Origin of the sequence: Sediminibacterium sp. C3, assembly GCF_000508085.1 — a bacterium.
GTDB lineage: Bacteria > Bacteroidota > Bacteroidia > Chitinophagales > Chitinophagaceae > Sediminibacterium.
Map to the genome: position 1 here is coordinate 1,764,173 of NZ_KI669560.1, position 57,671 is coordinate 1,821,843.

Sequence of the window (57,671 nt, forward strand, 5' to 3'; positions counted from 1 at the left end):
GGGAAGTAACAGCGTTTAATTGCGATGGCCTGCCTTTATATTGGATTCACAAATGACCAGTATCTGGTCCATGAACTTACTAAGTTCAGCTAAATCAGCTTCTTTAAAATGGCCCAGTCTGATAGACATTTTCATTTGAGTAATTAATTCAGCGTAACTTTTGATGAACTGAGCAGACTGCCACTTAAGAATTGGTTTAGAAGGGGCTTCTGCAATGGCAGACACACGGTTACAAACAATGATAATGGTTCTTCTGAGCTGTGCAGATAATACAAAACGTTGCTGAACGGGAAGTGTACAGGTTAGCCGGTATACTTCCTTGGCAGCCAGGATGGAATGCTGATATATGGATAATTCCTGCTTTGTATTTTCAGACATTAATCAAATTTACTATCTAAAAATGGGCTGAAAAAATATTTATTGCATTTTAGACAATATTTCCAGGCTTTTTACGATTAGTGATTCAACGGCTTTGCCTCCGTCTTTGCTAAAACTTTGCTGTACGCGATTAGCAACGATTGCGCTAAGGCTTAAGCAGTTATGGTTAAGAATTTTTCCTAATCCGTACATGGCACTGGTCTCCATCTCAAAATTGGTAATCCGATGATTACCGTAACTGAAACTGGTTAATTGTGAAATCAAGTTGGGGAATTGCAGTGGTAAGCGTAAAATTCTTCCCTGTGGTCCATAAAATCCAGGACAGGTAACGGTGATGCCATGGTGAAAACCTTCTACAAATTCTTTGAGCACACTGGCAGAAGCGGAAGCTATATACGGAGTTATCCCATTGTTGCCCAATTGCGTGTGTGTTTCAAAAGCGTTTAAAATTTGCGATTCTTCTTCATGATTCTGCTGCTTGTAAAAATGAAGCAGATTGTCCACTCCCAATCCATGTGTACTGGCTACAAAACTATCAACGGGAATATCAGCCTGCAAAGCTCCTGAAGTGCCCATTCTCACGATGGTCAGTTTGGTTAGTTCCGACTTGATGGTTCTGGTGCTAAAATCTATATTGGCTAATGCATCCAATTCGTTAAATACAATATCAATATTGTCAGGACCAATTCCTGTGGATACTACAGAAAGTCTTTTCTTGCCAATGATTCCGGTATGCGTAATAAACTCTCTGTGCTCATATTTGCCTTCTATCTTGTCAAAATGTTTGCTTACTTCAGCCACTCTGCCAGGATCTCCAACTGTAATGATGGTACTGGCCAGTTCTTCTGGTTTCACATTTAAATGATAAACTGCACCTCTGTCATTAATGATCAATTCACTTTCTGCAATTCTGAGCATATTTATAAGAATTAGAAAGTAAAATTCGGGATTTCTTATTTAGAATTTTAAAATTCCTTTCTTTCCGCTATTTTTGCATCCCCAAACAAGGTCCTGTGGCCGAGTGGCTAGGCAGAGCTCTGCAAAAGCTTCTACAGCGGTTCGAATCCGCTCGGGACCTCACAAAGGGTTGTCGCTCGACAACCCTTTTCTATTTCATAAATGGATTAGTTGCCATTTTGTAACTTTTGTAACCATCTTTACCTTTTTGATTCTTCATTTTTGTATTCTAAAATTGATTCAATGATCATACTAGGTTATTTATTAGCAGCATTGGTGGGTATTTCCTTGGGACTTATCGGAAGCGGTGGGTCTATTTTAACCGTACCTATTCTGGTGTATATAATGGGAGTTGATCCTGTTTTGGCAACCGCCTATTCCTTGTTCATTGTGGGTTCCACTGCATTGGTGGGCGGTATTCAAAGTGCCACGCAGAAAAGAGTTGATTTTAAAACCGTACTTATTTTTGGTATTCCATCCATTGCAGCTGTTTATGCTACCCGTTTATGGCTGGTTCCATTAATTCCAAAAGAAGTGGCCACCATTGGGTCCATAGTTATTACCAAGCCCATTGCCCTGATGTTACTTTTTGCATTAGTAATGATTCTGGCGTCTGTAAGTATGATTAAGCCTGGGAAGAAACAAGCTACAGATGAAAATCTACCCATGCAATACAATTATCCCATGATTTTACTGGAAGGATCCCTGGTTGGGGTATTAACAGGCTTGGTAGGAGCAGGGGGGGGATTCTTAATTATACCTGCACTGGTATTGCTCGCTAAAATGCCAATGAAACTGGCCGTGGGAACTTCTTTATTCATTATTGCTGCCAAATCTCTGATTGGATTTACAGGAGATTTGCAGGGGAGTGAAGTGATTGATTGGAGTTTGCTATTAACTTTTACTGGATTTGCAGTAGTTGGAATTTTTGCTGGAATCATTTTGTCCAAGAAGATCCCAGGAGAAAAACTAAAATCAGCATTTGGCTGGTTTGTTTTAATCATGGGAATTTACATCATAATTAAAGAATTATTGTTTCCTGCAGGTGGGGGGCACTAATGCAACAAAAGTTACCAAACGCCAATTTTTCACAATCGATATTTGCAGTATATATTAAAAACTTAAAAACGAAACCATATGTTTTTCCAACACATTTACGACAAGAGTTTAGCGCAAGCCAGCTATTTTATTGGATGCCAGAAAGCAGGCGTGGCTGCAGTGATAGATGCCAAAAGAGATGTGGACACTTACCTTGAAATAGCTAAGGCTAACAATATGACCATCACCCATATTTTTGAAACACATATTCACGCAGATTTCCTTGCGGGATCAAGAGAGCTTGCTAAGCTAACCGGTGCGCAGCTATACTTGTCCGCTGAAGGTGGAGAAGGATGGGAGTATGAGTTTCCGCATATAGGTTTAAAAGATAACGATGTAATCAAGCTGGGTAATTTGAGCTTTAAAGTAATGCATACGCCAGGTCATACGCCTGAAAGTATCAGCTTCCTTTTAACAGATCATCCTGCAAGTGATGAACCTGTTATGTTATTCACCGGTGATTTTGTTTTTGTAGGTGATATTGGCAGACCCGATTTATTAGAGAAAGCTGCTGGTATGGTAGGAACCCAGGACAAAGGGGCCAAGCAAATGTATCAGAGCATTAATAAGTTCAATGCATTGCCCGATTATGTTCAGGTTTGGCCCGGACATGGTGCAGGTTCTGCCTGTGGTAAAGCTTTGGGCGCGGTTCCAAGTACAACGGTGGGTTATGAGAAAGCCAGAAACTGGGCATTCCAGTATGCAAAAAATGAAGATGGTTTTATCAAATTCCTGTTGGCCGATCAACCAGAGCCGCCGAAGTATTTTGCTATGATGAAGAAGTTAAACAAGGTAGATCGTCCTTTATTAACTGAAGTTCCCAAGCTGAAGCAACTTTCAATAGAAGAAGTGAATGCCAATATGGCTAAAGGTATCAAGCTCCTTGATGCCAGACCAAAAACAGCGTTTGCCGCTGGATTTATTCCTGGTAGCTTAAACGTACAAGGCAATAATTCTTTCGCAACCTGGGCGGGATGGTATCTTAGTTACGACGAACCTTTCATGATTCTTGCAGATGAATCTATGTTGGATGATTTAACCAGAAAATTAATGAGAATTGGTTTGGACAATATAGCAGGTTATTTGCCATCTGTAGAAGCATACACCAAAGCTGGTGGCACTTTAAGCAAAGTAAATCAGGTGGATTTAGCAACTGCTAAAACTTTAGCTAAGGATCCGGAAGTGCAGGTAGTAGACTTAAGAGGTGTGGCAGAGTTTAATGCAGGTCATATTGAGGGTGCCGAAAACGTATTCGTAGGAACATTGCCAGACAACCTGAATAAAATAAGCAAAACCAAAAAAGTAATGATACACTGTCAGGGTGGAGACAGGGCGTCTATTGGCTATTCTATTCTTGCAAAAAATGGTTTTAATAATATTGTTAACTATTCTCCAGGAATGAATGAATGGATCAGCTCCGGCGAACCCGTAGTTGCATAGTGAGTATGAGTTTAGTTAGAGCTGCCTTCCCCCGGGCAGCTTTTTTTATGATTAAACTCATTTTTTTAGGAAAGCCTGTATGTTAATTTTGGACGGAAAATAGAAAGTATGAAAAAATTGAATGTATTTTTTGCGGCAATACTAATGGTTCTTCTGGTTTCATGTAATGAAGCACCAGCAGATAAAGCAGCAGATACGAATATGGCACCAGTAAAACATGGAGAATCAATGGAGCATCATGCCAGTTCTGATTCTGCTGCTAAGTACACTCCTGAGATGGTAGCCAATAAAAGGGATTTTATCTGCGGAATGCCTGTAACAGCTGGTATTGCTGACACTGCTCATTATGGTGGTAAGGTATATGGCTTCTGTGCAAGTGAATGTAAGGCTGAGTTTTTGCTGAATCCGCAGTCTCATGTAACCGCAAAATAAGTATGCGTGAATTGTAACTTTTGATACCATTTTTTTTTCAATGATTCTGGAGTTTTACAATAACATTTAAATTCATTTGTATGAAAATTGAACAAATTTATACGGGTTGTCTGGCGCAGGGCGCTTATTATATTGTATCTGAAGGAGAAGCAGCTATTGTTGATCCATTAAGGGAGATACAGCCTTATCTGGAAAGATTGGCAAAAGACAAGGTTACATTGAAGTATATTTTTGAAACGCATTTTCATGCAGATTTTGTAAGTGGTCATTTAGACCTGAGTAAGGCAACGGGCGCAAAAATTGTTTATGGCCCAACAGCAAAAGCGGGTTTTGATTGTGTAGTTGCAAATGATGGAGAAGAATTTTCATTAGGGAAGATTCATATTAAAGTATTGCATACACCTGGTCATACATTGGAGAGCAGTACTTTTTTATTGAAGGATGAACAGGATAAGCCCCATTGTATTTTTAGCGGAGATACCCTTTTTCTGGGCGATGTTGGCCGACCCGATCTGGCGCAGAAAGCAGCGAATATGACGCAGGAGGAATTAGCAGGATTACTTTACGATAGTCTGATGAATAAGATAATGCCCTTGCCTGATGATATTATTGTTTATCCTGCGCATGGTGCCGGTAGTGCCTGTGGTAAGAATATGATGAAGGAAACCGTAGATACTTTAGGTAATCAGAAGAAAGTAAACTATGCCCTGAACCAGCCTGATAAAGACAGTTTTATTAAAGCGGTTACCGATGGACTTCAGCCACCTCCCGGTTATTTTGGTATGAATGTAGCCATGAATAAACAGGGGTATGATTCTTTTGAATCTGTTCTGCATAAAGGTTCTACACCATTATCTGTGGAAGCATTTGAAGCAGCAGCAGAAACAACGGGTGCATTGATTTTAGATACCAGAGATTCCGGCGTTTTTTATAAAGGATTTATTCCTCAATCTATTAATATTGGATTGGGGGGAGATTTTGCTCCCTGGGTAGGTGCCATGATTGTAGATGTAAAGCAACCCATTTTATTGGTTTGTGAAGCGGAATCTTATAAGGATGCCATTACCCGGTTAAGCAGGGTTGGTTTTGATCATGTTATTGGATATCTGGAAGGAGGTTTTGAAAACTGGCTGAATGCCGGTAAGCCGGTTGATACAGTTGAAAGAATTGATGCTGCTGAGTTTGCTGGAATGCTGGATGTGAACTCAGATACCATTTTTGATATCAGAAGGGAAGGAGAGTATGTAGCAGAACATATTGAAAACGCCTACAATAAGCCATTGCTGTATATAAACGAATGGATTAAAGACATCAACCCGTCCGAACATTTCTTTGTGCATTGTGCAGGCGGATACAGAAGCATGATTGCTGCCAGCATTTTACAGGCCCGTGGATACAGAAACTTTACAGAAATCGCAGGCGGATATAAAGCCATCGCAGAAACCAATATCCCACGAACCGATTTTGTGTGCCCTTCCAAAACTTTAAAACTCTAAAATATGAGTACCCCATTTCATTACGAAGTAGACTTAGTTTGGCAATCTGATAGAAAAGGAACCATCAGCTCCCCTGTATTATCTAATACCATTGAAGTGGCTACTCCTCCTGAATTTCCTAAGGGAATGCCAGGTATCTGGTCTCCGGAACATTTACTCGTTGCTGCAGTAAACTCCTGCTATATGACTACTTTTTTAGCCATCGCTGAAAATTCCAAATTGCCATTTGTATCATTGAATGTGAAGGCAGTGGGTTTATTGGAACAACCTGAAGGGAAATACATGATTACAACTGTATTGTTGAAGCCGGAATTAGTGATTTCTGATGAAACCATTGCAGAAAGAGCCATGAGGGTATTGGAAAAAACAGAGAAAGCCTGTTTAATTTCCAATTCCATCAAAGCAACGGTGAAACTGGATGCAGTTGTGAAAATTGCACATGCGTAACTTTTGTTACCATTCCTGAGATTCTTTCTTTCTAACTTGCTGCAAATTCTTTTGCATGCAGGGTTTAAAGGAGAATAAAATTCAATTCATACTTCTTGTTATTGTCAATGCTTTTGTAGGGGCAATGGTGGGTATGGAGCGATCTATCCTTCCGGAATTTGGCAAGACACTCTTTTCGCTGTCCACCGCAACTGCGATTACCAGCTTTATTATTGCGTTTGGCATTAGTAAGTCTGTTAGTAATTACGCAGTTGGCGCTTTTTCAAAGAGATTTACCAGAAAGCAATTGCTTGTATTTGGCTGGCTGATTGCGGCCCCGGTTCCTTTTTTATTGATGTATGCGAATCACTGGAACTGGATAATTCTAGCTAATATTTTTCTGGGTATCAGCCAGGGGCTTACCTGGAGCACTACAGTTGTCATGAAAATTGATCTGGTAGGTAATAAAAACAGAGGGCTGGCAATGGGTATTAACGAGTTTGCCGGTTATCTATCGGTAGGACTGGCTGCCTATTTATCAGCAAGAATAGCAAGTAACTATGGATACGCTATTTATCCCTTTATTCCTGGATTGTTTTTTGTACTGGCAGGTTTAGTACTCTCCTTATTTTTCGTAAAAGATACAGCTGCCTTTGTTCAGGCTGAATCCAAAGAAAGCCCTATTCCGCTGATCAAAAATATCTGGTCTCAGACCACCTGGAATCACAGAAATTTAGGCAGTGTAACCCTGAATGGGTTGGTTAATAATTTGAATGATGGCGTTATGTGGGGACTGGTACCCTTATTGCTTATTCAACGTCAGTTTACTGTATCTGAGATTGGGATGATTGCCGGGATATATCCCGCAGTATGGGGGATTTCTCAGCTCTTTACAGGTAAAATGGGGGATCATTTTTGTAAAAAACAATTGATCACAATGGGCATGTTGCTTCAGGCAATTGCCATTATTCTTCTTGTATTTTTCACTTCATTTTCTGCGGCAATTACAGCTGCGGTTTTACTTGGCTTGGGGACAGGCCTGGTATATCCCAATTTTTTAACGGTGGTTGCAGAGAATGCGCATCCAACCCAGAGAGCAGAAGTGATGGGTGTGTTCCGGTTCTGGCGGGATATGGGGTATGTAGTTGGGGCTCTGTTAAGTGGTGTGCTTGCCGATTGGCTGGGTCTGGAAACGGCATTGTATGCGATTGCTGCCATTACGGCCGGGGCAGGGTTAATTGCTAATGTTCGTATGTGTTGTACCTTAAAGGTATTCTGGCGTTCGCAGGAATGTTCTCCTGCTGTGTAACCTTTGTTACCATGAGTAGGGTTGCTTGTTTTTTACATTTGTATTGAATAAAACGAAAGGTCTATGAAGGAAATCATTATGAGCAATTGGAATTGGATGCGGGTGATACGTTTGCTGGCGGGGATTGCCATTATTATCCAGGCAATTGCCAATAAAGACACGGTATTTGGGGTCGCAGGTGTTCTTTTTACCATCATGGCCCTTTTTAACACAGGATGTTGTGGCGTAGGTGGCTGTAATACACCCATTCAAAAATCCAACAAAAGCACAGAAGATATTACGTATGAAGAAGTGGTTAAATAGTAACAAGCTATACCTGATCGGAAGTCTGGTAGGTGCTATTGGCGGTTACATTTACTGGCAACAGGTGGGATGTGTATCAGGTACATGTGCCATAACTTCCAAACCATTGAACAGCACTTTATATGGATCAATGATGGGGGCGTTGGTTTTTGGAATGTTCAAAAAGGAAGATAAAAAAGAATCCAATCAAGCTTAAAAATAAATCATATGACATTTAATGAAATGATACAATCGGATAAGCCTGTACTGGTAGATTTTTTTGCCGAATGGTGTGGTCCCTGCAAAATGATGTCTCCTATATTGAAAGAGGTGAAAGACAGTTTAGGCGATGCTGTAACCATCATCAAAGTGGATGTAGACAAAAATCCACAGGCAGCAGCAGCTTATCAGGTACAGGGTGTTCCTACACTAATTGTTTTTAAAAACGGGAAACCATTGTGGAGACAAAGTGGTGTTGTACCCAAAAACGGATTAATCAATATTCTTCAACAATTTAAATAATCAATCATGGGCATTTTTGATATGCTATTTGGCGGGAACAATAATACCGCGGATTTAAAGTCTTTAATTAATGAAGGCGCTTTTTTAGTAGATGTAAGAACACCGGGTGAATTTGCTGATGGGCATGTAAAAGGTTCAGTGAATATACCATTGGATAATATCACCAAAGAAATTGCTAAGTTCAAGGACAAAAAGAGTGTGATTGTATTCTGCAGAAGCGGTAACAGAAGTGGAATGGCTAAATCATTGCTTGAGCAGCAAGGAATTCCTAATGTAGTGAATGGGGGTACCTGGCAGCATGTTGCACAATTTGTTCAATAAGTATAAAAACATACAATGGAAACTTTAAAAATTTTAATACCAACCGATTTCTCTGTTCAGGCAGAATATGCCTATGTTATGGTGCAAAAGCTTGCTGAAAAAATTAATGTGGATGTGCATTTTTTGCATGTATTGTCGGTTCCTGATACGGTAACGATGGACGCACAGGGAAAAATTTCTACCTGTGGTGAAATTGATGTTCAGTATATTGAACAGCAGGTCTCCATTGCCAACAGAAATCTGCTTTCTTTGAAAAACCATTACGGTGATTCAATAAAAACACATCTCCAGCTGGGAAAAGTTACAGATTCAATTATTCAGTTTGCCAGCCATCAGCAGTTTGATCTGATAGTTATGGGAACCAAGGGCGCCTGGGGAATTAAAGAAAAAGTTTCTGGAACAGAAACACAGATGATTGCGAGAAAATCAACTATTCCCTTATTGTCCTTGATGTGTGATCGTTCTGATCTTGCCATCAATCATTTGTTATTGGTACATGATTTCTCAACTCCCAAATCTGAGAATTTAACGTTGATGCATAAAATTCTGAAAGCCTTTAATCCAACGCTTCATTTACTCCAGATTGTTTCCGGAGATGTCAATGCAAGTAAGGGTGCCATAGAATCTCAAATGAAACAATTTGCTTCACTGAATTCTATTGAAAACTTTGAATGTCATGTTATCAGTGATACAGATGTTGAAAATGGTGTTATCCATTTTAACCAAATGCTTAATATGGATATGATTTGTATTGGAACACATGGTAAAGGTGGATTGCTCCATCAGAGTGCCATGGAAAAAATGGTGAATCATTTATTTAAACCCATTATCTCATTTCAACTTAAATAAGTAAAAACAAGCAATGAAAGAATTAATAACGCAAACCTGGTCATGGTGGTTTTCAGGGGCAATGATTGCTTCCATCATGTTTTTCCTTTTATATTTTGGTCAATCATTTGGCTTTTCTTCTAATTTAAGAACCATTTGTGCAGCAGCAGGTCTTGGTAAGAAAACCAAGTTTTTCGATTTTAACTGGAAGGCTCAGCTATGGAATATTGTGTTTCTGGTTGGATCCATTATTGGGGGATATATAGCATCTAACTATCTTTCTTCAGGTGGTCCGGTTGAGATTTCTGCATCAACCATTGAAGACCTAGGTAAAATGGGCATTGCCGCGCCCACTTCTTTACAACCCAATGAATTATTTAGCTGGGAGGCAGTATTTAGTGTGAAAGGATTTTTGATTCTTGCTTTTGGTGGACTGATGGTTGGATTTGGTTCCAGGTATGCAGGTGGTTGTACTTCAGGACATGCCATCAGTGGTCTTAGTAATCTTCAGTTGCCTTCCTTAATTGCCGTTATCGGATTCTTTATAGGAGGACTCTTAATGACACACTTAATTATGCCATTCATATTAAAATAAGTAAGTAAAATAACTAATTGAATTAATCTGTTTGCTATGAAGTTTTTAAAGTTTTTATTGCTGGGAATTGTATTTGGTATTGTGATGGCCAAATCAGAAGCTATTTCCTGGTTCAGAATACAGGAAATGTTTCGCTTTCAGGCATTCCATATGTATGGAATTATTGGAACAGCTGTAACACTTGGTGTGATTGGTGTTGCATTGATCAAAAAGTTTAATATCAGGGATTTTCATGGAAACCCGATTTTGTTCTTTCCAAAGGATAAGTCAGTTATCAGATACCTGATTGGTGGTACAATTTTCGGATTGGGATGGGCCTTGAGTGGTGCCTGCCCTGGTCCGATGGTTGTAAATATTGGGTATGGATTTTTATCGATGATTGTTGTTTTCTTTTTGCCATCGTAGGTACCTATCTGTATGGTGTTTTCATGAAAAAATTACCCCATTAGTATTCAGTTTTTCAATTATCACGCGTAAATACCAAGTGTATGCAAACCAATCCATCTAATGAAAAGGACAAGGTTTGATCAGAATGATCCAGCGGATGCTGAATCTGATTATTGTACTGGTGATATTTATTGTTTTATTACCGCTGGTCATTTACAATGCCGACACTATCAAAGGATGGTTCAGTTCGGATCACGCAAAAGCTATTACTCCTGCAGTTCCTGAAACTACCAAAGAAGAAAAAAAGAATATCGCTTCTGTTGAAACTTACTGGCAGCCTGTAGCATTGGATTTGGTTCCAGACGCCGCTGAAAAAGAATTGGTTTACTATGGACGAGACTTGATTGCGCATACAGCCAAATACCTTGGGCCGAATGGCTCTGTAGTTCAAATTTCAAATGGACAGAATTGTCAGAATTGTCATTTGCAGGCAGGAACTATGGCTTTTGGAAATAACTATGGATCCGTAGCATCTACCTATCCGAAATTCAGAGCCAGAAGTGGTTCAGTTGAAAATATTTATAAGCGGGTAAACGATTGTTTTGAAAGAAGTTTAAACGGAAAGGCACTGGACACTAGTAGCAAAGAAATGCAGGCAATTGTTGCCTATATCAATCATATTGGCTCCAATGTAAAGAAAGGAGAAAAAGCAGCTGGATCCGGATTAAAAGATCTGGTATTTTTAGATAGAGCAGCAGATCCGATAAAAGGTAAAGTAGTGTATGAAAGCAAATGCCAAAGTTGTCATCTGGCCAATGGAGAAGGCGTTCTTAATCCCGACAAAATAGAATATAGTTTTCCTCCATTATGGGGGAAGCATAGTTTTAATGATGGTGCAGGCTTGTATCGGATTACCAACTTTGCGAAGTATGTTAAATACAATATGCCATTGGGCGTAACACATGAAAACCCTCAGCTGACCGATGAAGAAGCATGGGATGTTTCCGCCTATGTTTTATCTCAACAAAGACCACATATTACTGTTTCTAAAGATTGGCCAGATATTACCCAAAAACCAATTGATCATCCGTTTGGTCCTTATACGGATGCTTTTACAGAAAAGCAACATAAATATGGTCCGTTTAAGCCGATAGCAGATAAAGCAAAAAAATAAAACCCCTTAAATCCCATGTCAAAAAACAGAAGAACATTCTTACAGCAAATAGGAGTTTTGGGAACTGCCGGATTGGTTGCAGCGAGCAATTCTGCGGATGCAAAGTCTACAGACGATAAAATGTCGGAAGATTACTCAGAAAGTTTTTCTGAATTTCCTCAGTCAGTTGAGATAACAGAACTAACCATTTTGCAAACGACGGATGTGCATTGTCAGGTTCATCCGCACGATGAATTATTTTGGGAGAACGGTAAATCAGTTTTCAGAAAAACCGGTGGATACGCCCATTTGGCCAGCTATCTGGCAAAAGAGAGAAAAGCCAATCCGCATCATTTTTTGATTGATACGGGGGATATGTTCCAGGGGAGCGAACTTTCGGTGAAAACACTGGGTAAGGCAATGGTTCCTATTTTGAATGCATTGCAGTATGATTTGTATTTGCCGGGAAACTGGGAAGTAATTTATTATAAGAAAGCCATGCAAACTTTGCTCGGCGCATTACACGCGCCAAAGGTTTGTGCGAATATGTACCACGATCTGGGAGATGGCAAAAAGGGTGAATTGATTTTTCCTCCCTATCATATCTGGCAGGTAAATGGAATTAAGATTGGGTTTATCGGTTACACCGATCCCCTGGTTCCTTTAAGGCAATCACCTAATTACAGTAAAGGGATTATTTATACCCAGCCGGAAGAGAATCTGGCATACTATGTAGATGTATTGAGAAATCAGGAACAGTGCTCTGCTGTAATGATTATTGCCCATTTGGGATTGTCGCAACAAATTCATCTGGCCAATCTGCCCGTTTGTGCCGGTGTGGATTATATTTTAGGTGGAGATACACACGAACGTGTCAGAAAACCAATTATTTGTAAGTATGCAAAAGTGGTAGAACCCGGTGCTTTTGGCTCTTTTGTTGGAAAACTGAAGTTGCGCTTTAATAATGGCAAGATGGTAGGAGAAGCATATACTTTGGATGAAGTAAATGTCAGCCAGTATAAAGCGGATAAAAAAATGGCGAATCTGATTAGCCAGTATGAAGAACCTTTTGCGAATCAGATTCACAAAGTTGTGGGTTATAGCTCCATTCCTTTGTATCGCTATTTTGTTGTAGAGAATCCGATTGATACAATGATTCTGAATGCACTACACTGGAAATTGCCTGAAATTGATATAGTCTTGTCAAATGGATTTCGCTTTTGCCCACCCAGAACAACCCCGGACGCAACCGGAAATATACCCATTACAGAAGGATTTATTTACGATATGTTGCCGGTTGACAGTACAATTAGAACAGGCACAGTATCAGGAAAACAACTATTAGATTGGCTGGAAAAAGAATTGAATAATGTTTTTGCCAAAGAAGCTTCGGAAAGATTTGGGGGTTGGGTGATTAGGTTCAAAGGCATGAAAGTGAAGTTTGAAGTCTTTGCAGAAAAGGGAAAGAGGGTAAAGGAAGTCTTGGTAGGCAATGCTTTGTTGGATACAACAAAAACCTATTCCATCTGCGCCTGTGAAAGGGATGGTGATCCTTCCGATATGCTTTGCCGAATGAGAAACGTACGTAATCCTCAGAATACAGCTTTTACTTTACATAGTACTATGGCGGACTATTTAAAAAACAATTCACCAGTAACACCTACTCCTGAAAAAAATGCCATCATTTTAGATGGACCGGAAACCTTATTGTCTCAGGTTACAGGGGTTGATTATGAATTCAGATAAAGAATAAACAAGTAATAGGTATGCGTTTGATAATTCTATTAACAGCGTTATTGCTGTTGAACGGGATGGTATTTTCTCAACATCAGGAAATTGCCACCAAACCTGATATGTGGAAAGGTGCCAAAGAAAATCCGGTGGATACCAGTTCTATTTTGCATGCATTTAAAAATGGGACAGTCAACGGTCACTTTCGTTATTTTTTTATGGCAACTGATAATCGCAAAGGACTCACCGATTTTTATGCCAATGCGGCTGGCGGTGGCATTCGTTTTGAAACAGCCAGATTCAAGCGGTTCCAATTTGCGGTGAGTGGTTTTTATAGTTTTAATATGGGTTCATCTGACTTTAATAAAAAAGATCCTGTAACTAATTTGGGCAGTCGTTATGAAACAAGTTTGTTTGATATTGAAGATCCAAATAACAAAAAAGACCTGGATCGATTAGAAGAGTTATACCTAAAGTATCATTTTAATAATGCATCTGTTACTTGGGGCAGGCAATTAATCAACACGCCATTTATTAATCTACAGGATGGTAGAATGCGTCCAACGGGTGTAGAAGGAGTTTGGCTGGTAACCAACAAAGAAAAGAAAACCAGATGGGAAGGAGGAGTGTTATATGCCATTTCTCCCAGAGGTACAGTCAATTGGTACAAAATGGGAGAGTCATTTGGACTATATCCTTCTGGCGTTAATACAGATGGCACAAAATCAGGTTATCCTGATCATATAAAAGTGAAGCAGGTATCAATGTTGGGCGTTAAGAGAGATATTGGTAAAAATAAAATGCTGCAGGTATGGGATATTTGGGTACCCAATGTCTTTAATGCGGCTATGCTACAACTGGATGTTGAATTTCCATCGCAAAAATCTGGTGAAGTTGTTTATGCAGGAGCACAGGTTTTGAAGCAGCATGCTTTGTCTAACGGTGGCAATGAAGATCCAGCAAAGCGGTTTATTGAAAAGGGTAGTGGCGCATTCACCTTTGGCGCCCGATTGGGTTTTAAAAATGAGCAATGGGATTATTCTATCAATTATAACCGCATCACAAAAGAGGGCCGTTATTTAATGCCCAGAGAATGGGGCAGAGATCCCTTCTTCACTTTTATGCCAAGAGAAAGAAATGAGGGCTTTGGAGACGTTCATGCAATTGTGGCAAAAGCGGCGTATACAATCCCACAAAAAAGATGGAAGCTGAATCTGTCTGGTGGTTATTTTGATATGCCGGATATAAGCAATCCTGTTCTTAATAAATTTGGAATGCCTTCTTACTGGCAGGTTAATGCTGATGTAAGATATTCTTTTGCTGGTCTGTTTCAGGGAATGGATGCCCAGTTACTCATTGTAGCAAAAATGAATCAGGGTAATCTCTATAACAATCCTAAAAATGAAATCAATAAAGTTAATATGGTTCTCTATAACTTTGTTTTGAATTATCATTTTTAAGCATGGCAAAAACCGTTACGCCTTTTGATGCAATATTTGAACCTGCGCTGGTAACCGAAATGTACCAGTTCGGTGAAGTAAGACAATTTAGCGAAGGAGACCTTATCATGGATTACGGAAAATACATCCGTTATATGCCATTGATTTTAAAGGGTACTATCAAGGTTCTTCGGAAAGACGAAAACGGAAAAGAACTTTTACTGTATTATCTATCCAACAACGAAAGCTGTTCTATGGCTTACAGCTGCTGTGTGGAAGCCAAGAAAAGTGAAGTAAAAGCTATTGCAGAAGAAGACGTTGAATTACTGGCTATTCCGCACGTAAAACTGGAAGAGTGGCTTTGTAAGTTTCCCAGCTGGAAGAATTATATTATGCGGAGTTTTAACGACCGTTTCCTGGAACTCTTAAAAAATATTGAATCCATTGCTTTTCACAAATTAGATGAAAGGTTGATTGCATATTTAAGAGAAAAAAAACAAATTACAGGATCCAGTGTTATCAAAGCTTCCCATTATTTAATTGCAGATGAGTTGGCTACTTCCAGAGTTGTAATTTCGCGTTTGTTAAAGCAATTGGAAAATGATGGGAGAATTTTGTTATACAGAAATGAAATAAAACTTTTAAAAGATTTTTAATACATGAAGCATTCTCAAACCATTGGATTTTTTGCAGTATTATTAACTATACTGGTTTGTTTCATGCCTTGGGTGGTAATTGAAAGCAGGGATATTACCATTAGTGGATTTAAAGCAGCGGGAACCAAATTCGGAAGACCCGGAATGTTCCTGGTTTATATGGGGTCAATTGCAGCAGTTTTATTTCTTATTCCCAAGATCTGGGCAAAACGTATCAATGTATTCCTGACGGCTATGTTCTTTGCATGGGCTGTAAGAAACTATATAATCCTAACTACCTGTGATGGGGGTGAATGCCCGAAAAAGCAAGTAGGTTTGTTTTTGTTACTTGCTTTTTCGGCCACTACAATGATTATGTCATTCCTGCCTAAGATAGCGCTGCCAAAGCAGAGCCAATAAGTGCAACAGATTCATTAATCTGTGCTTCATTAATAATAAGCGGAGGTGCAAATCTTATTTTGTCTCCGTGTGTTGGCTTGGCCAGTAATCCTCTTTCTTTTAGTAAAAGACAAAGTTCCCATGCTGCGTCAGGGTTGGGATGATTGATTACAATGGCATTCAGTAATCCCTTCCCTCTGATGGTTTTGATATAGGGGGATTGCAACTGTTCTAATTTTGCACGTAACAACTGACCCATTCTTTCCGCATTATCGGCAAGGTTTTCCTCTTTTAAAACATCAAGCGCAGCCATAGCTACTGCGCAGGCCAATGGGTTTCCACCATAGGTAGATCCATGTTCACCTGGTTTTATATTCATCATGATAAAGTCATCTGCTAAAACCGCTGATACCGGTACGGTGCCGCCACTTAGGGCTTTACCTAAAATGAGAATATCTGGTCTTACATTTTCATGATCACAGGCCAGCATTTTACCCGTTCTGGCTAATCCCGTCTGGATTTCGTCTGCAATAAATAGCACATTGTATTGGGTGCAAAGCGCTCTCACTTTTGTTAAATAGCCTTCGTCAGGAATCACAACACCTGCTTCGCCTTGTATGGGTTCTACCATAAAGGCTGCAACGTTCGGATCCTGTAATGCTTTTTCCAATGCTTCGGTGTTGTTGTATGGGACCAGTTCAAAGCCCGGCATGAAAGGGCCAAACTGATGGTAACTACTTGGGTCCGTGGAGGAAGAAATGGCCGCTAGTGTCCTTCCCCAGAAATTACCTTCTGCAAAAATGATTTTTGCCTTATTCTCTGGAACCCCTTTTTTAGCATAAGCCCATCTTCTGGCCAGTTTAATTGCAGTTTCGCCGCCTTCTACTCCCGTATTCATGGGTAGAACTTTATCGTAATTAAAATACCCGGTAATGTATTGTTCGTATTGTCCCAGTAAATTATTATGAAAAGCCCTGGAGGTTAAAGTAAGTTGCTGTGCCTGTTGGGTTAATGCCTGAATAATTTTTGGATGACAATGCCCCTGATTCACCGCAGAATAGCCGCTCAGGAAATCAACATATTTTTTGCCTTCCACATCCCAGAGATAAATGCCTTCCCCTTTTTCAAGTACAACGGGAATCGGATGATAGTTATGTGCACCAAATTTTTCTTCTAATTGTAAATACGCTGCTGTAACAGGCGACAAGTTCGCTGTTTCCATTTTATCAGATTTTGCATGTAAAAATGCCGGCTTAGCCGGATTAAAGTGAAAATGAATATGTAGAACTATCTACCCGAAGGATGATGCAGAAAATCTAAATTAAAATGGAGGAAGTGCATAAATAACATAGCTGCAAGATAATTAATTATATTCATTCAAAATTTTACGGCATGAGATTACTCAAATGGATATTTTTCGTACTAGTGATTATTGTGGGTGTTTTTTCTGCGTATGCCATATTGGGCAATAAATACTATCTGTTTAAAGCAGCTTACCATAATTTTTCTGGTATTGATGATTATAAAATTTTCAGTAATGATAAAGTAGAGAGTGCATCTGTTGATAAGCCCTGGCCCTACAGGACTGATTTTAATAAGATAGTATACCCCGATAGCCTGAATGCCCTGCTTGAAGAATTGAAAACCGTTGGGGTCTTATTAATTAGAAACGACTCCCTGCAATTTGAAAAATACTGGGATGGATATAGTGACAGTTCTTTATCGGGTTCTTTTTCGGTAGCAAAAAGCATAACCAGCCTATTAATAGGAGCTGCCATTAAAGATGGAAAAATAAAGACGGTTGATCAGCCTGTGGGGGATTTTATTCCTGAATTTTCTGAGGGGGAGAAAGCGGCTGTTACTATTAAAGACCTGTTGACGATGAGCAGTGGAACGGACTGGAACGAGAGTTACTGGAATCCATTCAGTGTTACCGCTGAAGCCTATTATGGAAACGATTTACAGAAGACGGCCACACAGGTAAAAATGAAAAATAAACCCGGCGCCATTCACTATTATAAAAGCGGGGACACCCAATTGCTGGGGTTGATTCTGGAAAAAGCAACAGGGAAAAAACTCAATGAATACGCTGCAGAAAAATTGTGGCAACCCCTTGGTGCTACACACGATGCCTTATGGAGTACCGATCATGAAAATGGAAATACAAAAGCTTACTGCTGCTTTAACAGCAATGCAAGGGATTTTGCCCGCATTGGTAAGTTTATGCTGGATTCCGGCAAAATCAATGGGCTGCCTGTAATAGACAGTTTGTTTTGGAAACAATCCATTACACCTTGTAATATTACAGATACAAAGGGGGAGAAGTGTAATTATTATGGATATCAGTGGTGGATTGACCCGCAACATCCCGAAATTTTTTATGCCCGCGGAATCCTGGGTCAGTACATTATTATGATCCCTTCCAAACAAACTATCATTGTAAGGCTGGCTCATAAAGCTTCCAAAGAAAGGGTTCAGACTGTTCCAAGAGAAGTAAGGGCTTTAATTAACTGGGGGCTGAGTTTATAATACATTTGATTGTACTTTCGCCAAAACTAAGATTTTGAGTCCCTCTGTTGCAGTAGTCATTTTAAATTACAATGGTAAAAAACACCTGGAGCAATTTTTGCCCTCGGTGATGGCAACCAATTATTTAAATCTGCAGATTATTGTGGCGGATAATGGGTCTACAGATGATTCCATTGAATTTGTACAGCGAAACTTTCCCCATATTAAAATTCTGGACCACCATCTTAATGAAGGGTTTGCAGGTGGCTACAACTGGGCACTGAAAAGGGTAGAAGCCGATTATTATGTATTGCTGAACTCTGATGTAGAAGTAACCAATGATTGGGTAACACCTGTGATAGAGTTGATGGAGAAAGATAAGAATATTGCAGCTGCCCAACCCAAAATGCTGTCTTTTAAAGACCCTGACTCATTTGAATATGCGGGTGCCGCAGGAGGATGGATTGACAAATTAGGCTATCCATTTTCAAGAGGAAGGATATTTGATATTTGTGAAACGGATGAGGGACAGTACAATCAGTCTGAACCCATTTTCTGGGCATCCGGTGCGGCCATGTTTGTACGAGCCAGTGTTTTTCATGAAATGAAAGGATTTGATCCTTATTTTTTTGCCCATCAGGAGGAAATTGATTTGTGCTGGCGAATGCAGCTGGCTGGATATACCATTATGGCTTGTCCGGATTCAGCAGTGTACCATGTTGGCGGAGGTACTTTACCTAGGGGGGGGAGAAAGGTTTTTTTGAATTTCCGAAATAACCTGATCATGCTGGCGAAGAATCTTCCATTCGGGGAATTGATTTGGAAATTGCCAATGCGGTTTTTTCTGGATGCGGTTTCTGCCTGGAAGGGATTGTTAACCGGAGACATTTATTTTTTCACAGCCATAATGAAAGCGCATTTTGCCTTTGGCAGGTGGTTTTTGTGCAGATATGCCGGAATTAATAAAGTAACCAAACCTATGCATACCCTAAATGGAGTTTACACGGGATCAGTGGTCTGGAATTATTTTGTAGAGAATAAAAAACGTTTTCTGGAAATTATATCCACAAGGAGATGATAATTTTGGTTTCATACCTTATTTTTGCACCGTAATTATTAACTATGTCACAGGAAATATTAGAACACAAGGCAAAAGACATCAAGACAAACTGGGTGAATTCTTCCAGATTCTTGTTTTATCTACAGGTATTTTGCATTTTAGCTTTTGTATTGGGTGGATGTTACCGTATGTACAACCAGCGCTATAAAGGAAAGCCGAAGGTTGAAGTTCAAAGTAGTTCTAAATACAAACCCGAATATAAATAATCGAAAAAAAATTTTGTTATGAACTAGAGATTGCTATTTTTGCACTCCCAATTTAGTTCTTACAAAACGCGGAAGTAGCTCATTTGGTAGAGCACGACCTTGCCAAGGTCGGGGTGGCCGGTTCGAGCCCGGTCTTCCGCTCCAAGAAATCCCGCTCACAGTTGCGGGATTTTTTATGGCAGCCCCGGTGGTGGAATTGGTAGACACGCAGGACTTAAAATCCTGTTCGCCGCAACGCGAGTAACGGTTCAACTCCGTTCCGGGGCACAAAGCCTCTCTGAGAATTCAGAGAGGCTTTTTTATTTGTGAACGACGAAAGCTTGCTTTCGGAAGTGAGCAAATAAAAAAGCCTTCAACGCCGAAGGCGGTGAAGAGGCTTTGGGTAAGACCCACTCTTCGGTAATCAGCGAGCGAAGCGAGCTAATCCGTTCCGGTAATTTTACAATAAAACTTTTCTGTAAAAATTTGAAGGCAAACTTGTTTGCCTAAGTGAGCAAATAAAAAAGCCTTCAACGCCGAAGGCGGTGAAGAGGCTTTGGGTAAGACCCACTCTTCGGTAATCAGCGAGCGAAGCGAGCTAATCCGAATTTACATATCAAACTGATTCGGCCACTTTGCCTTCATGCCAGCTGCTTTTTCTTCCACAGCATGTTTCATATCAGTTTTATAATGCGCCATTTTTTCTGCAATGTTCGCATCAAAAGCACCGATGATTTGTGCAGCCAGCAAGCCTGCATTTTTAGCAGCGTTCAATGCTACGGTTGCAACAGGAACACCATTTGGCATTTGTAAAATGGATAAAACTGAATCCCATCCATCAATGGAGTTGGAAGATTTAATAGGTACACCAATTACAGGTAAAATTGTAACTGAAGCAACCATGCCTGGTAAGTGTGCAGCACCACCGGCACCTGCAATAATTACTTTCAATCCTCTTTTTGCAGCAGATGATGCATAGTTCATCATTCTTTGCGGGGTTCTGTGTGCAGACACTACGGTTAATTCATACGTAATGCCCATTTCCTGTAACACTTGTGCGGCAGCTTCCATTACGGACAAATCGCTGTCGCTTCCCATTATAATTCCTACCTGAGGTTGATTGTTCATGTTATAGTAATTAATGCGTTAATTGTCTTTTATAAATCTGAACGGTATTCTCCAGTCCTAAATAAATGGCATCGCATATGAGTGCATGCCCAATGCTCACTTCATCTAACCAGGGAATTTCTTTGCTGAAATAGCCCAGGTTAAATCTGTCTAAATCGTGTCCTGCATTCAGTCCCAGGCCTAAACGTCTGGCGGTTTCTGCTGCTGCAACAAAAGGTGCAATCGCAGCTTCTTTATTTCCGGCAGCAAATCCAACTGCAAAAGATTCTGTGTACAATTCTATTCTATCTGTGCCAGTAGTTGCTGCTGCTTCCACCATTTCTACCACAGGATCCACAAAAATGGAAACCCGTATACCTGCTGATTTAAAAACCCCAATAATAGATTGTAAATAAGATTGGTGTTCAATGGTATTCCAACCGTGATTACTCGTTAGCTGTCCCAGTGCATCGGGAACCAGGGTTACCTGAGCGGGCTTGGTGGCAAGCACCAGGTCTACAAACTTTTGTTCGGTTGGATTCCCCTCAATATTAAATTCGGTTTTCAGTACTTTTTTTAATTCATACACATCTGCATAACGGATATGTCTTTCGTCTGGTCTTGGGTGAACCGTAATGCCATCCGCGCCAAACTGTTCTATATCCATGGCTGACTGAATTAGGTTGGGGTTATTGCCTCCTCTGCTGTTTCTTAGTGTTGCCAGCTTATTGATATTTACACTCAGCTTAGTCATGAAGCAAAATTACTTTAAACTATTCGCATATCAACCTTTTAGGCTTTAGCTTTGTTGATAGCATATGAATTATTCATCTTTAGAAGCCTGTTTAATTGACCTGGAGAAAAATGGTCACCTAGTTCGCGTAAAGGAAGAAGTGGACCCTTATTTGGAAATGGCAGCCATTCACCTTAGGGTATACGAAGCCAAGGGCCCGGCTATATTATTCGAAAATGTAAAAGGTTCCCGGTTCAGAGCAGCTTCTAATATTTTCGGTACCCTGGATCGTTCCAAGTTTATTTTTCGGAACACGATAGAAAGTGTACAAAAATTAATAGAGTTAAAAAACGATCCAATTAAAGCACTTAAATCACCCCTTCAAAATGCATCGGCTGGTCTTGCGGCTCTCAAAGCATTGCCCTTAAAGAATCCCTGGACCAAGCCCGTGATGTACGAAGAAATCAAGATCAGTGATCTTCCTTTAATTCATCACTGGCCCATGGATGGGGGGGCATTTGTTACCTTACCTCAGGTATATACAGAAGATATTGATCAGCCTGGAATCATGAAAGCCAATCTGGGTATGTATCGTATTCAATTGACAGGCAATAATTATGCAAAAGACAAGGAAATAGGGTTGCATTACCAGTTGCACAGAGGCATTGGTGTTCACCAAACCAAAGCCAATGCAAAAGGAGAGCCCCTGAAAGTAAGTTGTTTTGTAGGAGGTCCTCCTTCTCACACTTTATCTGCAGTGATGCCATTGCCGGAGGGAATCAGTGAAATGACTTTTGCCGGAGTACTCGGCGGCCGCAGATTCCGATATGCCTATGAAGATGGTTTCTGCATCAGTACCGATGCAGATTTTGTAATCACAGGGGAGGTATATCCCGGAGAAAATAAACCGGAAGGACCTTTTGGAGACCATTTAGGCTACTATAGTTTACAGCACGATTTTCCTTTGATGCGTGTTCATAAAGTATATGCTAGAAAAAATGCCATCTGGCCATTCACGGTAGTAGGTCGCCCTCCCCAGGAAGACACCAGCTTTGGCGAACTGATTCATGAAATAACAGGGGCTGCAATCCCGCAGGAAATACCTGGCCTGAAAGAAGTTCATGCGGTGGACGCTGCAGGTGTACACCCGCTATTGCTGGCAGTAGGAAGTGAAAGGTATACACCCTATACACCTACCAAACAACCAGCAGAGCTGCTTACCATTGCCAACCATGTGTTGGGTACTGGTCAGCTTAGTTTAGCCAAGTTCTTATACATTGCGGCAGATGATACCAATCAATTAAGTACACATCCTGTTCAGCCTTTCCTGCACTATGTTCTGGAAAGACTCAACCTGCAGAGAGATGTACATTTTTATACCAATACTACCATTGATACCCTGGATTATTCCGGTACGGGATTGAATTCAGGAAGTAAAGTTGTTTTTGCAGCCTATGGCGAACCCATTAGAAAGCTGGCAACTGAAATTCCATCTGTACTGAATGAATTAACGCATTTTGAAAATCCCCAACTGGTGATGCCAGGGGTAATAGCCATCAAAACCAAGGCTTTTACCAATTATCAAACTGTAAAAGAAGAAATAAAAATGCTGAACTATCAACTGCATGATTCTGTGGATCAGCTAAAGGGCATTGCAAAGATAGTGGTTTGTGATGATGCTGATTTTGTAGCAGCCAATATGCGCAATTATCTGTGGGTTACTTATACCCGTTGCAATCCTTCACACGATATTCATGGTATTAAAGAAAGTGTCATCAACAAGCATTGGGGTTGTGAAGGACCATTGGTTATAGATGCCCGAATAAAACCTCATCATGCGCCCCCGGTAGAAAAAGACCCGGCAGTAGAAAAACGGTTAGATCGTTTATTCGCCAAAGGTGGAAGCTTGCAGCATATTGCGTAAAGGGATACGCAAAAAATTCTTTTGGATTGTTGTAAGATTTTAAATTAAGAAGCATCTATACATAGTAGGTGACTTGATTTTTAAATTATACTGATATAACAATTCCTTTATTATGAAGAAACTTGCCCTTTTTATTTTTGCGTTTTTTATTTCCAGATATGCCATATCCCAGAATGCAGTAAGATTTACTCAGGTTAGTACAAAGGGGGATCCCATTATTTTTCTGCCACATATTGGCTGTTCTTCTGAAATGTGGAAAGAAATTGCTGCTCATTTTCAAAAAACAAACGCAGTTTATCTCGCTGATTTTGCAGGATTTAATGGGGAAACTCCCATAAAGGCTGATTTTACAGAAAACTATGTGAATGCTATCCGCCAATTCATTAAAAAGAATAATTTGAAGCATATTGTGCTGGTTGGTCAGAATTACGGGGGATTTGTAGCGGTAAAAACAGCTTCAGATAAGTCCTTGAAATTCAAAGCAATTATTGCTTCCGATTTTTATCCAAATTTAAGTATGGTATTGAGCCCGAATATCACAAGTGAGCAGCTTGAACAGATGAAAGCCGGTATCAGAAAAGGTACGTTGGAAATGGAAGCTGAAGCTTTTGCAGCTACCCAAAAGCAAACTGCAGAAATGATGAACTTTACTAAAAAAGAAGATGTAGCCCGTTTTGTTCAATGGCAGGCAAAATCTGATCGCAATACGCTTGCAGAAACTTTGTGCGAACAGTTTGGCACGGATTTACGACCCGTTTTGAAAGACAATAAAATTCCGATGTTGGTATTTACTACCTGGTTCTTCGCCAAAACGTACAAAAACATGCCAATCTCAGAGGCAGATAAAAAATTGAAAGAAATGTATGGTGAAACCCCCAACCTAACTCACGCAATAACCGAAGATGCCCGGGATTTCATGGCAAACGACCAGCCTGAATGGTTCATTACTGAGCTAGATAAATTCTTAAAAAACTTGAAGGTTGGAAAATAAGCAGACGATTTTTGACGAACTTTTTATCAGGTACAGGGACTGGATTTATCGTCTTTGCTACAGTTATACCAATAGCGAAACGGAGGCAGAAGACCTAGTGCAAGAATGTTTTTCAAAAGTCTGGCTGAACCTTTCCGATTTTCAGCATCGTTCTGATTATAGTACATGGATTTATCGGATAGCTACTAATACCTGTTTAATGCAAATTCGCAGGGAGAAAAACAATCCGGTTGATTACCGTGAACAGTTGCAGGATAAGGCATTGGAAGAGTACAATAATGACAAGGAAAAACAATCTGAAAATCTTTACAGAGCCATTCGTAAGCTCAATGAAATGGACAGACTGATTGTCTCAATGGTTCTGGAAGGAATTCCGCAAAAACAGATTGGAGAGGTGTTGGGCATTACTGAAAACAATGTTAATGTGAAAGTACATCGTATTAAAAGTCAATTGAAAGAAATGCTATTAAATAATCAATAATATGGATAAGGAATTTGAAGAACTGAAAGGGTTGTTTCAGCAAAAGAAAGCTTCTGTGACTTTATCCACGGAAGGGATTGAAAAAAAGGCAAAACATGATTTATCAAAGCTTAGGCAGAACCATATTGCCAATATTATAATGCTTCTTTCCACTGCTATTGTTTTGATTGTTATTGATAAGATTAATTCAGAAAAAATAGAAACTTCATCCTGGGGACTTTTCATACTTCTGACCTGTTCACTTTATTATGCACTCAGTAAATCCTACCTTTTATACAGGTTAAATGCCATTAAACCAACCCATAGTGTATTGCATACCATTGAACAGCTAGAACGATATAAAAGACTGAATACATTCATGCATACATATGGTGAAATGATGTACACATTGGTGCTATGTATTGGTATTTATCTATACATAAATCCTGTGATGGATATTTTTTTACTGAATAATAGGGAAGAAGCCATGATATGGCTTTGGGGAATCTGGGGAGCATTGATTGCTTGGCTGTTGTTTTACAATTTTGTAATCAAACGCAGAAGAATGAAAAGCGATATTCAGATTATTGAGAATTACCTAAAGGCCCTAAAGACAAATGAAAGTCTTTAATTTCCTGTTGTATTCAATTTAGGCTATGTGAATCTTTTTTCTTAAAATTACCAATCATGAATCAGTACATAGCCCAGTTAGCCCGAATGGGGGCAGCACAGAAAAGAACAATTATTGGATTAATGAGCGGTACGTCCTTGGATGGTTTGGATATTGCCGTTTGCGATATTACTGGCAGTGGCATGGAAACAGAAGTAGCTGTAAAACATTTCACCACCATTCCTTTTGATGAAACATTCAAATCGGCTATCAGGGAAATTTTTTCTAAAAAGACAATTGATTTTGAATTGCTATGTCTGTTAAATCCCTGGGTGGGTGAGCAGCATGCAGCCATGATATTAAAGGCATTAAAGGGTTGGGGGATTCAACCCGCCGAAATAGACCTGATTGCCAGCCATGGGCAAACGGTTTATCATGCGCCCAAGCTATTACACGGGAAACCTCAGTACGGCAATGCAACGCTACAGATTGGAGACGGAGATCAGATTGCTGTAAAAACCGGGATTATCACGATGAGCGATTTCAGGCAAAAACATATAGCTGCAGGAGGAGAAGGGGCCCCATTGGCGGTTTATGGTGATTATTTCATTTTCAGCAAAAAAGGTGAAGACCGGATTATGCTGAATATTGGTGGAATTGCCAATTATACTTTTTTACCCGGAAGCTTAGATGCTGCCAAAATTTTCAGTACCGATACCGGTCCGGGAAATACATTAATGGATCAGTATGTTCAAAAGCATTTTAATTGTGCATACGATAAAGATGCAGCCATTGCCAAACAGGGAAAAGTAAATGAAGATTTGCTAAATGTGTTATTGTCTGACTCTTTCTTTGCAGAACCCTTCCCTAAAACTACTGGCCCCGAACTTTTTAATCTGGCTTATCTGGAAAAAGCCATTCAACGTTCCGGCCAAGATAATATCAGCCATTACGATATCATGGCAACCTTAAATAGGTTAACGGCTTCCACCATAGTTACGGCTATCGAACGTGGTCAGGAAATGATTGGAAATAAAGAAATTGTTGTGTACAGCAGCGGTGGAGGGATGCACAATCCGATGATCATGGATTTTATAAAAGCAGCATTGCCGGATGCACATTTTTATACTACCGATGCCCTGGAGATTAATCCAGATGCAAAGGAAGCAGTACTTTTTGCGGTTCTTGCCAATGAAAATGTTGCCGGAGGCTCTGTATCCATCGGAGGGGGGAATGCAGGAATCCCTTCCGTAACCATGGGGAAAATCAGCTTTCCTAAATAAAAAAGCTGCCCCATTTGGAGCAGCTTCCATCAACCTATAACTAATAGAGAGCCATGAAGCAGTGATAACTATTTTCTGCTGTTTGAGAATATGCTCACTTCGCCATATTCAGAAATTGCCAGTACCAGGTATTCTTTTTCGGTAGTCATAGACACATAGTAACTGATTTCATTGTATTCGTTGGTAAATGCAATGCACTCCTGTAAAGCATATTCGGGGAAAGTGTACTTGCTGGTTATGGTTTTCAAGGCATTTTTAGGCAATTTGTCAAAATCCTGGTAACGGGTTGTTCCAATTAAATCCCCCTCTGTATTATAGAATACTTCTACTTTTTGTTCTTCTACCTGCACACTGGCTTTTTCGAATTTGGCAGCGGATTTCCACTGTACGCTGTTTACTTTCCCTAACAGGCTCTTAAGGTTCCCCTTGTCTGAGTCCTGGGTAATTGGGTTGGCAAAACTGCTGGTGCTTACTAAAATGGCGGCTGCAATAAGAATCTTTTTCATGTTTTTATTTTTGTTTGTTTTTTAAGATTAACAAGTCAAAACTACTAGCTTGCATATATCAGACGAAGGGGATTGTGATAGGTTACATGACCCTATAGGTCTATTAGATGAATGGTAGGAGTGGCGGTAAACAGAAATAGGATATATTTGCTGAAACTTAATTCGGACGTGGGATTGCAAAGTTTTGTTTAGAAAAAGTTAAGGGCTGATTTCCTGTGATGAAAATTGTTAAAGTGTTTTTCACACTTGATAAATGGAGGCTTTTTTTAAAAAAAATGGAAAAAATACTTTGTTAGGTTTGTTAATTTGGTGATTTTTCCTACCTTTGCCGTCCGAAAAAATCGGAAAAAAACATTAGAGTCATGGCAAGAGTATGTCAGATAACCGGTAAAAAGCCAATAGTTGGTAACAGTGTTTCTCACTCAAACATCAAAACCAAGCGTCGTTTCTTACCTAATTTGCAAAAGAAGCGCTTCTTCTTTGCTGAAGAAGATCGTTGGGTAACGTTAAAAGTGTCTACAGACGCTTTAAGAACCATTAATAAAAATGGTTTAAGTACAGTAATTAAAGAAATGAGAGCCAACGGCGCTAAAATCTAACTAAACACAGTAAACTACCTATAAAATGGCAAAGAAAGGTAACAGGGTTCAAGTAATACTAGAGTGCACTGAGCACAAGACCAGCGGTCAGCCAGGTACTAGTCGCTATATTACTACCAAGAACAAGAAGAATACGCCTGAGCGTATTGAATTGAAGAAATTCAACCCAATTTTGAAAAAAGTAACCGTTCATAAAGAAATCAAATAATCATGGCTAAAGTAGCTTCCAAAAACGCGAAAGTAAAAGACTTAAAAGCAGCAGCTGAAGCAAAGAACTGGACTAAAGTTATTAAGGCCGTTCGTAGCCCTAAAACTGGTGCTTACACTTTCAAAGAGCAAATTATACACAAGGACAAAGTGAACGATTTCATCGCTAACAAGTAGTCTTTCGTTGTCAATAATGTTAAAGCTTCCTTCTTCATCGTCGGAGGCTTTTTTGTATTAAACCAATAAATATCGACCATGGGCTTTTTTGATAAATTATTCGGGAAAAAAGAAAAAGAGAGTCTGGATCAGGGTTTGCAAAAAACCAAGGAAGGATTCCTTTCTAAAATTACCAAAGCCATTGCGGGTAAAACCACGATCGATGATGAGGTGCTGGATAATTTGGAAGAAGCTTTAATTGGAGCGGATGTTGGCGTAGATACTACATTGCAAATTATTCGCAAGATTGAGTTAAGAGTTAAGAATGACAAATATCTCAATACCACTGAGTTAAATACTATACTTCAAGAAGAAATTGCATCTGTTCTAGTGGATGCACCGCTGGATTCCTTACAAGGGTTCCAAATCCCCGAAGGGAAAAAGCCTTATATCATTTTAGTTGTAGGGGTAAACGGAGTTGGGAAAACTACTACCATTGGAAAGCTGGCTTCCCGTTTTAAAGCTGCAGGAAATTCAGTTGTATTGGGTGCCGCAGATACTTTCAGGGCAGCGGCTGTTGATCAATTGACCATCTGGAGCGAAAGAGTGGGGGTGCCCATTATAAAACAGGCAATGGGTTCTGACCCAAGTGCAGTTGCATATGATACAGTGGCCAGTGCCGTAGCAAAAAATGCGGATGTAGTTATTATTGACACTGCTGGTCGGTTGCACAATAAAGCCCATTTGATGGATGAGCTGAATAAAATAAAGAGGGTAATTCAGAAAATTGTACCCGAGGGGCCACATGAAGTTTTATTGGTATTGGATGGCTCAACCGGACAAAATGCCGTTGAACAGGCAAGACATTTTACCGCTACAACCAATGTGAGTGCCCTGGCAATTACCAAGTTGGACGGAACTGCCAAAGGCGGGGTGGTGCTGGCCATTGCCAATCAGTTCAATATTCCCGTTAAATACATCGGTGTGGGTGAGAAAGTGGAAGACCTTCTTATTTTTAATAAAGAAGCTTTTGTTGATACTTTATTTTCTATTCAAAAATAAACTAGTATGAAAAAAATCGTTCTGTTTTCTGCCATTTTATTGGCTGCATCCATTTCCTCCAATGCACAATTGGGAAATGTATTAGACAAGGCAAAAGCTGTGGGAGCTGTTGCTGGATTTGATGTTAACAGTTTATCGAGTGGTATTATGGGTAAATTGGGACCTGCATTGGCACTTACAGGTGCTCAAAAGCCAAAAGTAGCGGAAGCTGTTACTGAATACCTGAAACAAAAAGCGCAATTTATTGACAAGCAAAAAACCAATCCAGCTGAATATACGCAGCGTCAGTCTGGTATTTTTCAAGGTCTGAAATCAAAGTTGACCGGAATATTGTTAAAGAATCAAATGAATAAATTCTTAGGTTTAAAACCTGCTACCAATGATCCGGCCAACGTGCTATCTCAATTATTTTTTTAATTGGGAAGTCAGGATTTAAAAGGTATAGCGGATAGCTAATCCACCCCATCCCCCTTCAAAATAATTATATCCAATAAAGTTAAAGGAGGGCTGCCAGTCAAAACTTAGATTGAGCGGTGCTCCTTTAATCTTATAATCCAGTCCCAATACTCCGTCCACACCAATGGCTATCCCATCGGCTCTGCCTGGATATCTGGATCTCCAATTATCGCTCCAGACCCCAATATGTCCGCCTCCTCCTACATACCATTGAAGTCCTTCAGCACCTGAGATAGGGAAATGGAGTTCATATAATCCTGTTAGTCTCAATCCATCGTTGGAAATATAACCCAGCCCTTCAATTGCTCTGCCCTTTTGCGTGAAATGTTTTACAGAAATGGCGCCTGGATACATTTTTACACCCAGTGCAGTTTGATAAGTGCTACCATTGTTTTGAGCGTGTAGTAAACTTGTTGTAAAGGCCAATGCCATTACCATCATCATTTTTCTCATGTTCATTGTTTAGGGTTATCCTAACAAAATCGTGCCAATCTGCAACCGAATGCTAAAAAAATGTTAAGCTCCTGAATAGTTCCATTATTTTATAATTAGGTTTGTAGCATGTTTTCATTCAAAGATTTATCTGCAGCATTCAGTCAGCGATTCAATCACTCGCGGTTCCCATCAACTCCTTCAACGCTTTATGAGCCTTGTAATTATTTTTTAACTATTGGAGGTAAAAGAATTCGCCCAATTCTGTGTTTAATGGGGAATGAATTGTTTGATGATATTCATGAAGATGCTTATCATCTTGCCGCTGCGGTGGAACTGTTTCACAATTTCACTTTGATTCATGACGATATCATGGACGCTGCAGTCCTGAGAAGAGGAATGGAAACCATCCATACCAAATACAATCAAAGCACTGCCATCTTATCCGGTGATGTAATGATGATTCAATCCTATGAAGAATTGAACAAAATCAATGGCAGTTATTTGCAAAAAATTTTGAAGCTTTTTAATAAGACAGCAAAGGAAGTTTGCGAAGGGCAGCAATATGATATGGATTTTGAAAATCAGGATCAGGTTACCCTGGAAGCTTACATTGAAATGATAACATTGAAAACTTCTGTATTGCTGGCAGCCAGTTTAGAAATGGGGGCCATTATAGGTGGTGCAAGTGAAGGCAATTGTAAACACCTGTATGAATTTGGGAAAAACCTGGGTATTGCATTTCAAATTCAGGACGATTACCTGGATGCATTCGGGGACCCTCAAAAATTTGGAAAAGAAGTGGGGGGCGATATCCGTCAGAATAAAAAAACATTTTTATTGTTGCATACGCTGGATGTTGCACCAGAGGAACAGAAAAGAGAGTTATACAACTTAATGAAGGAACAGACTGCGGATAAGGTACAGAAAGTGCTGGCCATTTATAAAGCCTGTGGGGTGGATGCCTGGGCCAATACTTTAAAAGAGCAATATTTACAAAAAGCGATGGAACATCTTGAAGCCATTGCTGTTGTTTCAACCAGAAAGAAACCGCTCAAGGAATTGGCAGACTTCCTCATTCAGCGTGACGTTTAATTTACTTATCTTCCTACCAAAATCAAGTAGCATGTCTTCTTTGTTTAGAAAGAAATCAATTGATAAGATTACTGCTGAAGCAGCAGCTGGAAACAGTGATGGTCATGGTGGTGGTTTAAAAAAAGTACTAGGTGTTAAAGACCTAACTTTTATGGGTATTGCAGCTGTTATTGGTGCAGGAATTTTTTCAACTATCGGATCTGCAGCCTACAATGGCGGACCTGGGATTGCCTTCCTTTTTGTAATCACAGCCATTACCTGTGGATTCAGTGCATTGTGTTATGCAGAATTTGCCAGTAGAATTCCTATTTCAGGAAGTGCCTATACTTATGCCTATGTTTCTTTTGGAGAATTGGTTGCATGGATTATTGGATGGGCATTGATTCTTGAATATGCCATCGGAAATATTGTAGTAGCGATCAGCTGGAGTGGATATTTCAATAATCTGCTGGAAGGATTTAATATTAGTTTGCCCGGATGGTTGGCTACCAATGCCAGCAATGCGCAACTCGGTTATGAAGAGGCTGTAAAAGCTTTGGCAGCAGGGGAAGCACCGGAAACAATGACCAAGCATGCCAGACTGGGTTATGATGCCATCATGAATGCTCCTATGATTGGTTCCTGGAAAGTAATACTGAATGTGCCTGCATTCTTTATAGTGATGATTATTACCGGACTGGCTTATATAGGAATTAAAGAAAGTAAGAAGAGCACGAACCTGATGGTGATATTCAAACTGGCAGTAATCATTGGTATTATCGTTCTTGGATTTTTCTATGTGGATACGGATAACTGGACTCCTTTTTTACCCAATGGTTTCGGAGGCGTACTGGCTGGTGTTTCAGCTGTATTCTATGCCTATATTGGTTTTGATGCAATATCTACTACTGCGGAAGAATGTAAGAATCCTCAGCGAGATTTACCCAAAGGCATGATTTACTCCTTATTAATCTGCACTGTTTTATATATTCTGGTTGCATTGGTTTTAACAGGCATGGTACATTACAGTGAGTTAAAAGTAGATGATCCACTGGCCTATGTTTTTGACAAGCTGAACATGAATAAAATCGGCTACATTATTTCTATCAGTGCAGTTGTAGCTACAACCAGCGTATTACTGGTTTTCCAGATGGGGCAGCCCAGAATCTGGATGAGTATGAGCAGGGATGGATTGTTGCCTAAAAAATTTGCAGAAGTACATCCCAAATACCAGACACCGGGTTTCTCTACAATCCTTACCGGATTAATTGTGGCAGTTCCTTCTTTGTTTATCAGTAGTGGTTTCATGACTGATTTAACCAGCATCGGCACTTTGTTTGCCTTTGTATTGGTTTGTTTTGGTGTACTGGTATTGCCGAAGCTGAATGAGAATGTTGCCAGAAAGGGGTTTAAGTTACCGTATATCAATGGTAAATATATTATACCGGTATTGGTTCTATTTATGACCTGGTTTTCCAGAACCAGAATCAATGATGCTTTTGTCAATCTTGGTCATGAAGGTTTTCAGGAAGTGTTATTTCTGGTTTTCATGTTGATAGCATTAATCACTGCATTTTTCAGTTTCAAATATTCTTATTCATTTATCCCTGTAGCAGGAGCATTGTGTTGTTTGTACCTGATGATTGAGATTCCCGCCATTAGCTGGTTATGGTTCTTTGGCTGGATGTCACTGGGGTTGATTATTTATTTTTTATACGGTAAAAACAAGAGTAAACTGGCGAGCTGATGAAATACCAAGTTGGGGATGATATTTTAGTGTTGCATAGCAATGAAGAAGGGAAGGTAATTGAAATCATCAACGATAAAATGGTGATGATTGAAGTTAGGGGTGTGAAGTTCCCTGCCTATATGGACCAGATTGATTTCCCGTATTTCAAAAGATTTACAGAGAAAAAGCTGATACCACAGAAAAAACTTGAACCCAAAATTTATGTGGATCAGATAGCAAAGGAAGCGCCCAAACCCAATCAGATTAAAGTGTCAGAAGGAGTCTGGCTTTCTTTTATTCCCAAATTTGCACTCGATGATTTTAATGATGAAGTGGTTGAGTTATTGAAGATTCATTTAGTAAATAAAACCAATGATGGTTTCCGATTTACCTATCAACAATATTTTAATGGGGAAGAACACTTCAGTCTGGTAAATGAAATTCAACCCTTTCACGATTTTTACCTGCACGATATTAAATTTGAAGCGGTAAATGACACCCCTTCCTTTTCTATTGATTTCAGTCTGCTACCAGAACAAAAAGGGAAGGCAGATCATTATGAAGTGCAGTTAAAACTAAAACCAAAGCAGGTATTTCAAAAGATTGAGCAGCTAAAGGAGAAAAATGAGCCAACATTCTCTTATACTTTATTTACACAATATCCCGATAAACAAGCAGAGTCCCTGCCGCTTGACAGCCTTAAGGCAAAGGGATTTAAAGTGTATGATGCCGGGAAAATAAAGGAATACCTTCCTCCTGCAAGGTCAGTCATTGATTTGCATATTGAGAAACTGACAGATGATTACAAGCATTTGAGCAATTTTGAAATCCTCTCTATTCAATTGGCTGAACTGGAAAAATGGGTTGATATAGCCATCAGTCACCGTCAGCAGGAGCTGATTGTGATTCATGGTGTGGGTGTTGGCAAGTTAAGAGAAGAAGTACACGATTACCTGAAAACCAAAAGAGAAGTAAAACATTTTGTAAATCAATACGATCCCCGTTTTGGGTTTGGTGCTACTCAGGTTTTCTTTCATTATAAATAATCTGCAGTCATTGCGGTTAATTTTATACCAAGTATTGGGTATTTTTTCAATGGAGCCCCCCTTAAAATGACCACTAAGACCACATTGGGATAGCATTACGTATCTTCGTAAGTACTATAAACCCGAGCCATCGCCCCGACTTGTCGGGGAGGAAAGTCCGGACAGTAAAGAGCAACCCACCGGTTAAGCGCCGGCTTTCCGAGCAATCGGAAAAGAGAAAGTGCCACAGAAAATAACTACCGTTTTAAACGGAAAAGGTGAAAATGTGAGGTAAGAGCTCACGATAGCGGATGGTAACATAAGCTATGGGTAAACCTTGGGTACTGTAATGCCATGTATAGGATTGTTTGAGAGCTGCTCGTTCTCGCTTTCTTTATTGAAACGCAATCCAGGGTAGGCAGCAAGATCGTAACAGTAATGTTGCGGCCAGATAAATGATGGAGTTGAAACAGAATCCGGCTTATGAGGTTTATAGTGTTTTTTATCTGCACCCTGTCATTACTGTAAAAGTGATGAAACAATTTTTCTGTCCATAACCAGATATGAAGTTGATGAGTAAGACATGTAACTATTGTGTAAAAGGGTTTTTCAGTTTGATGCTGATATTGGCAACCAACTGGTTAGCTGCACAATGTGTATTTGTGAGCATCAGCGGACCCAAATGTGCCGGTGAAGGAACTATTCTGGGGAATTTTAGTCGAAGTCCTTATCAGATAGAATGGATATTAAATGATTCAGTTGTTCAAAAAACGAAAGCTACACTTAGTTCTTCTTCAACAACCGTTGTTTCTGGTTCAGTAGGAGCCAGGGCAAGGGTATCCGGTACTCATGGAATTGCATTGGATAATAATGGAAATATTTATATTTCTGACACCATCAATAACCGGATAGTAGCCTATAGCAGAAATTCACCAGATGGGGTAACCATTGCAGGCGGCAACGGCGGAGGCAATATGCCAAATCAGCTGAATAAACCGGCAGGTTTATTTATCGATGGATTTGGCAACCTCTTTGTTACAGATCAGTACAATAACCGTGTATTGCGTTTTGCTCCCGGATCTAGCAACGGCTTTCTGGTTGCCGGTGGAAATGGAAAAGGATCCGGGCAGAATCAGTTGAGTGATCCGCGTGATGTATTTGTTGATGCACTGGGATTTGTGTATATAGCGGATGCAGGAAACCACAGAATTCAGCGATGGGCACAGGGCGGTTCAACGGGTCTTACCGTAGCAGGAGGATTAGGTCCGGGTGCTGATTCCATGAGATTAAATAGCCCTCAGGGGGTTGCAGTAGATAAGGACTTTAATATTTATGTGGCCGATTCTGCCAATCATCGGGTGCAAAAATTCAAGTTGGGAAATTATGCAGGCAAAACTATAATGGGGCAATTGGGTAAGGGAACGGGTTACGGATATTTGTTTCAGCCTGTTGATATTCTGGTGGATGCCTTTGAGGAAGTGTACGTTCTGGAAGCTGGAAACAATCGTATACACAAATTATACAATAACGGTATTGGAATGATTACCATAGCGGGCAGCGACAATGGAATTTCGGGTTCTGGAGAGAATCAATTCAGTTACCCAACAGGTATGGCATTTGATGCCTCAGGTAATCTATTTGTTTTGGATCAGCAAAACGGCAGGGTGCAACAATACAGTGCTATGCCAATGAGTCCTGAATTCAGACCTTATGAAGGCGGATTATATTTGGCAAAAGTAACATCGTTTAATGGTTGTGTACAACAGTCCAATTTAATAAATGTAAATGCCAGGCCAGCCATAAATGTTATTGGCAGAACTGCTATATGTGCTGGTGATGTAACTGAAATAAAATTAACGGGTAATACTAATTACACCTGGTTTCCTGCAACGGGCGTGAATAAAATTACTGATAGTACTTTTTTGATAAAGCCTGATTCTACTACTTTTTATGGAATCAATTCTGTATCGGATAGTGGATGTGTTTCTTACAGGGCGCTTACCATTAATGTAGGAATCAGGTCTGTACCTGTGGTTACTCCAACGCTTTGTTTATCTCCGGATGCTACGAAAGTAACAACCACTATTCTAGGGGAAAGACCTGCAAGTCTGAATTATTTTAGAGGGAATGGAATAAAAGCGGGAAGCTTTTTTCCGGAATGGAGTAAGTTGGGGACAGTGTTTGCTGGTGGAAATGGCATTGGCAATGCATCAGGGCAGCTGGGATTGCCTTTGGGGGCATTTGTAGACCAGAAAGGAAATGTATATGTGGCCGATGCAGTAAACCATCGTATTCAATTATGGAAACCAGGTGATCTGGTAGGTACAACCATTGTTGGTGGAAATGGAGAGGGAAGTGCCAATGATCAATTGAATTATCCAACCGGTGTTTATGTGGATGCGGCTGGTAATATTTATGTAGCGGATCAGAACAATCACCGGATTCAATATTTTCCAAAAGGATCCAAAACAGGCACTACTGTTGCCGGAGGATTGGGATTGGGTAACAGCACTTATCAGTTGAACTTTCCATCCAGTGTTTTTGTAGACAACTACGGTAATTTATACATAGCAGATGCCGGAAATCACCGGGTACAAAAATGGTCGAATGGTGGGGCAATTGTAAGAACTGTGGCGGGTAACGGCACGCCTGGTAACGATAGTATCCGTTTAAATAATCCTCAGGCAGTTTTCGTGGATCAAAGAAATAATTTATTTGTGGCCGATGCAGAGAATCACCGTATCATGTTTTATGATCAGACTAAATTGGCCGGGGCAGTTGCAGCAGGTAACAGAGGTGCAGGAACATTGCCTTTTCAGCTGAATTTCCCTTCAGGTATTTTTGTAGATGGAAACAGCAATATGTTTATTGCAGATCGGGGAAATAACAGAATTCATCGCTGGGCGCTGTATGATACGATTGGTACTACTGTTGCCGGTTTGGCTAATGGAAGTTCGGGATCTGCTTTAGATCAATTGCAATTGCCAAATGCAGTAGGTTTTGATTTAAGTGGAAATATGTATGTAGCAGATAGCAGAAATTATCGAATACAGAAGTATGGAATTGCTGCTCAGGCGGATACAGTTCTGCAAACAAGACTTTCAGGTGCTTACACTGTTTTATCTGCTTCTTTTTCAGGTTGTGTTACCGGCTCAGGAATTGCTAACGTAGTGGTAGCCCCTGACCTGATTATTAAAAACGATACAACAACCATTTGTGAAGGGGGGCAGTCTAATTTAATTGTTTCTGGGGGTACCAACTACAGATGGTCACCTGCAGCAGGACTAAGTACCACCACAAGAGACACTGTGATTGCCAGACCCTCTGTAACAACCAAATATACAGTGGTGTCATCTATTGGTAATGGTTGTAATTCAACAGCAGAAGTAATTGTGTCGGTTCGTAAAAAACCTGAAATTAGTATTATCAGTCCAACTTGTTTAAGCAATGAACCTATGCGGTTACAGTCAAGTCCTTTTGCCAGAACTGTACTTTGGACTTTAAACAGCGATAGCTTAAGAAGAATAACCACTACTTATGCCAGAACTGCTGAAACGGTTGCAGGAAAACTTACTGGTGGTACTGATTCAACGCAATTGGGAAGACCCAGTTTTGTTTTTGTGGATGAACAGAAAAACATTTTTGTTTGTGATCAGTGGAATCACCGTGTCCAGAAATGGGCACCTGGTGCTAAAGCAGCTATTACTGTTGCAGGAGGCAGGGGGGCTGGTAATCGGTTGAGCCAATTGAATAATCCTGCAGGTATTTTTGTTTCGGCTGATGGACTAATTTATGTGGCAGATACCGATAATGATCGTGTTGTGGTTTGGAGAGAAGGAGATACAACTGGTAGAGTGGTTGCGGGGGGTAATGGTAGAGGGCTAAAAGCCAATCAGCTTTCATATCCTACGGGCGTTTTTGTAGATGCCTATGGCGCTGTGTATGTGGCAGATGCTTTAAACGCAAGGGTTCAGTTATGGGTAAGAGGAAGTATTGCTGGTAAAACTGTTGCAGGAGGTAATTTTGCTGGATCAGCAACCAATCAGTTAAGTGTTCCTTTAGGTGTTTTTGTTGACCAGCGTCAGAATATGTATATAGCAGATTCTCAAAATGACCGGATAGTTCGCTGGAGAATAGGAGAGGTAAGAGGAACTGTTGTAGCAGGAGGAAGAGGAAAGGGGAATGGGGCCAATCAGTTGGTTACTCCGCTAAATGTTTTTGTAGATGCCAATAATCGAATGCTAATAGCAGAGGGGGGTACAGCCAACAGAATCAGAGGATGGCAATTGGGAGCAGATACCGGAATAGTGATTGCTGGAGGAATCAACAATAAAGGCAATAGTTCAGAACAACTGGATGCACCAGGAAACGCTTTCATAGATGTGGATGGGAATTTTTATATATCTGATATGAATAATTTCCGAGTTCAGAAATATGCATCTGCAGATACGAGTTTTGCTATTATTCCCAGGACCAAAGGTCAATACAGGGCAGTGGCTACCAGTTATTTTGGCTGTACCACTCAATCAAATGTATTCGCCTTAGATAGTGGGTATGTTCCCCTTAAACCCACCGTATTCGATATCCAGTATTGTTTAAATGAAACGCCTAGACCTTTAGGTGCTTTAGGAGATAGCTTACTTTGGTACACAACAGCCAATGGTGGGGTGGGTTCTGCAACTGCTCCGATACCTGTTACCAACGCTATCAGAACAACTAATTATTGGGTCTCCAGAGCCAATGTTGCAACCGGATGTCAGAGTGTTCGTCAGAAAGTAACCGTTTCAATCAAACCATTACCTGGCGCGAAACTAACCATATTGGGGAAACAAAATATTTTACCAGGCGACACCACACGTTTGATAGCTGCAGCAGATTCAGGAAAGGTAGTAAGCAAATTACTTTGGTACAGAAATGGCAATTTGTTAAATGCCATCCCAGATACTACTGATAAGTTGTTTGTATTTTATTCTACCATTGGCAGGTATCATGTTGCCATCACTGATACGAATCTATGCACTTCTGTTTCTGACTCAATTGATATCAGGGCAGATTTAACTACTGAACAACAGCTTTATTTTTTCCCGAACCCAGTGCAGCATACTGCTAAAATTATTTTTACGCCTATTTCTAACAATAGCACATTCCTGAAAGTTATTTCTAATTCAGGGATTGTCATGATTAACAGGCGAATTATTACAGGAGGGTCAACTGGTAATTTTGTATATGATCTGGAACTGACGCAACTACCAAAGGGGATCTACAATTTAGAACTGGTAACCGGTGCCGGAAGAATCATTGCAAGAAAACGATTTGTAAAACTCTAGACCTCCTTCTTCTTTCGTATTTTTGAGGTATGACACAGGAACAAGTTAAATTTATGAGGGACCGCGTTCAGGTCCTGAGGAGGTTTCTTTGACGTCGATAACCGACTATATAAAGTAGAAACTGATCGACAACTATCTTTATCTCCGGGATTCTGGGATGACAATGCCCGGGCTACTTCGGTAATGAAGGAGATTAAAGTGAATGAATATTGGTTGAAATTATTCAAACAGTTGGATAATGCTGTGGAAGATTTTGCCTTGCTGTTTGACTTCTGGAAATCCGGTGATGCATCTGAAGAAGAAACCAAAGTTGCTTTTCAGGAAGCGATTTCTAAAATTGAAGAAGCCGAATTCAAAAGTACATTGAACAAGCCGGAAGATGAATTGCCGGCTGTGCTCCAGATTAATCCCGGTGCAGGTGGAACAGAAAGCCAGGACTGGGCCGAAATGTTGCTGAGAATGTATCGAATGTATGGTGAGAAGCAAGGCTGGAAAGTTACGGAACTTGATTTTCAGGAAGGAGATGGGGCTGGAATAAAGAGTGCCACTTTACAATTTGATGGAGATTTTGCTTATGGCTTTTTAAAAGCAGAAAGCGGGGTGCATAGATTAGTGAGAATTTCACCCTTTGATAGCAATGCCAGAAGACATACTTCTTTTGCGTCGGTCTTTGTTTATCCTTTAATTGATGATAGCATTGAAATTAATGTAAATGCAGGAGATCTGGAATGGGCTTTTTACCGAAGTGGCGGCAGTGGCGGTCAGAATGTAAACAAAGTAGAAACAGCGGTAAGGTTAAAGCATATTCCTAGTGGTATCATTGTAGAATGTCAGCAGGCAAGAACGCAGGGCGAGAACAGGGAACTGGCTATGAAGATGTTAAAGAGCCGCTTGTACGAAGAAGAGCTTAGGAAAAGACAGGAGGCAATTGATGCGACCAACGCAGGCAAGAAAAAAATTGAATGGGGTAGTCAGATACGTTCTTATGTTTTTCATCCTTATAAAATGATAAAGGATCATCGTACTGATTATGAAGTAGGAAATATCGGGCCGGTGATGGATGGGGAAATAGATGGATTTATTAAGGCCTATTTAATGATGCAACAAGAAAACAGTTAATAGATACAATGGCACTTGAACTGGAACACCCTGATTTGTTTGAACAATTTGAACGATTGATTCAAGTGGATGATCCACTTGAGATCAGGGAGTTTTTGAATGATCAGAACATCAGTGATGTTGCCGATTTAATTAATGAATATCCGCAATACGAAGCAAGAATTATTGCGAATATGGCTGTTCACAGGGCTGCCAGTGTCTTTAAAATTCTGGATATAGCACAACAGAAGGACATTGTTAAGGAACTACCTTCTGCAAAAACAGCTGAACTGCTGAATGAATTGCCTGCGGATGACCGTACCGACTTTCTTGAGGAACTACCAAAAGCAGCTATCAGAGATCTTATCAAATTGTTAGATCCCGAAGAGCGAAGAGTAACTTTATCCCTTTTAGGTTATCCGGAAGATAGCGTGGGTAGATTAATGACCCCCGATTACGTATATGTGTACCAGCATAACACAATGGATGAAGTGTTTGCTACCATTCGTAAATACGCAAGAAACAGTGAGACCATCGATGTAATTTATGTGATTAATGAACATGGTCAGTTGGTAGATGATGTGAGAATAAGAGATATTATCCTGGCTGCGCCTGATAAAAGAATTGAAGATGTAATTGACGGAAGAGTTGTTTCTTTAAAAGTAAACGACGACCAGGAAAATGCCAGTCAGGTATTTAAAATGAATAACCGGGTGGCTTTGCCAGTAGTGGACGAAAATAATATTCTACTGGGAATTGTAACCATTGATGATATGCTTTGGGTAGCGAATGAAGAATTCAGTGAAGATATGCAGAAGATGGGAGGTACTGAAGCGCTGAATGAGCCCTATCTGGATATTCCCTTGTTAAAACTTTTCAGGAAAAGAGTTGGATGGTTAATCATTTTATTCATTGGCGAATTATTAACTGCCACTGCTATGGGGCATTTTGAAGATGAAATTGCCAAGGCACTGGTTTTGGCTCTTTTTGTTCCATTGATTATTTCAAGCGGGGGCAACAGCGGGTCTCAGGCATCCACACTGATTATACAGGCTATGGCTGTTGGAGAAATCCATTTGTCAGACTGGTGGAGGGTTCTGAAAAGAGAAATCATCAGTGGAATACTATTAGGGACGGTTTTAGGCATACTTGGATTTTTAAGAGTGGGTATCTGGCACTCAATCATGCCAGAAATATATGGTCCTCACTGGGCAATGATTGGAGCAACGGTGGGCTTTTCACTGATTGGAGTGGTACTTTGGGGAACATTAACCGGATCAATGTTGCCTATTCTTCTGAAGAAATTGGGTGCCGATCCGGCAGTGTCTTCAGCTCCGTTCGTAGCTACTTTGGTAGATGTAACCGGGCTGATTATTTATTTTAGTTTCGCTTATTTATTTTTGCAAGGGTTACTATTATAAATTCTCCCTTGTTTTTATTAAGTTGAGGAATCATTCAAACAATATGAAGAAGATTCCGATTTGTCTTTTGCTATTACTTTTCTCTGATTTCTTATCTGCGCAGTCTGTAATTATACCTGCATTTACTGGCTATGCTGTACCTGCAGAATCCGATGAACAGTTGTTATTTACAGAGAAAAATGGTCTTCGGGGCTGGACGGATACCAAACAAAGTATTCACTGGTTTTTTAAGGTAAAGCAAACGGGAGAACTTGAGTTGAGTTTTAATACCAAGGCAATAAATGCCGGTTCAGATATAATAGTTTCCCTTGCAGGAAAACAGTTTCCTGTAAAATTAATTAGTAGTGTTGCACCAAAAAAGACACGGATTGGTAAAGTTTTGATTGCAGATACCGGGTTTTACCAGATAACCATTACCTGCATTAAAAAAGCAGGTAAGCATATTGCCAACATTCAATCTCTTGAATTATCGGGGAAGCCCACTGAAGGCATTCACTTTAATCCGGTAGCAAGACGAAATGCTGCATCTGTCCATTTAAGGTATCCCACAGAAGATTCAGCCAAAGTGATTGGATTTTATAACGAGTTAACTGTTCCTGAAGGAAATGATCCCTTGTATAGTTACTATATGGCATGTGGCTTTAAAAGAGGATACTTTGGAATGCAGGTAAACAGCCCTTCTGAAAGAAGAATTATATTTTCAGTTTGGGATGCAGGTAATGAAGCAATTGATCCCAAAAAAGTTCCTGATTCCAACAAAGTAAAATTATTGGGGAAGGGCGATGGTGTTGTTGCCAATGAATTTGGTAATGAAGGAACAGGGGGGCATAGTCATTTTGTTTATCCCTGGAAACCGGGAGAGAAGTATCAGTTTCTGGTTACTGCATTAACCGACTCTGCTAAGGCTAATACCATTTACAGTGGTTACTTTTTTATGCCGGAAACCAATCGTTGGAAACTGATAGCCAGTTTCAGTGCACCAAAGGATGGGAATTATCTGTCGAATTTGTATTCCTTCAGTGAAAATTTCTGGGGAGTTAATGGTCAGCTGGAAAGAAAAGTATACATGGGCAATCAATGGATACAAAAAGCAAATGGCAGATGGGAAGAAATACTGACCAGTAAATTTTCTTATGACGCAACGGGCAGAGCAGGACATCGGATAGATTATGGAGCAGGGGCAGAAGGCAAACAGTTTTATTTATCACATGGGGGATTTAAGCCGTCGAATATTGCTTACGGCAATACCATTTTCAGGCAGGCATCAGGTGCAAGACCGCAGGTTGATTTAAATAGAAATCATGATTCACTAGCACAGGCTTTATTGGATCTTGCCCTAATTAAGGATGCTGCTGGCAAAAAAGAGATAGATACCACTGGAAGTATTTCAGATATATATTACCATATTGTGCGTCAGGGAACAGGTAAAAACATTAATGTTACAGATACAGTAACCGTTCATTATAAGGGCAGTTTGCTTTCCAATGGGGCTGTTTTTGATCAGACAAAAGAGAAACCAGCTACATTTCCTTTAAACCGTTTAATCAAAGGCTGGCAATTGGCGGTGCCCAAAATTAATGTGGGTGGGAAAATCACGCTCTATATTCCTTCAGGGCAAGCATATGGAATTAGAACAAGAAGTAAGGATATTCCAGTAAACAGTATCCTTGTTTTTGATATAGAAGTGCTGGAAGCACGATAAATTCTTTAACTTAACAACTCATTTTATCCATTCTTATTTTATGAAAAAACTAATTGTCGGATTATGTATGCTGGCTCAGTTCAATGTGTTGGATGCACAACGCACCAATGCACCAGCAGAATCAGTTACTGCAAATACGCAGGCCAATCCTGCGGGCGTTACTGTGGTAACTACCCGTCACTCCATGATGATTGCTGGTAAGAAAATAGATTATTCGGCGCATACGGGGTACCTGCATTTGAAAAATGATACGGGCAAGCTGATTGCAAAAGTTTTTTTTACTTATTATCAAAAACAGGGCGATGATGTGGCAAAGCGTCCAGTGACCTTTACTTTTAACGGTGGGCCAGGATCTTCTTCCGTATGGTTGCATATGGGAGGCTTGGGTCCCAAAAGAGTTCAGTTTAATGAAGATGGTTTTTCAGAGGGGCCGCCCTACACTTTTGTAAACAATGAATACTGCTGGCTCGATAAAACGGATTTAGTTTTTATTGATCCGGTTTCTACAGGTTATAGCAGACCCGCTCCCGGTGAGAATCCAAAGCAGTTTCATGGATTTAATGAAGACATCACAGCCATGGGTTCATTTATCCGTCACTTTTTATCCAGGTATGAAAGATGGGGTTCTCCCAAATACCTTGCGGGTGAAAGTTATGGCACCACCCGTGCAGCAGGACTTTCCAAGTTCTTGCAAGACAGACACCGGATATATCTGAACGGAATATTCATGATTTCAGCCGTACTGAATTTCGGTACCAATGATTATTATGTAGGAAACGATTTACCCAGAGCATTGTATATTCCCTCATATACGGCAGCTGCCTGGTACCACAAGAAACTGGCACCTGCTTTACAGGCCAATTTAGAGAATGCCTTAAAAGAAGCAGAAGCTTTTGCAATAGGACCTTATGCATCAGCGCTTATAAAAGGAGGTTGGCTCAGTGAATCTGAAAAGAACGCTATTGCAGAAAAAATGAGTTATTACACAGGCCTTTCAAAAGAGTACTGCTTACAGTCTAATTTAAGAGTAGAAGAAAGCAGGTTCTATAAAGAGCTAAGAAGAAAAGACGGATTGACTATTGGCAGGCTGGATGCCAGATTCACTGGCCGTGATTTGGATGATGCCGGTGAAGTGAACAGTTTTGATCCCTCCTTTGCAAATATAGACGGACCGTTCACAGCAACCATGAACGATTATTTTCAGCGTGAATTGAATTTTAAAGAAGAAAATGGCTACAATATTTTCGGAGATGTGTATCCCTGGAATTACAGTAATGTTCAAAATCAATTTTTAAATGTTGCAGAAAGTCTTCGTGACGCAATGAGTAAGAATCCGGATTTAAAAGTATATATGGGAGCCGGTTATTACGATTTTGCCACCCCGTATTTTACTGCCAAATACGATATTGAGCATATGTTTTTAAGACCTGAACAAAGAAAGAATATTCAGTTCTATTTCTATGAATCGGGACATATGTACTATATTCACAAACCGTCACTGGTACAATTTAAAAAAGACGTAGATGCATTCTTCGAATTCAGTAGAGGGAAATGAGGCTGTTCGCAACTGTTTAATTGCCATTGCTTACAACAACGACCAAGCCGCGTATCGAACACTTTTTATTGCATTACACTCAAAACTTAAGCAATTTGCCTATTCAATCGTTAGATCCGAGGAGGAGGCTGAAGATATAGTATCGGATTTGTTCATGATTATCCTTCAACGAAAAGAACAATTGTGTCAACTGGAATCTCCTTTATTTTATTTTTATGCAACAGTCAGGAACATGTCGCTGAATTTGCTTAAAAAACAGAAACGTCGGGCAGGTCTGTCTATGGATGATTGGCAAGTACAATTAAACAGCATTTATTTTAGGCCAGATTTATTGATGATAACCGAGGATATGGTTTTGAAAATTAAAATGGCAATCAATACCCTTCCCAATCGTTGCAGGTTAATTTTTAAATTGACGAAAGAAGACGGGTTAAAATATAAAGAAGTAGCTGAATTGTTGAATATTTCTGTAAAAACTGTTGAAGCGCAAATGGCAATCGCCATGAGAAGAATGGCTCAATGTATGCCTCTCGATTTGCAGTCGCATCCGGTTTTTGAAAAAAGACTAAAAAATAAATAGAATCTTTTAGGGGTAAATAGTCCGCTCAGTTGTTATACTTTTTGAACTAACGATAACAATGAGCCAAGAAAGATTTTGGGTATTAGTGGCCAAAAAGATTGCCAACGAAGCAAATGAGCAAGAGCTGATTGAGCTCAACAAGCTCTTGCAAGATCACCCCGAATGGCAGTTTGCCATTCAAAATCTTGAAAGTATCTGGCAAATTCCTACGCCTCTGAAATCGAATGAAGCGGAAGACGCTTTCCTGTTGCACTTAAACAGATGTGCAGATCACCAGTCTTTCAATTCACAAGAATTAGAAGCCATTGCAATAGCTCCTAAACCATTTTTCCCTAAATGGGTTTATTATGCAGCTGCATCTGTCATTCTTTTTATAGGGTTAGCATACTATATTACACAAGAGACTGCCCCCAAAACCTTAGCTAAAATACAACCTGAGTCTAACGAAATTTCTACACGGTTAGGTTCTAAATCTCAGGTGAAATTACCTGACGGTTCAATTGTATGGTTAAATAGTGGTAGCAAATTGATTTATCCCAAAGAGTTTGGCAAATCATTGCGCGAAGTAACATTAACCGGAGAAGGCTATTTTGATGTTGTTAAAAACAAGGATGTGCCTTTTATCATCAATACAAAGAGCATACGTATTAAAGTGATGGGTACTGTTTTCAACGTAAAGGCTTATCCTGAGGATAAACAAACTGAAACGAGCCTTATTCAGGGGCGAATTGAAGTTACTATAAAAAACAGGCCTGACGATAAGATTATTTTATCGCCTAATGAAAAATTGATTGTAGAAAATGCAATTATTGAAAACCCTAATAGGCAAAAGAATGTTGATTTGCTACCAGCTGTTTCAATCAATAAATTAAAATTTATTACTCCTGATAGTACGGTCGCTGAAAATCAATGGGTTGAAAATAAATTGGTTTTTAGAGATGAAACATTCGAAGAGTTGGCATTGATGATGGAAAGATGGTATAATGTGAAATTAGATATTCAAACAGAAACATTAAAGTCGACAAGAATGAATGGGAATTTTGAAAAAGAAACAATTGACCAGGCAATTGAAGCTTTAAAACTAATTATACCGTTTAAAACGATTCAAAAAGGGAATACGATTATTATTTACCAATAAAAAACAGCTGCCATATGAGATTCAAAATAAATTCAACTTAAATAAAGGCGAAGTTCCGTTGGCGCGGAACTCCGCCAGGATTAGAAATCAACAAATTGTGCTATCTGAATGACATTCATAACCCTTTCAATCTGAAAATATGAAAAATTTTGAAACACCTGTTGTTTCACATAAAGATCTTTTGATAAAAAAGCTTGCCCGCATTATGAAAATTACTACTGCTTTACTGCTGCTTGTATGTATGCAAGTTTCAGCAATCGGCTTTTCTCAAAGCCGGATCACAATAAAGATGGCTTCGCTTGACCTGAAAAAAGCATTGTTTGAAGTAGAGAAAAAAACTGACTATCGTTTTTATTTGCTGAAGAGGTAGTAAAGGGCAAACCTAAAGTAACCATCAATTTGGTAGATGCAACCTTAGATGAAACACTGAACAAAATATTAGCTAATACCGGTATTAATTATAAAATTTTAGGGACCAACCTAGTTGTCTTGAAGCTATCTGGCGTAGACAATAAAGAGTTGGCTGAAATTGTTGTAAAAGGAAGAATAACCTCTACAACAGGAGAGCCTTTGGCTGGTGCTTCCGTACAGGTCAAGGGTACTAAAGTGGGAACAACCACGGATAATACCGGCGCATTTAGTATTACAGTTGCTGATGAGGATGCAAAGTTGATTGTAACATCCGTAGGGTATGAGCAACAAGAAATTTCAGTAACTGGTAAAAGAGATATTAATATTCAACTAACTGCAGCAGTTAATAATTTAGAACAAGTGGTAGTTACCGGATATGGTACTCAAAAGAAAAGAGATTTAACAGGTTCTGTTACTACTATCAAAGGGGAGGAGTTGGCCAAAATGCCTAACACCAATCCAATTAGTTCTTTGCAAGGAAGAGTTGCTGGTTTAACGGTTGCTAATTCAGGTGTTGCGGGCGCAAGTCCAGTAGTAAGAATAAGAGGAGTAAATAGTACTAATAGCGCCAGCCCGGTTTACGTTGTTGATGGCATTTTACAAGACAATATTGATTTCTTGAATCCAGCTGATATTGAAACGATTGACATTTTAAGAGATCCTTCCTCAATTGCGATTTACGGATTAAGAGGCGCCAATGGTGTCATTGCTATTACTTCTAAAAAAGCAGCTAGGGGGCAAACTAGAATTAATTTCCAAAGCACAGTTGGTTTTCAAAAAGTTACTGATAAAATTAAAGTGACTGACGCGGCTGGATTTAAAAAATTGTATGATGCTCAATTGGCAAATATTAATGCAGCTCCATTTGACTATAGTAATTATACAGCGAATACTAACTGGCAGAACGAAATTTTGCAAAATGCATTATTAACCACTAACAATTTAAGTGTATCAAATAACTCTGAAAAGAGTAGTACTTATTTGAACGTTGGATATAATAAGCAAGATGGGGTAGTTAAGTTTAACAGCTACGAGAAGTTTATGATTCGTTTGAATCAGGAAATTAGGTTTAACAGTAATATTAAAGTAGGCGGTGAAATCAATGCTTTTCATTGGATTCAAAACCCTGCTGCTGTTAGTTTAACAAATGCATTATGGGCGGCACCAATTGTACCCATTCAACAAAATGCTACCACTTATTATAGTATGCCTTCTTTTCAGAGAGCGCAGGTTGGAAATCCCATTGCTGCTTTAAACCGGAATAACGGAACCGATATTAATAAAGGATTTCGGTTTATTGGGTCATTGTTTGCAGAAGTCAAATTTTTGAAAGACTTTACCCTGAAGTCTTCCTTTTTTGCTGATTTAGGCTTTAATAATTCTAGATCTTATACACCCCTGCCATTTACATTTATTAATTTAGGTGAAGGCACTGCACCTACTTCTACTTTCTTTGATAATACGATTAGAACAGGTGTAAGTCAGGAAATGGCCGAGTTTAAAAGATACCAGCAAGATCATACATTAACCTATGACAAACGCTTGGGAGATAGCCACAAACTAACTGCTCTAGTAGGGTTCACTTCAATTTATAGTATTAGTACAAATATTAATGGTAACAGAAGAGATACATCTGTGAACGTACCTAATAATCCAGACTTCTGGTACCTAAGTACTATCAATGCCAATAACCCGGGTCTCTATGGTGGAGGTGGAGGCGAAAGCGCCATTATGGGCTTGTTTGGAAGATTAAGTTATGCGTACCAAAATAAGTACTTAGTAAATGCCACTTTAAGAAGAGATGGTAGTTCCAAATTTGCTCCGCAAAACAGGTGGGGTACATTTGGATCAGTGGGTTTAGGATGGATTGCTTCTGAGGAATCCTTTATTAGAAAATTCAATTTTATTAATTTCTTAAAATTAAGAGCAGCATGGGGCGAAACTGGTAATGCAAATGGCTTTGCAGATAATCTATTCCGACCAGGTATTTCAAATGCCTCTACTGCAATTTTTGGTAATAATGTTTATACGGCAATACAAGCGGCCTATATTCCTGACCCTAATTTGCGTTGGGAAGTGGTGCGAGGCTTAGATATTGGCTTTGACTTAAAGACATTGCGTAATCGGTTAAATGTTGAATTCACATTCTACAACAGAACAACTTCTGATATTTTAACCGCTGTTACTTTGCCAAATGAAACCAGAAGTTACTTTACCAATTTGGGTAAAATAACCAATCAAGGAATTGAGTTAAGTTTAAATTGGACAGACAAAATCGGAAAGGATATCACTTATTCAATCGCTCCCAATTTCAGTTACAATCGCAATACGGTTAACTCAATTGGAGATAGAATTAACTTTCAGTTATTTGGAAACGGAGGTGCTAACCTAACTGAAACAGGAAAATCCATTGGATATTTCTTTGGTTACAGACAAATAGGCATCTATCAATCCACTGCTGAGTTGGGTAGAATGGCAAGATTCAGCAATTCATTACCTGGCGATATTGCTTATGCAGATATCAATGGAGACGGAGTATTAACACCGGCTGACCGCACCTACTTGGGTACTCCATTCCCTCCTTATAGCTTCGGTTTAAATATCAACTTAGCTTACAAAGGGTTTGATTTTACAATTGAAGGTCAAGGTGTAGCTGGCAATAAAATCTATACCCAGCGAAGAATTGCAAACTTTGCTACCTTAAATTTTGAAGCCAATCGTTTAAATGCTTGGACTGGCGGAGGTACTACTAATGTTGAACCAATTTTAGATAATACTCGGGGTAATAACTTTTTGTTTAGTAGTTATTATTTAGAACCAGGAGATTATTTCAGATTAAGAACTTTACAAATTGGATATACTTTCTCCGATGGTTCACTCAAAAGATTGGGCATTTCAAAAGCCCGTGTTTTTATAAACGGACAAAATATCAAAAGCTGGAGTCAGGTAACCGGATATTCTCCCGAAGCGCAAATTGGCAGCATTCTCGGTGGTGGTGCGGATAACGGTGTATTCCCTGTCCCTGCCGTTTATTCAATGGGTATAAATGTTACATTTTAATTGAACTTTTAAAGCAATTCAACCATGAATAATTTAAATTATAAAAAAAGCATCACTACATGGATGCTACTGCTTTTAACGGTTTCTATTTTTACAGCATGTAAAAAGGATTTTTTGGATACAGCCAGACAAGGTGGATATGACGAAGAAAATTACCCTTATCCTGGGGGGTCAGGCCCATATGATCAATATATATTTGGTGCCTATAATAGCTTACGCGATTATAATGTGCATGTAGACGGTTTTATAAATGCAACAAGTATCAGAAGCGATGACGCAGACAAAGGAAGTACCCCATCTGATGGGGGAGCTGATGTTATTAGTATGGATAATTTTCCAGTATTACCTAATAGTGCCAGAGCAAATGCTTTGTGGGTTGGGTACTATGGCTTAATCAACAGATGCAATAATACCTTATTTCAAATAGGTACAAACAAACAAATTGTAGCAAGTGATGCAATTAAATTACAATCTCAAGCTGAAGTGAGATTCATTCGTGGGTATTCTTATTTCATGTTGACCAGATTGTTTGGAAGAGTTCCAATAATTGATACTTTGTTTGCAGATCCGGCAGCACAAAATAATGTGCCACAAAGTTCAGTGGACCAGATTTATTCTTTTATTGAAAGAGATTTAAGTTTTGCTGCCGCCTATTTGCCTGCATTTTGGGATGCTGTTAAGTTCCCGGGAAGAATCACAAGCGGTGCTGCTAATGGCCTTTTGGCTAAAGTTTATTTAACCCAGCAAAAGTGGGCTCAGGCAATGACCGCTGCTAGTATGGTAATGAATTCTGGTCAATACAATTTAAGTACTCCTTACAATACTATTTTCTCTGAGGAAGGAGAGAATAGTAAGGAATCTGTGTTTGAAGTGCAGGCAAGAGCTGATGCTGTAAATCCAACATCACAGGGCATACAATATACCAATTTGCAGGGTGTAAGAGGCGCCGGCCCATGGGATTTAGGATGGGGTTGGAACTCGCCAAGTGCAGTTTTAGCGGATGCATATGAGCCGAATGATCCTAGAAGAGCAAGAACCATACTGTTTACAAGTACTGCTACCACTCCTGGCATAACCATTTATGGTGAAGTAACTCCAGTTGGATTACCAAATCCAAGATACAACCATAAAGTGCATACTAATCCTGCTACAAGAGCAGCTGTTGGAAACCGTTTTGGATGGTGGAATAATGTTCGAATTTTAAGATATGCGGATGTTGTATTAATGTATGCAGAAGCAGCCAATGAAGTTGGGGGAACCAATAATATTACAGAAGCAAGAAATGCATTGAACAGTGTTCGTTTTAGGGCAAGAGCAGGGAATAATTCCATATTGCCAGATGTTACCACTACCGATCAGGCATTACTAAGAGAAGCAATCCGAAGAGAACGTAGAGTTGAATTGGCAATGGAGCATGATCGGTTTTTCGATATTGTTAGATGGGGAATTTCACAGTCAGTTATGAATGCTGCAGGCAAGTCTAATTTCAATGCTGCTAGAGATGTTTTATTACCCATCCCACAAACCCAAATTGACTTAACTGCCGGTGTTTTAAAGCAAAATCCTGGTTATTAATTGATTTTTTAAATTATTTAATATGCAATTCAGTATAAATAAATTGAGCTTATCGCTGTATAGCTTCTTGGCACTATGTTTTTTGGTGTCATGTAAAAAAGATGGTAATCCCAATAATTTACCTTCTGTTTCAACTGCAGATTATGTTGGTAAAATTGATGGTTTTACCTCATCGGATGAAGTCTTTCCTGAAAGTTTAGTGGCTTACTGGCCTTTTGATAATTCTACAAACGAAGTTAAATCAAATACAGCACCAGGTACTTCATTAAACAATAGTTATGTAGCAAGTGGAATTAAAGGTCAAGCATTAAGGTTGAATAATGGGTTCTTATATTACCCAACACAGTTCAATGCTTTTAAAACAGATGTGTTTAAGAGTTTTGCAATCAGTACCTGGATACAAATTTCAAACAATGGTTCAAAGAGAACTATGCTGTTTCAGTTAACCAGACCAGGCATTTTTAATGGTAGTCTTAATTTTTCTTTGAATACTAATTCTTTTCCTGCTAGTAATGTAACCGATTTAAAAGTACAGCCAACATTTGTAACTGTCGGGGGAGGCACGCAGGACAATATCAATACTTTGAGAGATGCCCCTGGATCGGTTAACTATATGCCTTATATCACTCCTCCAATTGGTCCTGATAAATGGGTGCATTTGGCATTGAATTACAATGCGAGCAATGGCTTCTTTGATATTTGGATTAATGGAAGAAGAGCAGGCGCTTTCCCCAGTCGTGGCACTGGAAATAACAATTTTAGGGCAGCTGAGCCAAGTGAAGTTATCATTGGTGGCAACTATAATGTGATTCCTGGTAAATCAGTCAGCTCCGATGTTAGCTTTGGAGCAATGACAGGAGTGATGGATGAATTGAGAGTCTATAATATTGCATTGCCAGACGCGCATATACGCGCCTTGTATAATTTGGGATTAGCTGGCAAATAATTGATTGGATTCTTTTTAGGTTGAATACTGGGTTTATTGACAAATGCCCGCCTTCGGGCGGGTATTTTTAATACATTAATTTTAAATATGAAATACTTTATATCAATTTTAAGTTGTTGGTTGGTTTTGGGGACAAATGCGCAAAAGACTTTGCCAAAGTTTCCTCCGATTCCAACAGAAGATACAGCACTTTTTCGAAAGGTTCAAGAAGCAACTTTTCAATATTTCTGGAATGGAGCGGAACCTAATAGTGGTTTAGCAAGAGAACGGGTTCATTTAGATAATATATATCCACAGAACGACCAAAATGTAGTAACAAGTGGTGGTGGGGGCTTTGGAGTTATGGCTATTTTAGTAGGTATTGAAAGAGGCTTTATTAAAAGAGAGGAAGGTGTAATGCGCCTGGAAACTATCTTACATTTTTTGGAAACAGCAGATCGGTTTCATGGAGTATGGCCGCATTGGTGGGATGGAACAACCGGGAAAGTAAAACCATTCAGCAGGTATGATGATGGCGGCGATTTGGTTGAAACTTCATTTATGTTACAGGGATTGTTGTGTGTAAGGCAGTATTTTAAAAATGGGAACAAACAGGAAAAATCAATTGCTGCGAGAGCTGATCAGCTATGGAAAGAAGTTGACTTTAATTATTATCGGAATCAACAAAATGTTTTGTACTGGCATTGGAGCCCTAATCATGCCTGGAAAATGAATTTCCCTGTAAAAGGATACAATGAATGCTTAATCATGTATATTCTTGCGGCTTCTTCACCCACTAATCCGGTGCCTGCAGAAGTATATCATGAAGGATGGGCTATGAATGGCAAAATCAAAGAAACAAAAACATCTTATGCATTGTCTTTAGATTTAAAACATCAGGGAAATCCACCAAATGGGGGGCCGCTCTTCTGGGCGCATTATTCCTATTTGGGACTTGATCCCAGGGGTTTGAAAGATCAATATGCAAATTATTGGAATGAGACTGTAAATCATGCTAAAATTAATTACACATGGTGTGTAGAGAACAGTGGAGGATTTAAAGGGTATGGATCTAATAATTGGGGTCTTACCTCTAGTTATTCAATAAATGGATATGCCGGACATGCTCCCAGCAAAGAGCGTGATCTAGGTGTTATTTCACCAACTGCAGCCTTATCCTCATTCCCATATACACCAAAGGAATCTATGGCAGCAATGAAATATTGGTATAATGATTTAGGTTCTAAGGTCTGGGGTAAATATGGATTTTATGACGCATTTAGTATCCATCATAATTGGTTTCAACCTCGTTATCTTGCCATTGATCAGGGCCCTATTGTTGTAATGATGGAAAATTACCGTTCAGGTTTTATATGGAAATTATTTATGAGTAGTCCAGATGTACAAGCAGGGTTAAAAAAATTAGGATTTACGAGTCCGTATTTAAAATAATTATATGAAATATTTATGCTTCACTTTCTTGGGTTGTCTTTGTTTATTGCAAATGCAGGCTCAAACAACCATAAAGGCAATGTCGTTTAATATTCGCTTAGATGCCGCTTCCGATGGCGAAAACAGATGGGAACTCAGAAAGAACCGAGTATCTGGTTTAATGCAATACCATGAGCCTGATTTCATAGGAACCCAAGAAGTGTTACATCATCAACTTATGTATTTGGATAGCAGTTTATCTAACTATAGTTATATTGGAGTAGGGAGAGACGACGGAAAAACGCAGGGAGAATATTCTTGTATCTTTTACAATACTGATAAATACATACCTGTTAACCAGTCAACATTTTGGTTGGCACCTAAATCCGACTCTGTTTCTATGGGATGGGATGCTGTTTGCAATCGCGTATGTACTTATGGTCTTTTTAAAAATAAAAAGACCAAGCAACTCGTATGGGTATTCAATACGCACTTTGATCATGTAGGTAAAACAGCCAGAATAGAATCGGCGAAACTGATCTTACAAAAAATTAAAGTTTAAATACTAAAAACGAACCAGTAATTCTATTAGGGGATTTCAACTTAAGGTCAACCGAAGAACCTATTCAAAGAATTGCCAGTGAAATGCAAAATGCAAGAGAAATAAGTAAACTGGTTTATGGTAATATTGATACCTGGAACGCATTTAAGTTTTTATCAAAACCCAATGGAGGTATTGATTATGTCTTTGTTAATAAGCATCCTAAAATTATAGTGGATAAATTTGCAACTATTACGGATTCATATGATATGAAATATCCTTCAGATCATTTTCCAGTAATGGCAACTTTAACCATTTTAAAATAATTTAATGAAATATTGTTATCGTATACTTGCTTTTGTTTGTTCAATATGGTGTAGTTCATTTATATGTCAAGCACAACCATTTATCAAGGAAATTAATGCCTTTAAGCAGGCTGATAGTTTAAACATGCCGCCTCAAAACGCCATTCTTTTTGCTGGCAGCTCCACTTTCAGACTTTGGCATAACATTAAAGATGATTTTAAAGATTTTACAATAATCAACAGAGGATTTGGGGGATCTGCTTTGCCTGATGTTATCAGATATACTGAAGAAATATTATTTCCCTACCAACCGAAGCAGGTGGTTATTTATTGCGGCGAAAACGACTTTGCTATTGATAAGTTTTTGCCTGTTGATAGTGTAGTTAATCGTTTTTCAACATTGTTTGGAATGATTCGGAAACGGTTGCCAAACACTCATATCAGTTTTGTAAGCATGAAGCCAAGCCCATCGAGGTGGCATTTAAAGGAAAAAATGCTACAGGCCAATAAGTCTATCAGCGAATTCCTAGGGAGTAAGCATAATACATCTTATATAGATATCTGGAGTGCTATGTTGAATGAATCCGGCTTGCCCAGACCCGAAATATTCCTTAAGGACAGTTTGCACATGAATGGGATGGGGTATATTATATGGAAACATAAAATATTGCCGAAATTGTTAAATTAATACATAAAATAAATTGTAATTTCGATGTAATCCTAATCAAGAACCATTCAACATGCTAATTGATACAGATACATTACTTGCCTATGGAGCTACTCCAAAAAAATGGCATAAAGGAGAACTGATTTTTGCTCAGGAAAACGAAGCAAGGTACTTTCATCAGATTGATGAAGGGGCTGTTAAAATGACCAGTATCACAAATGATGGTAAAGAGTTTATACAGGGCGTTTTTCATGAAGGACATAGCTTTGGAGAACCTGCTTTATGGTTGCAGAAACCCTATCCTGCCAGTGCCTATGCCATTACGGATTCTCTGATTTACAGATTGTCAAGAGATAAATTTTTACATTTATTAGACGATCATCCTCTGTTGTTTAGGCGATTGTTTGAGATATTTGCAGATAGATTATACTGTAAAACCTTAACAGCAAATATGCTCGTGAATAATTCACCCGAAGAAAAATTAATTGCTTTTTACTTAAAATTAAAAACGAGGAAAAATTAAACGAACAGGGCCTTGTGCCTTTTACCAGACAACAGCTGGCAGACTTTACAGGTCTAAGGGTGGAAACAGTAATCCGAACCTTATCAAAGTTGTCTGAAAGAAACAAGGTGAAAATTATCGACCATAAATTGTATTACAAATGAATCCAAAACGCTTATTATCACTAGGATTGCTCAGTTTGATTATCGTAGCATTACTTGGTGTTATTATGCGGTATAAGATAGGATTTTCATTCCCCATTGTTAATCAGAAACATTTGCAGCTTGCTCATTCTGGTTTTGCTTTTTCGGGTTTAATTACCCATTTTCTGTTAACATTTATTTTGTTTGTTATTCATGATTCACTAAGGGCTGGTCAATTGAAATTGCTGACGCATACTATTCATGCCAATTTATTTTTCTCTTATGTAGCCTGTATGGCATTTATCTGGCAAGGGTTTGGAATGATTGCCGTAACAGCTCAGTTGATGAGTTTTATTGCCGTATTACTTTTTGTTGTTTTAGGGCTGTTTAAGTGGGCAGCACTTAAAAGTTCTGCCATGCGCTGGTTTAAAATGGGTGGGGTTTTATTTTTGTTTTCTTTGATTGCCCAGTTCTGGTTAATTGAAATGTGGTTAACTGGCAGTATAAAACAACACAATTACCTGGCAGCTACTTACTGGTTTTTACATTTTCAGTATAATGGGTGGTTTTTCTTTGGTTGCATGGGATTATTAGTGAACTGGATGAATCAGCACCAATTGAATTTTGCTCATCAGGATACTTTTTTCAAAGCTTTTGCTATTAGTGTGATTCCGGCTTATGGGTTATCAGTATTATGGCTGAAACTTCCGGTCTGGATTTATGTATTGGTGGTTTTGTCTGCGCTTGTACAATGTGTTGGGCTATTTTATTTAATCAGACAATTTTTAACTGCCGGCTTTAAAAAAAAAGCAGATCAGAAACCCGTTTTATTTTTTGTGGGATTATTATCCATGTTAGCCCTAATGGTTAAAATAGCTTTACAGGCGGGATCTACCATACCCAGTATTAGTAAACTGGCTTTTGGATTTAGACCTATTGTGATTGCTTATTTACACCTTGTGCTCCTGGCATTTACCTTGTTATTCTTACTGGCATATTTAATTGATCAGCCCTATTTTACATTGAACAGGAAGTCGGCTCAGGCAATTAAATTCTTTGCTGTTATGGTGTTTTTAAATGAATTTTTTCTTGGTATTCAGGGCATAGCCTCTTTGAGTTATACAGTGGTTCCTTTTATCAATGAAATTTTGTTAGGCGTTGCATTACTGCTGCTGCTTTCCGCAATTGGGTTTATGCGATATTTAGCGCCCCAAAAAAATGGCGTGTTGTGATTGTAATCATAAAAAAATTATATATCAATGCTGACCTTTAGGCAAATAAATCTTAAAGGTCAT

The 57,671-nt window shown here is 39.4% G+C and carries 59 protein-coding genes, 3 tRNA genes, 1 other RNA gene and 1 pseudogene (1 of these 64 cut by a window edge); 57 read left to right on the top strand and 7 right to left on the bottom strand.

Translation table 11 applies throughout. The features are described from left to right. Nucleotides 1-15: 15 nt before the first annotated feature. A complete protein-coding gene (locus tag F777_RS0108175) occupies nt 16-378 on the bottom strand; it encodes a four helix bundle protein (protein ID WP_026751612.1) in 363 nt (120 codons plus the stop codon). Between the two features lie 39 nt (nt 379-417). After that, a complete protein-coding gene (locus F777_RS0108180) occupies nt 418-1,296 on the bottom strand; it encodes a nucleoside phosphorylase (protein WP_026751613.1) in 879 nt (292 codons plus the stop codon). An 89-nt stretch (nt 1,297-1,385) separates the two neighbouring features. Here F777_RS0108180 and F777_RS0108185 point away from each other — a divergent pair. From F777_RS0108185 to F777_RS0108275, 19 genes are all read left to right on the top strand, one after another. Continuing rightward, nucleotides 1,386-1,456, top strand: a tRNA-Cys gene (locus F777_RS0108185). A 122-nt stretch (nt 1,457-1,578) separates the two neighbouring features. Then, entirely contained in the window at nt 1,579-2,394 is an 816-nt protein-coding gene (locus F777_RS0108190; RefSeq protein ID WP_037369257.1) for a sulfite exporter TauE/SafE family protein, read from the top strand. A gap of 78 nt (nt 2,395-2,472) precedes the next feature. Further along, entirely contained in the window at nt 2,473-3,873 is a 1,401-nt protein-coding gene (locus F777_RS0108195) for an MBL fold metallo-hydrolase (RefSeq protein WP_026751615.1), read from the top strand. A 108-nt stretch (nt 3,874-3,981) separates the two neighbouring features. Further along, a complete protein-coding gene (locus F777_RS16190; RefSeq protein ID WP_037369260.1) occupies nt 3,982-4,305 on the top strand; it encodes a YHS domain-containing protein in 324 nt (107 codons plus the stop codon). Between the two features lie 80 nt (nt 4,306-4,385). Then, nucleotides 4,386-5,801 carry an MBL fold metallo-hydrolase gene (locus tag F777_RS0108205; RefSeq protein WP_026751616.1) on the top strand — a complete coding sequence of 472 codons (1,416 nt, stop codon included), beginning with the start codon at nt 4,386-4,388 and terminating at the stop codon, nt 5,799-5,801. 3 nt (nt 5,802-5,804) lie between these two features. Then, on the top strand, nt 5,805-6,248 hold the full coding sequence (locus F777_RS0108210; protein WP_026751617.1) for an OsmC family protein: 444 nt from the start codon (nt 5,805-5,807) through the stop codon (nt 6,246-6,248). A 55-nt stretch (nt 6,249-6,303) separates the two neighbouring features. Then, on the top strand, nt 6,304-7,536 hold the full coding sequence (locus F777_RS16195; protein ID WP_037369262.1) for an MFS transporter: 1,233 nt from the start codon (nt 6,304-6,306) through the stop codon (nt 7,534-7,536). Between the two features lie 63 nt (nt 7,537-7,599). Further along, nucleotides 7,600-7,839 carry a hypothetical protein gene (locus tag F777_RS0108220; protein ID WP_026751618.1) on the top strand — a complete coding sequence of 80 codons (240 nt, stop codon included), beginning with the start codon at nt 7,600-7,602 and terminating at the stop codon, nt 7,837-7,839. Beyond that, on the top strand, nt 7,820-8,035 hold the full coding sequence (locus F777_RS0108225; RefSeq protein WP_026751619.1) for a DUF6132 family protein: 216 nt from the start codon (nt 7,820-7,822) through the stop codon (nt 8,033-8,035). Before F777_RS0108220 ends, F777_RS0108225 begins: the two co-directional genes overlap by 20 nt. Before the next feature lie 11 nt (nt 8,036-8,046). Continuing rightward, nucleotides 8,047-8,340, top strand: a complete 294-nt coding sequence (gene trxA, locus F777_RS0108230; protein WP_026751620.1) for a thioredoxin — start codon at nt 8,047-8,049, stop codon at nt 8,338-8,340. A 6-nt stretch (nt 8,341-8,346) separates the two neighbouring features. Beyond that, nucleotides 8,347-8,661, top strand: coding sequence for a rhodanese-like domain-containing protein (locus tag F777_RS0108235; RefSeq protein ID WP_037369263.1), 315 nt, complete (start codon nt 8,347-8,349; stop codon nt 8,659-8,661). Nucleotides 8,662-8,676: 15 nt separating this feature from the next. Beyond that, nucleotides 8,677-9,510 carry a universal stress protein gene (locus F777_RS0108240; protein ID WP_026751622.1) on the top strand — a complete coding sequence of 278 codons (834 nt, stop codon included), beginning with the start codon at nt 8,677-8,679 and terminating at the stop codon, nt 9,508-9,510. Nucleotides 9,511-9,523: 13 nt separating this feature from the next. After that, nucleotides 9,524-10,084, top strand: coding sequence for a YeeE/YedE family protein (locus tag F777_RS0108245; protein WP_026751623.1), 561 nt, complete (start codon nt 9,524-9,526; stop codon nt 10,082-10,084). A gap of 36 nt (nt 10,085-10,120) precedes the next feature. Beyond that, complete coding sequence (locus F777_RS16200) at nt 10,121-10,489, top strand: DUF6691 family protein (protein WP_201767585.1); 369 nt, start codon at nt 10,121-10,123, stop codon at nt 10,487-10,489. A 127-nt stretch (nt 10,490-10,616) separates the two neighbouring features. Then, the gene (locus F777_RS0108255) at nt 10,617-11,645 is read left to right on the top strand and encodes a c-type cytochrome (protein WP_071790316.1); all 1,029 of its coding nucleotides are present in this window, start codon (nt 10,617-10,619) and stop codon (nt 11,643-11,645) included. A 15-nt stretch (nt 11,646-11,660) separates the two neighbouring features. Then, nucleotides 11,661-13,370 (top strand): bifunctional metallophosphatase/5'-nucleotidase, encoded by a 1,710-nt coding sequence (locus tag F777_RS0108260; protein ID WP_026751625.1) that lies wholly within the window; start codon nt 11,661-11,663, stop codon nt 13,368-13,370. Between the two features lie 20 nt (nt 13,371-13,390). Beyond that, nucleotides 13,391-14,815, top strand: coding sequence for a hypothetical protein (locus tag F777_RS0108265; RefSeq protein WP_037369265.1), 1,425 nt, complete (start codon nt 13,391-13,393; stop codon nt 14,813-14,815). A gap of 2 nt (nt 14,816-14,817) precedes the next feature. Further along, the gene (locus F777_RS0108270) at nt 14,818-15,450 is read left to right on the top strand and encodes a Crp/Fnr family transcriptional regulator (protein WP_026751627.1); all 633 of its coding nucleotides are present in this window, start codon (nt 14,818-14,820) and stop codon (nt 15,448-15,450) included. Nucleotides 15,451-15,453: 3 nt separating this feature from the next. Then, nucleotides 15,454-15,849 (top strand): hypothetical protein, encoded by a 396-nt coding sequence (locus tag F777_RS0108275; protein WP_026751628.1) that lies wholly within the window; start codon nt 15,454-15,456, stop codon nt 15,847-15,849. Here F777_RS0108275 and rocD read toward each other — a convergent pair. Next, nucleotides 15,818-17,050, bottom strand: a complete 1,233-nt coding sequence (rocD, locus tag F777_RS0108280) for an ornithine--oxo-acid transaminase (protein ID WP_051408514.1) — start codon at nt 17,048-17,050, stop codon at nt 15,818-15,820. The genes F777_RS0108275 and rocD overlap by 32 nt on opposite strands. A gap of 170 nt (nt 17,051-17,220) precedes the next feature. Between rocD and F777_RS0108285 the strand changes: the two genes are divergently transcribed. From F777_RS0108285 to F777_RS0108305, 5 genes are all read left to right on the top strand, one after another. Continuing rightward, complete coding sequence (locus F777_RS0108285) at nt 17,221-18,357, top strand: serine hydrolase domain-containing protein (RefSeq protein WP_026751630.1); 1,137 nt, start codon at nt 17,221-17,223, stop codon at nt 18,355-18,357. 34 nt (nt 18,358-18,391) lie between these two features. Beyond that, nucleotides 18,392-19,414 (top strand): glycosyltransferase family 2 protein, encoded by a 1,023-nt coding sequence (locus F777_RS0108290; protein WP_026751631.1) that lies wholly within the window; start codon nt 18,392-18,394, stop codon nt 19,412-19,414. 44 nt (nt 19,415-19,458) lie between these two features. Further along, nucleotides 19,459-19,662, top strand: a complete 204-nt coding sequence (locus F777_RS0108295) for a hypothetical protein (RefSeq protein ID WP_026751632.1) — start codon at nt 19,459-19,461, stop codon at nt 19,660-19,662. A 68-nt stretch (nt 19,663-19,730) separates the two neighbouring features. Continuing rightward, nucleotides 19,731-19,806, top strand: a tRNA-Gly gene (locus F777_RS0108300). 37 nt (nt 19,807-19,843) lie between these two features. Further along, a tRNA-Leu gene (locus tag F777_RS0108305) sits at nt 19,844-19,929 on the top strand. A 321-nt stretch (nt 19,930-20,250) separates the two neighbouring features. Here F777_RS0108305 and purE read toward each other — a convergent pair. Further along, nucleotides 20,251-20,769 (bottom strand): 5-(carboxyamino)imidazole ribonucleotide mutase, encoded by a 519-nt coding sequence (gene purE / locus F777_RS0108310; protein WP_026751633.1) that lies wholly within the window; start codon nt 20,767-20,769, stop codon nt 20,251-20,253. A gap of 10 nt (nt 20,770-20,779) precedes the next feature. Beyond that, the gene (locus tag F777_RS0108315; RefSeq protein WP_026751634.1) at nt 20,780-21,502 is read right to left on the bottom strand and encodes a pyridoxine 5'-phosphate synthase; all 723 of its coding nucleotides are present in this window, start codon (nt 21,500-21,502) and stop codon (nt 20,780-20,782) included. A 64-nt stretch (nt 21,503-21,566) separates the two neighbouring features. Between F777_RS0108315 and F777_RS0108320 the strand changes: the two genes are divergently transcribed. The 5 genes from F777_RS0108320 to F777_RS0108340 all read left to right on the top strand — a co-directional run bounded on the left by F777_RS0108320 (nt 21,567) and on the right by F777_RS0108340 (nt 26,749). Continuing rightward, the gene (locus F777_RS0108320) at nt 21,567-23,405 is read left to right on the top strand and encodes a UbiD family decarboxylase (RefSeq protein ID WP_026751635.1); all 1,839 of its coding nucleotides are present in this window, start codon (nt 21,567-21,569) and stop codon (nt 23,403-23,405) included. Between the two features lie 112 nt (nt 23,406-23,517). Beyond that, nucleotides 23,518-24,396: an alpha/beta fold hydrolase gene (locus F777_RS0108325; protein WP_026751636.1), complete on the top strand. Its 879-nt coding sequence runs from the start codon at nt 23,518-23,520 to the stop codon at nt 24,394-24,396. Then, complete coding sequence (locus F777_RS0108330; RefSeq protein WP_026751637.1) at nt 24,386-24,877, top strand: RNA polymerase sigma factor; 492 nt, start codon at nt 24,386-24,388, stop codon at nt 24,875-24,877. The genes F777_RS0108325 and F777_RS0108330 overlap by 11 nt, the downstream gene beginning before the upstream one ends. A 1-nt stretch (nt 24,878) precedes the next feature. Continuing rightward, nucleotides 24,879-25,487, top strand: coding sequence for a hypothetical protein (locus tag F777_RS0108335; protein WP_026751638.1), 609 nt, complete (start codon nt 24,879-24,881; stop codon nt 25,485-25,487). A gap of 56 nt (nt 25,488-25,543) precedes the next feature. Further along, a complete protein-coding gene (locus tag F777_RS0108340) occupies nt 25,544-26,749 on the top strand; it encodes an anhydro-N-acetylmuramic acid kinase (protein WP_026751639.1) in 1,206 nt (401 codons plus the stop codon). A 68-nt stretch (nt 26,750-26,817) separates the two neighbouring features. Here F777_RS0108340 and F777_RS0108345 read toward each other — a convergent pair whose 3' ends face one another. Then, nucleotides 26,818-27,255 carry a hypothetical protein gene (locus tag F777_RS0108345; protein WP_026751640.1) on the bottom strand — a complete coding sequence of 146 codons (438 nt, stop codon included), beginning with the start codon at nt 27,253-27,255 and terminating at the stop codon, nt 26,818-26,820. Between the two features lie 362 nt (nt 27,256-27,617). Between F777_RS0108345 and rpmB the strand changes: the two genes are divergently transcribed. The 5 genes from rpmB (at nt 27,618) to F777_RS0108370 (ending at nt 29,696) form a co-directional block, all read left to right on the top strand. After that, on the top strand, nt 27,618-27,854 hold the full coding sequence (gene rpmB / locus F777_RS0108350; RefSeq protein ID WP_026751641.1) for a 50S ribosomal protein L28: 237 nt from the start codon (nt 27,618-27,620) through the stop codon (nt 27,852-27,854). Nucleotides 27,855-27,879: 25 nt separating this feature from the next. After that, nucleotides 27,880-28,062, top strand: a complete 183-nt coding sequence (gene rpmG, locus F777_RS16205; RefSeq protein ID WP_026763708.1) for a 50S ribosomal protein L33 — start codon at nt 27,880-27,882, stop codon at nt 28,060-28,062. A gap of 2 nt (nt 28,063-28,064) precedes the next feature. Beyond that, nucleotides 28,065-28,238, top strand: a complete 174-nt coding sequence (locus F777_RS17615) for a DUF4295 domain-containing protein (RefSeq protein WP_071790317.1) — start codon at nt 28,065-28,067, stop codon at nt 28,236-28,238. Nucleotides 28,239-28,316: 78 nt separating this feature from the next. Beyond that, the gene (ftsY, locus tag F777_RS0108365; RefSeq protein WP_026751642.1) at nt 28,317-29,279 is read left to right on the top strand and encodes a signal recognition particle-docking protein FtsY; all 963 of its coding nucleotides are present in this window, start codon (nt 28,317-28,319) and stop codon (nt 29,277-29,279) included. A gap of 6 nt (nt 29,280-29,285) precedes the next feature. After that, entirely contained in the window at nt 29,286-29,696 is a 411-nt protein-coding gene (locus F777_RS0108370) for a hypothetical protein (RefSeq protein ID WP_026751643.1), read from the top strand. A 15-nt stretch (nt 29,697-29,711) separates the two neighbouring features. On the opposite strand, the gene F777_RS0108375 is transcribed toward F777_RS0108370, so the two are convergent. Then, on the bottom strand, nt 29,712-30,194 hold the full coding sequence (locus F777_RS0108375; protein ID WP_026751644.1) for a hypothetical protein: 483 nt from the start codon (nt 30,192-30,194) through the stop codon (nt 29,712-29,714). Nucleotides 30,195-30,296: 102 nt separating this feature from the next. Here F777_RS0108375 and F777_RS0108380 point away from each other — a divergent pair, with 102 nt between their 5' ends. The 23 genes and pseudogenes from F777_RS0108380 to F777_RS0108475 form a co-directional block, all read left to right on the top strand. Beyond that, the gene (locus F777_RS0108380) at nt 30,297-31,262 is read left to right on the top strand and encodes a polyprenyl synthetase family protein (protein WP_026751645.1); all 966 of its coding nucleotides are present in this window, start codon (nt 30,297-30,299) and stop codon (nt 31,260-31,262) included. A 31-nt stretch (nt 31,263-31,293) separates the two neighbouring features. After that, nucleotides 31,294-32,988, top strand: a complete 1,695-nt coding sequence (locus tag F777_RS0108385) for an amino acid permease (protein ID WP_026751646.1) — start codon at nt 31,294-31,296, stop codon at nt 32,986-32,988. After that, complete coding sequence (locus F777_RS0108390; protein ID WP_026751647.1) at nt 32,988-34,016, top strand: Smr/MutS family protein; 1,029 nt, start codon at nt 32,988-32,990, stop codon at nt 34,014-34,016. The genes F777_RS0108385 and F777_RS0108390 overlap by 1 nt, the downstream gene beginning before the upstream one ends. Nucleotides 34,017-34,130: 114 nt before the next feature. Beyond that, nucleotides 34,131-34,495: RNase P RNA component class A (rnpB, locus tag F777_RS17505), an RNA gene on the top strand. Nucleotides 34,496-34,567: 72 nt separating this feature from the next. Continuing rightward, a complete protein-coding gene (locus tag F777_RS0108395) occupies nt 34,568-39,322 on the top strand; it encodes a T9SS type A sorting domain-containing protein (protein WP_161631500.1) in 4,755 nt (1,584 codons plus the stop codon). A 29-nt stretch (nt 39,323-39,351) separates the two neighbouring features. Further along, a protein-coding gene (gene prfB, locus F777_RS0108400; RefSeq protein ID WP_201767586.1) for a peptide chain release factor 2 occupies nt 39,352-40,441 on the top strand; the annotation gives its coding sequence in 2 pieces (ribosomal slippage) (nt 39,352-39,411 and nt 39,413-40,441; 1,089 coding nt in all). 8 nt (nt 40,442-40,449) lie between these two features. Beyond that, nucleotides 40,450-41,841, top strand: a complete 1,392-nt coding sequence (mgtE, locus tag F777_RS0108405; protein ID WP_026751650.1) for a magnesium transporter — start codon at nt 40,450-40,452, stop codon at nt 41,839-41,841. A gap of 43 nt (nt 41,842-41,884) precedes the next feature. After that, entirely contained in the window at nt 41,885-43,543 is a 1,659-nt protein-coding gene (locus F777_RS17265; protein WP_051408515.1) for a DUF3472 domain-containing protein, read from the top strand. Nucleotides 43,544-43,583: 40 nt separating this feature from the next. Beyond that, nucleotides 43,584-45,098 (top strand): S10 family peptidase, encoded by a 1,515-nt coding sequence (locus F777_RS0108415; protein WP_026751651.1) that lies wholly within the window; start codon nt 43,584-43,586, stop codon nt 45,096-45,098. Next, complete coding sequence (locus F777_RS16215) at nt 45,067-45,678, top strand: RNA polymerase sigma-70 factor (protein WP_051408516.1); 612 nt, start codon at nt 45,067-45,069, stop codon at nt 45,676-45,678. Before F777_RS0108415 ends, F777_RS16215 begins: the two co-directional genes overlap by 32 nt. Before the next feature lie 58 nt (nt 45,679-45,736). Then, entirely contained in the window at nt 45,737-46,816 is a 1,080-nt protein-coding gene (locus F777_RS0108425; protein WP_026751652.1) for a FecR family protein, read from the top strand. Between the two features lie 139 nt (nt 46,817-46,955). Beyond that, a complete protein-coding gene (locus F777_RS0108430; RefSeq protein WP_026751653.1) occupies nt 46,956-47,186 on the top strand; it encodes a hypothetical protein in 231 nt (76 codons plus the stop codon). A 29-nt stretch (nt 47,187-47,215) separates the two neighbouring features. Further along, nucleotides 47,216-50,287, top strand: coding sequence for a SusC/RagA family TonB-linked outer membrane protein (locus F777_RS0108435; RefSeq protein ID WP_071790318.1), 3,072 nt, complete (start codon nt 47,216-47,218; stop codon nt 50,285-50,287). Nucleotides 50,288-50,311: 24 nt separating this feature from the next. Next, on the top strand, nt 50,312-51,862 hold the full coding sequence (locus F777_RS0108440; RefSeq protein WP_037369269.1) for a RagB/SusD family nutrient uptake outer membrane protein: 1,551 nt from the start codon (nt 50,312-50,314) through the stop codon (nt 51,860-51,862). Nucleotides 51,863-51,884: 22 nt separating this feature from the next. Next, entirely contained in the window at nt 51,885-52,808 is a 924-nt protein-coding gene (locus F777_RS0108445) for a LamG-like jellyroll fold domain-containing protein (RefSeq protein WP_026751656.1), read from the top strand. Between the two features lie 87 nt (nt 52,809-52,895). Continuing rightward, complete coding sequence (locus F777_RS0108450; RefSeq protein ID WP_026751657.1) at nt 52,896-54,239, top strand: glucoamylase family protein; 1,344 nt, start codon at nt 52,896-52,898, stop codon at nt 54,237-54,239. A 4-nt stretch (nt 54,240-54,243) separates the two neighbouring features. Continuing rightward, nucleotides 54,244-54,780 (top strand): endonuclease/exonuclease/phosphatase family protein, encoded by a 537-nt coding sequence (locus F777_RS17790; protein WP_152530893.1) that lies wholly within the window; start codon nt 54,244-54,246, stop codon nt 54,778-54,780. A 14-nt stretch (nt 54,781-54,794) separates the two neighbouring features. Next, nucleotides 54,795-55,085 (top strand): annotated as a pseudogene (locus tag F777_RS17795) (endonuclease/exonuclease/phosphatase family protein); the annotation flags it as partial. 4 nt (nt 55,086-55,089) lie between these two features. Then, nucleotides 55,090-55,752, top strand: a complete 663-nt coding sequence (locus tag F777_RS0108460; protein WP_026751658.1) for a GDSL-type esterase/lipase family protein — start codon at nt 55,090-55,092, stop codon at nt 55,750-55,752. Between the two features lie 52 nt (nt 55,753-55,804). Continuing rightward, on the top strand, nt 55,805-56,254 hold the full coding sequence (locus tag F777_RS16225; protein ID WP_051408519.1) for a Crp/Fnr family transcriptional regulator: 450 nt from the start codon (nt 55,805-55,807) through the stop codon (nt 56,252-56,254). 14 nt (nt 56,255-56,268) lie between these two features. After that, nucleotides 56,269-56,397 carry a helix-turn-helix domain-containing protein gene (locus F777_RS18590; RefSeq protein WP_369791989.1) on the top strand — a complete coding sequence of 43 codons (129 nt, stop codon included), beginning with the start codon at nt 56,269-56,271 and terminating at the stop codon, nt 56,395-56,397. After that, entirely contained in the window at nt 56,394-57,608 is a 1,215-nt protein-coding gene (locus F777_RS0108470; RefSeq protein WP_026751659.1) for a hypothetical protein, read from the top strand. The genes F777_RS18590 and F777_RS0108470 overlap by 4 nt, the downstream gene beginning before the upstream one ends. A gap of 61 nt (nt 57,609-57,669) precedes the next feature. Further along, a protein-coding gene (locus tag F777_RS0108475) for a fasciclin domain-containing protein (RefSeq protein ID WP_026751660.1) crosses the window boundary here: on the top strand, nt 57,670-57,671 show a 2-nt sliver of it. 550 nt of this gene lie beyond the right edge of the window; just 2 of its 552 coding nucleotides fall inside the window; the start codon is cut by the window's right edge — 2 of its three bases fall inside, at nt 57,670-57,671; its stop codon lies beyond the right edge, outside the window.

Excerpts from the sequence above, each read along its gene's own strand:
- F777_RS0108175 (WP_026751612.1), bottom strand. The coding sequence starts at position 378 with ATGTCTGAAAATACAAAGCAGGAATTATCCATATATCAGCATTCCATC.
- F777_RS0108180 (WP_026751613.1), bottom strand. The coding sequence starts at position 1,296 with ATGCTCAGAATTGCAGAAAGTGAATTGATCATTAATGACAGAGGTGCA.
- F777_RS0108190 (WP_037369257.1), top strand. The coding sequence starts at position 1,579 with ATGATCATACTAGGTTATTTATTAGCAGCATTGGTGGGTATTTCCTTG.
- F777_RS0108195 (WP_026751615.1), top strand. The coding sequence starts at position 2,473 with ATGTTTTTCCAACACATTTACGACAAGAGTTTAGCGCAAGCCAGCTAT.
- F777_RS16190 (WP_037369260.1), top strand. The coding sequence starts at position 3,982 with ATGAAAAAATTGAATGTATTTTTTGCGGCAATACTAATGGTTCTTCTG.
- F777_RS0108205 (WP_026751616.1), top strand. The coding sequence starts at position 4,386 with ATGAAAATTGAACAAATTTATACGGGTTGTCTGGCGCAGGGCGCTTAT.
- F777_RS0108210 (WP_026751617.1), top strand. The coding sequence starts at position 5,805 with ATGAGTACCCCATTTCATTACGAAGTAGACTTAGTTTGGCAATCTGAT.
- F777_RS16195 (WP_037369262.1), top strand. The coding sequence starts at position 6,304 with ATGCAGGGTTTAAAGGAGAATAAAATTCAATTCATACTTCTTGTTATT.
- F777_RS0108220 (WP_026751618.1), top strand. The coding sequence starts at position 7,600 with ATGAAGGAAATCATTATGAGCAATTGGAATTGGATGCGGGTGATACGT.
- F777_RS0108225 (WP_026751619.1), top strand. The coding sequence starts at position 7,820 with ATGAAGAAGTGGTTAAATAGTAACAAGCTATACCTGATCGGAAGTCTG.
- trxA (WP_026751620.1), top strand. The coding sequence starts at position 8,047 with ATGACATTTAATGAAATGATACAATCGGATAAGCCTGTACTGGTAGAT.
- F777_RS0108235 (WP_037369263.1), top strand. The coding sequence starts at position 8,347 with ATGGGCATTTTTGATATGCTATTTGGCGGGAACAATAATACCGCGGAT.
- F777_RS0108240 (WP_026751622.1), top strand. The coding sequence starts at position 8,677 with ATGGAAACTTTAAAAATTTTAATACCAACCGATTTCTCTGTTCAGGCA.
- F777_RS0108245 (WP_026751623.1), top strand. The coding sequence starts at position 9,524 with ATGAAAGAATTAATAACGCAAACCTGGTCATGGTGGTTTTCAGGGGCA.
- F777_RS16200 (WP_201767585.1), top strand. The coding sequence starts at position 10,121 with ATGAAGTTTTTAAAGTTTTTATTGCTGGGAATTGTATTTGGTATTGTG.
- F777_RS0108255 (WP_071790316.1), top strand. The coding sequence starts at position 10,617 with ATGATCCAGCGGATGCTGAATCTGATTATTGTACTGGTGATATTTATT.
- F777_RS0108260 (WP_026751625.1), top strand. The coding sequence starts at position 11,661 with ATGTCAAAAAACAGAAGAACATTCTTACAGCAAATAGGAGTTTTGGGA.
- F777_RS0108265 (WP_037369265.1), top strand. The coding sequence starts at position 13,391 with ATGCGTTTGATAATTCTATTAACAGCGTTATTGCTGTTGAACGGGATG.
- F777_RS0108270 (WP_026751627.1), top strand. The coding sequence starts at position 14,818 with ATGGCAAAAACCGTTACGCCTTTTGATGCAATATTTGAACCTGCGCTG.
- F777_RS0108275 (WP_026751628.1), top strand. The coding sequence starts at position 15,454 with ATGAAGCATTCTCAAACCATTGGATTTTTTGCAGTATTATTAACTATA.
- rocD (WP_051408514.1), bottom strand. The coding sequence starts at position 17,050 with ATGGAAACAGCGAACTTGTCGCCTGTTACAGCAGCGTATTTACAATTA.
- F777_RS0108285 (WP_026751630.1), top strand. The coding sequence starts at position 17,221 with ATGAGATTACTCAAATGGATATTTTTCGTACTAGTGATTATTGTGGGT.
- F777_RS0108295 (WP_026751632.1), top strand. The coding sequence starts at position 19,459 with ATGTCACAGGAAATATTAGAACACAAGGCAAAAGACATCAAGACAAAC.
- purE (WP_026751633.1), bottom strand. The coding sequence starts at position 20,769 with ATGAACAATCAACCTCAGGTAGGAATTATAATGGGAAGCGACAGCGAT.
- F777_RS0108315 (WP_026751634.1), bottom strand. The coding sequence starts at position 21,502 with ATGACTAAGCTGAGTGTAAATATCAATAAGCTGGCAACACTAAGAAAC.
- F777_RS0108320 (WP_026751635.1), top strand. The coding sequence starts at position 21,567 with ATGAATTATTCATCTTTAGAAGCCTGTTTAATTGACCTGGAGAAAAAT.
- F777_RS0108325 (WP_026751636.1), top strand. The coding sequence starts at position 23,518 with ATGAAGAAACTTGCCCTTTTTATTTTTGCGTTTTTTATTTCCAGATAT.
- F777_RS0108335 (WP_026751638.1), top strand. The coding sequence starts at position 24,879 with ATGGATAAGGAATTTGAAGAACTGAAAGGGTTGTTTCAGCAAAAGAAA.
- F777_RS0108340 (WP_026751639.1), top strand. The coding sequence starts at position 25,544 with ATGAATCAGTACATAGCCCAGTTAGCCCGAATGGGGGCAGCACAGAAA.
- F777_RS0108345 (WP_026751640.1), bottom strand. The coding sequence starts at position 27,255 with ATGAAAAAGATTCTTATTGCAGCCGCCATTTTAGTAAGCACCAGCAGT.
- rpmB (WP_026751641.1), top strand. The coding sequence starts at position 27,618 with ATGGCAAGAGTATGTCAGATAACCGGTAAAAAGCCAATAGTTGGTAAC.
- rpmG (WP_026763708.1), top strand. The coding sequence starts at position 27,880 with ATGGCAAAGAAAGGTAACAGGGTTCAAGTAATACTAGAGTGCACTGAG.
- F777_RS17615 (WP_071790317.1), top strand. The coding sequence starts at position 28,065 with ATGGCTAAAGTAGCTTCCAAAAACGCGAAAGTAAAAGACTTAAAAGCA.
- ftsY (WP_026751642.1), top strand. The coding sequence starts at position 28,317 with ATGGGCTTTTTTGATAAATTATTCGGGAAAAAAGAAAAAGAGAGTCTG.
- F777_RS0108370 (WP_026751643.1), top strand. The coding sequence starts at position 29,286 with ATGAAAAAAATCGTTCTGTTTTCTGCCATTTTATTGGCTGCATCCATT.
- F777_RS0108375 (WP_026751644.1), bottom strand. The coding sequence starts at position 30,194 with ATGAACATGAGAAAAATGATGATGGTAATGGCATTGGCCTTTACAACA.
- F777_RS0108380 (WP_026751645.1), top strand. The coding sequence starts at position 30,297 with ATGTTTTCATTCAAAGATTTATCTGCAGCATTCAGTCAGCGATTCAAT.
- F777_RS0108385 (WP_026751646.1), top strand. The coding sequence starts at position 31,294 with ATGTCTTCTTTGTTTAGAAAGAAATCAATTGATAAGATTACTGCTGAA.
- F777_RS0108390 (WP_026751647.1), top strand. The coding sequence starts at position 32,988 with ATGAAATACCAAGTTGGGGATGATATTTTAGTGTTGCATAGCAATGAA.
- F777_RS0108395 (WP_161631500.1), top strand. The coding sequence starts at position 34,568 with ATGAGTAAGACATGTAACTATTGTGTAAAAGGGTTTTTCAGTTTGATG.
- mgtE (WP_026751650.1), top strand. The coding sequence starts at position 40,450 with ATGGCACTTGAACTGGAACACCCTGATTTGTTTGAACAATTTGAACGA.
- F777_RS17265 (WP_051408515.1), top strand. The coding sequence starts at position 41,885 with ATGAAGAAGATTCCGATTTGTCTTTTGCTATTACTTTTCTCTGATTTC.
- F777_RS0108415 (WP_026751651.1), top strand. The coding sequence starts at position 43,584 with ATGAAAAAACTAATTGTCGGATTATGTATGCTGGCTCAGTTCAATGTG.
- F777_RS16215 (WP_051408516.1), top strand. The coding sequence starts at position 45,067 with ATGCATTCTTCGAATTCAGTAGAGGGAAATGAGGCTGTTCGCAACTGT.
- F777_RS0108425 (WP_026751652.1), top strand. The coding sequence starts at position 45,737 with ATGAGCCAAGAAAGATTTTGGGTATTAGTGGCCAAAAAGATTGCCAAC.
- F777_RS0108430 (WP_026751653.1), top strand. The coding sequence starts at position 46,956 with ATGAAAAATTTTGAAACACCTGTTGTTTCACATAAAGATCTTTTGATA.
- F777_RS0108440 (WP_037369269.1), top strand. The coding sequence starts at position 50,312 with ATGAATAATTTAAATTATAAAAAAAGCATCACTACATGGATGCTACTG.
- F777_RS0108445 (WP_026751656.1), top strand. The coding sequence starts at position 51,885 with ATGCAATTCAGTATAAATAAATTGAGCTTATCGCTGTATAGCTTCTTG.
- F777_RS0108450 (WP_026751657.1), top strand. The coding sequence starts at position 52,896 with ATGAAATACTTTATATCAATTTTAAGTTGTTGGTTGGTTTTGGGGACA.
- F777_RS17790 (WP_152530893.1), top strand. The coding sequence starts at position 54,244 with ATGAAATATTTATGCTTCACTTTCTTGGGTTGTCTTTGTTTATTGCAA.
- F777_RS0108460 (WP_026751658.1), top strand. The coding sequence starts at position 55,090 with ATGAAATATTGTTATCGTATACTTGCTTTTGTTTGTTCAATATGGTGT.
- F777_RS16225 (WP_051408519.1), top strand. The coding sequence starts at position 55,805 with ATGCTAATTGATACAGATACATTACTTGCCTATGGAGCTACTCCAAAA.
- F777_RS0108470 (WP_026751659.1), top strand. The coding sequence starts at position 56,394 with ATGAATCCAAAACGCTTATTATCACTAGGATTGCTCAGTTTGATTATC.